This is a genomic window from Pseudomonas sp. NPDC087817, from assembly GCF_044742875.1.
Classification (GTDB): domain Bacteria; phylum Pseudomonadota; class Gammaproteobacteria; order Pseudomonadales; family Pseudomonadaceae; genus Aquipseudomonas.
Genome location: NZ_JBIUVJ010000001.1, coordinates 56,060 through 113,730 on the forward strand (window position 1 = coordinate 56,060; position 57,671 = coordinate 113,730).

General features: G+C 55.4%; 54 protein-coding genes and 1 pseudogene (2 of these 55 running past the window's edge). 13 read left to right on the top strand and 42 right to left on the bottom strand.

All coding sequences use genetic code 11. The annotated features are described in order from the left end of the window. A protein-coding gene (locus ACIONG_RS00285) for a hypothetical protein (RefSeq protein ID WP_401295821.1) crosses the window boundary here: on the top strand, positions 1-669 show its 3' end. The gene continues 1,266 nt to the left of window position 1, outside the view; only the last 669 of its 1,935 coding nucleotides appear in the window; its start codon lies beyond the left edge, outside the window; its stop codon occupies positions 667-669. Between the two features lie 45 nt (positions 670-714). Here the strand turns inward: ACIONG_RS00285 and ACIONG_RS00290 are convergent, their stop codons facing one another. Genes ACIONG_RS00290 through ACIONG_RS00300 form a run of 3 tightly spaced genes read right to left on the bottom strand, consistent with a single transcriptional unit; the run spans position 715 to position 2,553 of the window. Then, positions 715-1,473, bottom strand: a complete 759-nt coding sequence (locus ACIONG_RS00290; protein WP_213028538.1) for a transcriptional regulator — start codon at positions 1,471-1,473, stop codon at positions 715-717. Further along, entirely contained in the window at positions 1,473-1,967 is a 495-nt protein-coding gene (locus tag ACIONG_RS00295; protein WP_103305030.1) for a sigma-70 family RNA polymerase sigma factor, read from the bottom strand. The genes ACIONG_RS00290 and ACIONG_RS00295 overlap by 1 nt, the downstream gene beginning before the upstream one ends. A 52-nt stretch (positions 1,968-2,019) precedes the next feature. Next, entirely contained in the window at positions 2,020-2,553 is a 534-nt protein-coding gene (locus ACIONG_RS00300; protein ID WP_401295824.1) for a tetratricopeptide repeat protein, read from the bottom strand. Positions 2,554-2,712: 159 nt separating this feature from the next. Here ACIONG_RS00300 and ACIONG_RS00305 point away from each other — a divergent pair, with 159 nt between their 5' ends. After that, positions 2,713-3,483 (top strand): class I SAM-dependent methyltransferase, encoded by a 771-nt coding sequence (locus ACIONG_RS00305; RefSeq protein ID WP_401295826.1) that lies wholly within the window; start codon positions 2,713-2,715, stop codon positions 3,481-3,483. Between the two features lie 44 nt (positions 3,484-3,527). Here the strand turns inward: ACIONG_RS00305 and ACIONG_RS00310 are convergent, their stop codons facing one another. Further along, positions 3,528-4,007, bottom strand: a complete 480-nt coding sequence (locus tag ACIONG_RS00310) for a hypothetical protein (RefSeq protein ID WP_213028540.1) — start codon at positions 4,005-4,007, stop codon at positions 3,528-3,530. 227 nt (positions 4,008-4,234) lie between these two features. Further along, positions 4,235-4,570, bottom strand: a complete 336-nt coding sequence (locus tag ACIONG_RS00315; protein ID WP_401295829.1) for a DUF2834 domain-containing protein — start codon at positions 4,568-4,570, stop codon at positions 4,235-4,237. 285 nt (positions 4,571-4,855) lie between these two features. Here ACIONG_RS00315 and ilvA point away from each other — a divergent pair. After that, positions 4,856-5,839, top strand: a pseudogene (gene ilvA, locus ACIONG_RS00320) (threonine ammonia-lyase, biosynthetic); the annotation flags it as partial. A gap of 30 nt (positions 5,840-5,869) precedes the next feature. On the opposite strand, the gene ACIONG_RS00325 reads toward ilvA, so the two are convergent. After that, on the bottom strand, positions 5,870-6,175 hold the full coding sequence (locus tag ACIONG_RS00325; RefSeq protein WP_103305024.1) for an NIPSNAP family protein: 306 nt from the start codon (positions 6,173-6,175) through the stop codon (positions 5,870-5,872). Positions 6,176-6,196: 21 nt separating this feature from the next. Then, a complete protein-coding gene (gene eco, locus ACIONG_RS00330; RefSeq protein WP_315448349.1) occupies positions 6,197-6,682 on the bottom strand; it encodes a serine protease inhibitor ecotin in 486 nt (161 codons plus the stop codon). 370 nt (positions 6,683-7,052) lie between these two features. Here eco and ACIONG_RS00335 point away from each other — a divergent pair, with 370 nt between their 5' ends. Then, positions 7,053-7,322 (top strand): DUF1652 domain-containing protein, encoded by a 270-nt coding sequence (locus ACIONG_RS00335; protein ID WP_103305022.1) that lies wholly within the window; start codon positions 7,053-7,055, stop codon positions 7,320-7,322. On the opposite strand, the gene ACIONG_RS00340 is transcribed toward ACIONG_RS00335, so the two are convergent. Continuing rightward, positions 7,319-7,717, bottom strand: a complete 399-nt coding sequence (locus ACIONG_RS00340) for a hypothetical protein (protein ID WP_401295834.1) — start codon at positions 7,715-7,717, stop codon at positions 7,319-7,321. The genes ACIONG_RS00335 and ACIONG_RS00340 overlap by 4 nt on opposite strands. A 91-nt stretch (positions 7,718-7,808) precedes the next feature. After that, complete coding sequence (locus tag ACIONG_RS00345; RefSeq protein ID WP_315448353.1) at positions 7,809-8,078, bottom strand: DUF2790 domain-containing protein; 270 nt, start codon at positions 8,076-8,078, stop codon at positions 7,809-7,811. 494 nt (positions 8,079-8,572) lie between these two features. On the opposite strand from ACIONG_RS00345, the gene ACIONG_RS00350 reads away from it, so the two are divergent. Continuing rightward, complete coding sequence (locus tag ACIONG_RS00350) at positions 8,573-8,869, top strand: hypothetical protein (RefSeq protein WP_401295838.1); 297 nt, start codon at positions 8,573-8,575, stop codon at positions 8,867-8,869. A gap of 62 nt (positions 8,870-8,931) precedes the next feature. On the opposite strand, the gene ACIONG_RS00355 is transcribed toward ACIONG_RS00350, so the two are convergent. The 17 genes from ACIONG_RS00355 to ACIONG_RS00435 form a co-directional block, all read right to left on the bottom strand. Next, positions 8,932-9,726 carry a PoNe immunity protein domain-containing protein gene (locus ACIONG_RS00355; protein ID WP_401295841.1) on the bottom strand — a complete coding sequence of 265 codons (795 nt, stop codon included), beginning with the start codon at positions 9,724-9,726 and terminating at the stop codon, positions 8,932-8,934. Positions 9,727-9,752: 26 nt separating this feature from the next. After that, positions 9,753-10,286 carry a hypothetical protein gene (locus tag ACIONG_RS00360; protein WP_401295844.1) on the bottom strand — a complete coding sequence of 178 codons (534 nt, stop codon included), beginning with the start codon at positions 10,284-10,286 and terminating at the stop codon, positions 9,753-9,755. Next, positions 10,283-11,089 (bottom strand): PoNe immunity protein domain-containing protein, encoded by an 807-nt coding sequence (locus ACIONG_RS00365; RefSeq protein WP_401295847.1) that lies wholly within the window; start codon positions 11,087-11,089, stop codon positions 10,283-10,285. Before ACIONG_RS00365 ends, ACIONG_RS00360 begins: the two co-directional genes overlap by 4 nt. 33 nt (positions 11,090-11,122) lie before the next feature. Then, positions 11,123-11,896, bottom strand: a complete 774-nt coding sequence (locus tag ACIONG_RS00370) for a PoNe immunity protein domain-containing protein (RefSeq protein ID WP_315448362.1) — start codon at positions 11,894-11,896, stop codon at positions 11,123-11,125. Continuing rightward, complete coding sequence (locus ACIONG_RS00375) at positions 11,893-12,618, bottom strand: YcxB family protein (protein ID WP_103305014.1); 726 nt, start codon at positions 12,616-12,618, stop codon at positions 11,893-11,895. The genes ACIONG_RS00370 and ACIONG_RS00375 overlap by 4 nt, the downstream gene beginning before the upstream one ends. Before the next feature lie 41 nt (positions 12,619-12,659). Further along, positions 12,660-13,430, bottom strand: coding sequence for a PoNe immunity protein domain-containing protein (locus ACIONG_RS00380; protein ID WP_315448366.1), 771 nt, complete (start codon positions 13,428-13,430; stop codon positions 12,660-12,662). Between the two features lie 69 nt (positions 13,431-13,499). After that, entirely contained in the window at positions 13,500-14,273 is a 774-nt protein-coding gene (locus tag ACIONG_RS00385; RefSeq protein ID WP_401295852.1) for a PoNe immunity protein domain-containing protein, read from the bottom strand. A 47-nt stretch (positions 14,274-14,320) separates the two neighbouring features. Then, positions 14,321-15,112: a PoNe immunity protein domain-containing protein gene (locus ACIONG_RS00390; RefSeq protein WP_401295855.1), complete on the bottom strand. Its 792-nt coding sequence runs from the start codon at positions 15,110-15,112 to the stop codon at positions 14,321-14,323. 55 nt (positions 15,113-15,167) lie between these two features. Further along, the gene (locus ACIONG_RS00395) at positions 15,168-16,106 is read right to left on the bottom strand and encodes a type VI immunity family protein (RefSeq protein WP_401295858.1); all 939 of its coding nucleotides are present in this window, start codon (positions 16,104-16,106) and stop codon (positions 15,168-15,170) included. A 28-nt stretch (positions 16,107-16,134) separates the two neighbouring features. Next, positions 16,135-17,097, bottom strand: a complete 963-nt coding sequence (locus ACIONG_RS00400; protein ID WP_401295861.1) for a type VI immunity family protein — start codon at positions 17,095-17,097, stop codon at positions 16,135-16,137. Positions 17,098-17,180: 83 nt separating this feature from the next. Then, on the bottom strand, positions 17,181-18,122 hold the full coding sequence (locus tag ACIONG_RS00405; protein WP_401295864.1) for a PoNe immunity protein domain-containing protein: 942 nt from the start codon (positions 18,120-18,122) through the stop codon (positions 17,181-17,183). Positions 18,123-18,125: 3 nt separating this feature from the next. Then, entirely contained in the window at positions 18,126-18,917 is a 792-nt protein-coding gene (locus tag ACIONG_RS00410; protein ID WP_401295867.1) for a PoNe immunity protein domain-containing protein, read from the bottom strand. Positions 18,918-19,056: 139 nt separating this feature from the next. After that, a complete protein-coding gene (locus ACIONG_RS00415) occupies positions 19,057-19,713 on the bottom strand; it encodes a DUF2931 family protein (protein WP_401295870.1) in 657 nt (218 codons plus the stop codon). Positions 19,714-19,945: 232 nt separating this feature from the next. After that, positions 19,946-22,075: a lipase family protein gene (locus tag ACIONG_RS00420; RefSeq protein WP_401295873.1), complete on the bottom strand. Its 2,130-nt coding sequence runs from the start codon at positions 22,073-22,075 to the stop codon at positions 19,946-19,948. A gap of 12 nt (positions 22,076-22,087) precedes the next feature. After that, positions 22,088-22,882: a hypothetical protein gene (locus tag ACIONG_RS00425; protein ID WP_213028559.1), complete on the bottom strand. Its 795-nt coding sequence runs from the start codon at positions 22,880-22,882 to the stop codon at positions 22,088-22,090. A gap of 61 nt (positions 22,883-22,943) precedes the next feature. Further along, a complete protein-coding gene (locus ACIONG_RS00430; RefSeq protein WP_401295876.1) occupies positions 22,944-23,795 on the bottom strand; it encodes a DUF4123 domain-containing protein in 852 nt (283 codons plus the stop codon). Then, entirely contained in the window at positions 23,792-25,864 is a 2,073-nt protein-coding gene (locus ACIONG_RS00435; protein WP_401295879.1) for a type VI secretion system tip protein VgrG, read from the bottom strand. Before ACIONG_RS00435 ends, ACIONG_RS00430 begins: the two co-directional genes overlap by 4 nt. A 374-nt stretch (positions 25,865-26,238) precedes the next feature. On the opposite strand from ACIONG_RS00435, the gene ACIONG_RS00440 reads away from it, so the two are divergent. Beyond that, positions 26,239-27,540 (top strand): OprD family porin, encoded by a 1,302-nt coding sequence (locus tag ACIONG_RS00440; RefSeq protein WP_401295882.1) that lies wholly within the window; start codon positions 26,239-26,241, stop codon positions 27,538-27,540. Positions 27,541-27,693: 153 nt separating this feature from the next. On the opposite strand, the gene ACIONG_RS00445 is transcribed toward ACIONG_RS00440, so the two are convergent. The 12 genes from ACIONG_RS00445 to ACIONG_RS00500 form a co-directional block, all read right to left on the bottom strand. Then, entirely contained in the window at positions 27,694-28,314 is a 621-nt protein-coding gene (locus ACIONG_RS00445) for a hypothetical protein (RefSeq protein ID WP_401295885.1), read from the bottom strand. A 47-nt stretch (positions 28,315-28,361) separates the two neighbouring features. Continuing rightward, entirely contained in the window at positions 28,362-29,300 is a 939-nt protein-coding gene (locus ACIONG_RS00450) for a carbohydrate kinase (RefSeq protein WP_401295887.1), read from the bottom strand. A 13-nt stretch (positions 29,301-29,313) separates the two neighbouring features. Further along, positions 29,314-30,810: a xylulokinase gene (gene xylB / locus ACIONG_RS00455; RefSeq protein WP_401295890.1), complete on the bottom strand. Its 1,497-nt coding sequence runs from the start codon at positions 30,808-30,810 to the stop codon at positions 29,314-29,316. Between the two features lie 205 nt (positions 30,811-31,015). Beyond that, complete coding sequence (locus ACIONG_RS00460) at positions 31,016-32,488, bottom strand: mannitol dehydrogenase family protein (protein ID WP_401295893.1); 1,473 nt, start codon at positions 32,486-32,488, stop codon at positions 31,016-31,018. Between the two features lie 18 nt (positions 32,489-32,506). Beyond that, positions 32,507-33,610, bottom strand: a complete 1,104-nt coding sequence (locus ACIONG_RS00465) for an ABC transporter ATP-binding protein (RefSeq protein ID WP_401295896.1) — start codon at positions 33,608-33,610, stop codon at positions 32,507-32,509. Between the two features lie 166 nt (positions 33,611-33,776). After that, complete coding sequence (locus tag ACIONG_RS00470) at positions 33,777-34,607, bottom strand: carbohydrate ABC transporter permease (RefSeq protein WP_003225143.1); 831 nt, start codon at positions 34,605-34,607, stop codon at positions 33,777-33,779. 8 nt (positions 34,608-34,615) lie between these two features. Then, complete coding sequence (locus ACIONG_RS00475; protein WP_103304995.1) at positions 34,616-35,542, bottom strand: carbohydrate ABC transporter permease; 927 nt, start codon at positions 35,540-35,542, stop codon at positions 34,616-34,618. Positions 35,543-35,715: 173 nt separating this feature from the next. Beyond that, positions 35,716-37,026, bottom strand: a complete 1,311-nt coding sequence (locus tag ACIONG_RS00480) for an ABC transporter substrate-binding protein (RefSeq protein WP_401295900.1) — start codon at positions 37,024-37,026, stop codon at positions 35,716-35,718. 347 nt (positions 37,027-37,373) lie between these two features. After that, complete coding sequence (locus ACIONG_RS00485) at positions 37,374-38,276, bottom strand: AraC family transcriptional regulator (RefSeq protein ID WP_401295903.1); 903 nt, start codon at positions 38,274-38,276, stop codon at positions 37,374-37,376. A gap of 119 nt (positions 38,277-38,395) precedes the next feature. Next, positions 38,396-39,262 carry a phospholipase gene (locus tag ACIONG_RS00490; RefSeq protein WP_103304992.1) on the bottom strand — a complete coding sequence of 289 codons (867 nt, stop codon included), beginning with the start codon at positions 39,260-39,262 and terminating at the stop codon, positions 38,396-38,398. Positions 39,263-39,394: 132 nt separating this feature from the next. Continuing rightward, the gene (locus ACIONG_RS00495) at positions 39,395-40,687 is read right to left on the bottom strand and encodes a glycosyltransferase (RefSeq protein ID WP_401295907.1); all 1,293 of its coding nucleotides are present in this window, start codon (positions 40,685-40,687) and stop codon (positions 39,395-39,397) included. 102 nt (positions 40,688-40,789) lie between these two features. Then, positions 40,790-44,680: a hypothetical protein gene (locus tag ACIONG_RS00500; RefSeq protein WP_401295909.1), complete on the bottom strand. Its 3,891-nt coding sequence runs from the start codon at positions 44,678-44,680 to the stop codon at positions 40,790-40,792. A gap of 608 nt (positions 44,681-45,288) precedes the next feature. Between ACIONG_RS00500 and ACIONG_RS00505 the strand changes: the two genes are divergently transcribed. Then, complete coding sequence (locus ACIONG_RS00505) at positions 45,289-45,558, top strand: hypothetical protein (protein WP_213028570.1); 270 nt, start codon at positions 45,289-45,291, stop codon at positions 45,556-45,558. A gap of 54 nt (positions 45,559-45,612) precedes the next feature. Here ACIONG_RS00505 and ACIONG_RS00510 read toward each other — a convergent pair whose 3' ends face one another. Beyond that, entirely contained in the window at positions 45,613-45,972 is a 360-nt protein-coding gene (locus ACIONG_RS00510) for a response regulator (protein ID WP_213028784.1), read from the bottom strand. Between the two features lie 264 nt (positions 45,973-46,236). Between ACIONG_RS00510 and ACIONG_RS00515 the strand changes: the two genes are divergently transcribed. From ACIONG_RS00515 to ACIONG_RS00535, 5 genes are read left to right on the top strand one after another with little or no spacing between them, the layout of a single operon-like run. Then, positions 46,237-49,734 carry a response regulator gene (locus ACIONG_RS00515; RefSeq protein WP_103304986.1) on the top strand — a complete coding sequence of 1,166 codons (3,498 nt, stop codon included), beginning with the start codon at positions 46,237-46,239 and terminating at the stop codon, positions 49,732-49,734. Continuing rightward, positions 49,734-50,567, top strand: coding sequence for a protein-glutamate O-methyltransferase CheR (locus ACIONG_RS00520; protein ID WP_103304985.1), 834 nt, complete (start codon positions 49,734-49,736; stop codon positions 50,565-50,567). The genes ACIONG_RS00515 and ACIONG_RS00520 overlap by 1 nt, the downstream gene beginning before the upstream one ends. Further along, entirely contained in the window at positions 50,564-51,157 is a 594-nt protein-coding gene (locus ACIONG_RS00525) for a chemotaxis protein CheB (protein ID WP_401295915.1), read from the top strand. The genes ACIONG_RS00520 and ACIONG_RS00525 overlap by 4 nt, the downstream gene beginning before the upstream one ends. Next, positions 51,151-52,365, top strand: a complete 1,215-nt coding sequence (locus ACIONG_RS00530) for a hybrid sensor histidine kinase/response regulator (protein WP_103304983.1) — start codon at positions 51,151-51,153, stop codon at positions 52,363-52,365. Before ACIONG_RS00525 ends, ACIONG_RS00530 begins: the two co-directional genes overlap by 7 nt. A gap of 44 nt (positions 52,366-52,409) precedes the next feature. Next, on the top strand, positions 52,410-52,787 hold the full coding sequence (locus ACIONG_RS00535; protein ID WP_103304982.1) for a response regulator: 378 nt from the start codon (positions 52,410-52,412) through the stop codon (positions 52,785-52,787). A 130-nt stretch (positions 52,788-52,917) separates the two neighbouring features. Here ACIONG_RS00535 and ACIONG_RS00540 read toward each other — a convergent pair whose 3' ends face one another. The 3 genes from ACIONG_RS00540 to ACIONG_RS00550 form a co-directional block, all read right to left on the bottom strand. Further along, complete coding sequence (locus tag ACIONG_RS00540; RefSeq protein ID WP_213028573.1) at positions 52,918-54,588, bottom strand: ATP-binding protein; 1,671 nt, start codon at positions 54,586-54,588, stop codon at positions 52,918-52,920. Further along, complete coding sequence (locus tag ACIONG_RS00545; RefSeq protein ID WP_103304980.1) at positions 54,585-56,087, bottom strand: ATPase domain-containing protein; 1,503 nt, start codon at positions 56,085-56,087, stop codon at positions 54,585-54,587. The genes ACIONG_RS00540 and ACIONG_RS00545 overlap by 4 nt, the downstream gene beginning before the upstream one ends. A 214-nt stretch (positions 56,088-56,301) precedes the next feature. Beyond that, positions 56,302-57,357 carry a tetratricopeptide repeat protein gene (locus ACIONG_RS00550; protein ID WP_213028574.1) on the bottom strand — a complete coding sequence of 352 codons (1,056 nt, stop codon included), beginning with the start codon at positions 57,355-57,357 and terminating at the stop codon, positions 56,302-56,304. Between the two features lie 172 nt (positions 57,358-57,529). Here ACIONG_RS00550 and ACIONG_RS00555 point away from each other — a divergent pair, with 172 nt between their 5' ends. Continuing rightward, positions 57,530-57,671: the start of an FUSC family protein gene (locus tag ACIONG_RS00555; RefSeq protein ID WP_401295922.1), read on the top strand. Its footprint extends 1,994 nt past the window's final position; only the first 142 of its 2,136 coding nucleotides appear in the window; it begins with the start codon at positions 57,530-57,532; its stop codon lies off the right edge, out of view.

Below are 57,671 nucleotides of genomic sequence, written 5' to 3' on the forward strand. Positions count from 1 at the left end.
AATGATTACCCGATTATTATTGCCCAGGCTGCTCAAGTGACAGAGCCTGAAATAGCCAGCGGGCTGGACAACGCGCTGCCCCGCAGCGAACTCGCGAAGCTTAAACCGGGATCAAGCTTGCGCATGGAGTTGAAAGTAGCCTTTGACGGGCTCAACGACGAATCGGCTGCAGTGGCGTTCCAGTCGCCGGCTTTCACCGTGCTGAATTCGCCTGCGAGGTTACTGGAAGATTTCACCGGTGTACCCGACCAGACGGCAAGACGGGGCGAGATCATGGAAACGCCGACTATGCAGATCACCTTCAAATCCGGTGATGGCGAGTGCGCGATCATGCCTCGCTCCGAGATCGGCCAATCTTTCCCGGGCCAGATCGAGGGGCAGGTTCTGAGCATCGGCCGCGATGCGTTCGGCCAGGCTGCGCAAGTGGTGGAAATCAAATTGAAGAACGCCTGTTCGCGAATCAGTTTCTTCCATCTCAGCGTGAATTATGAGGACAGCACGGTGGCTTACTACGCCAGCAACGGGTCACTGCTGGGCCGTCAGGCGTTAGGCTCGTCGTTTGGAACACCGGTCAATGTTGCTTTTGATGCGCCGGGGATCTCACGACTTGAATTCCATAGCCCAACACCCGACTGGTTCACCCTCGACACCTTTAAAGTGGATGTCTGATCCCCTGAGGCGAGTTCCGTTGGCTGGAACTTGCCTGTCGAGGCACTAGCCGATGGCGCGCGATTTCAACAGCGTTGCCATCTGCACCAGTGCCGCCGACGGGTGATGCCCGATCAGCATCCAGGCATGTTCACGCTCGGTCCAATACACCACGTTCATCTCATGCCGACGCTCGTGCGCCAAGGGCTGACTGCCGCTGTTCGAGCGTGTCACGCATAACGCCAATGGCCCGTGCCTGGCATCCAGATAGACGATCTGCGCGATCGGCACGCCGTCGTACTCAAGCACTTGTGCACGTTTGAATTCGGCGCCTGGCAGTTTCAATCCGTCCGCTGAAAGATTCAGGCCAAGGCGTGCATCGACAGCACGCAACTGCGAACGCAGTGTTGCCTCATCCGTTGGCAGATGGTCGAGGGTCTGCGGCACGTACAACGCCATATAGTCGCCGACCAAACCGCGCCAGTTATGCGCTTGTTGCGCCTGCCAACCCAACACCAAGCGGTCAGCCAGCACACCTGCGGCGACCAATGTTGCCGCCGCCGCACCGATAAACCAGCGCCGGCTCAATCCCGGCGTTTCAGGTGAGGGAATTGCATCGAGCCGAGCTTGCAGGCGATCCAGCGGCGCTTGCTGCGCCAGTTCGTCGTAAGCATTTTTGTACGGCAGGCTGCTGCGGCTCAGCCACTGCACGCGCAAGTTGAGCAGCGGATCCTCGGCGATGGCGGCGTCGAGCCGATGGCGATAGTCCGGGTCGAGTTCGTCATCCAGATACGCCACCAATTGCTCATCCGAAGGTGGGTTCATCAGTGGTCTCCTCCGGTGGTCTTCGGCACCGCTTGCAACGGCGGGTATTCAGCGAGTTTCAGCCGAGCGGTGGCCAGACGACTCATTACCGTGCCGATCGGCACCTGCAGAATCTCGGCGACTTCGCGATACGACAGGCCCTCGACGTAGGCCAGATACACCGTTTCGCGTTGGGTTTCCGGCAATGCATCGACCCGGCGAATCACTTGCGCCGCCATGACGTGGGTCTGCGCCGCGTATTCACCGTCGAACGCCAGTTGCCCGTCGGCATCGACCTGTCCGGCACCTTGGCGCACGCGGCGGGCGCGCACTTCGTTGAGCCAGATCGAATGCAGAATGCTCAGCAGCCAGCGATCCATGCGCGTGCCGGCGACGTATTGCGCCGAACGCTCCAGCGCCCGCACGCACGTCGCCTGCACCAGATCCTCGGCCACATGCCGATTGCGCGACAGCAACAAACCGTAGCGCCACAGTCGCGCTAGATGCTGTCCCAGTTCTGCTCTGAATGCCTGATCGCTGACGATGATGGCTGTCCTTTATAAATGCTCAGGTTTTCGATGAATCGTTGATGGCTTCAGCCAAATCCTGGTACTCCTCGCAAGATGTGCCGCAAATAGATTTGATCTGTTGCAACTGCTCCTGCGCGAGGTCGACGCGACCCTTGATTACATAAGCCTCGCCCAGGTATTCGCGGACTTGCGCGTACTGCGGATCAAGTTTGACCGATTGCAGGTAATAGCCGATGCCTTCGTCGGTGCGCCCCAGTTTGCGCGTGGCGTAGCCGCGATAGTTGAGAGCCTTGGCGGTGTTCGGTTGTTGCAGGGTGTCGAGCAGCGCCAGTGCCTCCTCGTAGCGACCGTCCTTGGCGAGGCGGTAGGCATAATCGGTGCGGTCGGCGTCGGGCAGCAGGCGGCTGGTTTGCAACACGCACTTCTGGGTTTTGCTGTCCCAGACCTGACCTTTGGGGCATTCGGGCTTCTTGACCGGCTCGTCCTCATCGCCATTGGCAAACACCAAATGGCTGGACAGGGCAGCGACCAGCAGCAACGGGGCGGCGAACATAACGGAACGGATAGTCATGGGCAAGGCTCCACAGAGGGTTATGTCTGACTTTGAACACCACAGGGTGAAATTTTATTCATTGCATTGTCAGTGACTGTTCAGGGCAGGCGTAAATTCAAACGCTATGCTCGTCAGCGTCCGCCGTTGATCCGAAGCTTTGCCGCAAGGGGAATTGCCATGAAAGATCAGCTTCATCACTCCGCCGCCGGCTACAAAACCGCTGCCGACACCTACGTCAAAGGGCGGCCGGATTATCCGCCGCAGGTCAGCGATTGGTTGGCAACCACGCTGAACCTTGATGGACATAAAACAGTGATAGATCTGGGCGCCGGCACCGGCAAGTTCACCGGGCGTTTAGCGGCGACCGGGGCGCAAGTGATCGCCGTGGAACCGGTGGCGCAGATGCTGGAAAAACTCTCTGAAGCCTGGCCTCAGGTATTGGCGGTCAGTGGCACGGCGACGGACTTGCCACTGCCGGACGCCTCGGTTGACGCGGTGGTTTGCGCTCAGGCGTTTCACTGGTTCGCCAGTGCCGAGGCGCTGACGGAAATCGCCCGCGTGCTCAAGCCCGGCGGCAAGTTGGGACTGATCTGGAACTTGCGCGACCCACAAGCCAGTTGGGTGCCGAAACTCGACGCCATCGTCAATGCCCTGGAAGGCGATACGCCGCGCTATTACACCGGTGCCTGGCGTACGGCATTTCCGCATCCAGCGTTCGGACCACTGCAATTGCAGCAGTTTCACCACGGGCACACCGGCTCGCCGGAAGACGTGATTTTCAATCGTGTGCGCTCTACCAGTTTCATTGCCGCGCTGCCGGAGGCACAGCGGGCGAAGGTCGACGAACAGATTCGCGACTTGATCGCATCGGAACCGGCACTGCGCGGTAGAGACGTGGTAACGGTGCCGTACGAAACCGCGGCATTTGTTGCGGTGAAACATGGCTGAGGCAAACGGGCCGCGATGGGCACACGGTTGCCTCAATGACGGTGTTACTCAGATTTTGAGGTTGAAGGCGTGGAAGCGGTCTGAGCAGTCAATTTGAATTCGCCACTCGTGACATCGACTTTCTGCCGTCCATCTTCATGTACGCCCTTGAACCAGAAAGTACCCTCTAGCCGATCATCGCCAGCAGTCGGCACAACGCTCAGGATCAGTTCACCTGATACTGCTGGGTACTCGTCAATATCACCCGGGTTGCCGAGGGCATAGCTTGCTCGATAATCCTTGCCATCCTTGGTTATCTCGTGGGTGCCAATCGTGACATCCTCTGGGACGTACACATTCAGGTATGCATTTTGATTATCAATTGGCTGCGAGATGAGCTGTCCGCCGTGGCCGTGCCAATAGGAACCCAGATCTGGTCGCCACTTGAGGGACAGCTCCGTCTTGTCCGCACTGAACAGCGGGCGTCCACCCCCATTCACCTCAGCAGTAAACCTATTGTCAGTTTTTGAGTTTGATCCGGTCATCGTCAACGCTCCTGATGCATGAACAAGCGGGAGTGAACTCCCGGTGAATGTTCAAACTACTGCATCAGGACTGGCGGCATAACTGTCAGAGTTGACAGGTACTCACAGCTTGACAGCAGAGTTTTTCTGGATTCATTAACCAAAGGTCATTTTGCCGGCGCAACTCCATTCCGTGTGGGAGCGAGCCTGCTGGCGAAGACTGGTTCAGCGTCAACCCACAATCCGGATCAGCTCAGTTGAGGTGTATCGACAACGTTCCTGCGCTCCCGAATCCCCCGCACCACCAGATACAGCAACGGCCCGATCGACACAAAAAACGCCGTCAGCAACAGATAAGGCACCACTGACCAAACCGACCGGCCAAGCGACCGGGCGTCCTTGACCATCCACACCCCGGCCAGCGTCGCCAGCAGGTACAGATCGATCACCACCTGCGCGGTATCCGGTCGCGACATCAGGCTGATGCCGAAGTCGATCAGCGACTGCTCAGCCTGGAGCATCACCGAAATGGTGTAACCGGTAAAAGCGAGCAGCGCCGTGAGGGGTAGGGCGATCGACATCATGCGTTCATTCCTTGAAGTGATGAGTAGAACCGCCAGCCTACAGTCGCCACGCACAATTGACCATTGACTTGCCGGCTGGGCTCGGGCTAATTTCCAGTCCATGACTTCCACCGTATTGCGCTGCCAGCCAAGCATTATTACCGCCATTCCTCATTTGGCGGGCTAGCTCACGACTGCAGCACCCAACCCGCCCTAGAGGCGGGTTTTTACTTTCTGTCTCCCGGGTTTTAACGAAAAACACCTTCCCCTGTCGGAGTCGCGGCAGTGGAGGTGAGTCAGGAGACGATGATGAACGACCCGCAAACCCTGCTTGAGCACTACGTGAAGAAGATCCTCGCCGCGCCGGTTTACGACATCGCGGTGCGTACGCCGCTGCAGGCTGCGCCAGCCTTGTCCGAAGCATTGGGCAATCGCATCCTGCTCAAACGCGAAGACCTGCAACCGACGTTCTCCTTCAAGATCCGTGGCGCCTACAACAAACTGGTGCAGTTGAGCGACGAGCAGAAGGTGCGCGGCGTGATCACCGCATCCGCCGGCAATCATGCTCAAGGTGTGGCGCTGGCGGCACGCGAATTGGGCATCTCGGCAACCATCGTCATGCCCTCGACAACGCCTGAACTCAAAGTCCTCGGTGTGCGCAGTCGCGGCGCCGAAGCGCTGCTGCACGGCGAGAGCTTTCCATTCGCACTCGCCCATGCGCTGCAACTGGCCGAAGAGACCGGCCGCACCTTCGTTTCCCCCTTCGATGACCCGGACGTGATTGCCGGCCAAGGCACCGTCGCGATGGAGATCCTGCGCCAGCATCAAGGCGCGCTGGACGCGATCTTCGTCCCGGTGGGTGGTGGCGGTTTGATCGCCGGGATCGCGGCGTACGTCAAATATCTGCGCCCGGACGTGCGCATCATCGGCGTCGAATCCGAGCACTCAGCTTGCCTGAAAGCGGCCCTGCAAGCGGGCGAACGGGTGGTGCTGCCCACGGTTGGCACATTCGCCGACGGCGTGGCCGTGGCGCAGATCGGCGATTACGGATTTGAAGTGTGTCGCTTTTGCGTGGATGAGGTGATAACCGTCAGCAACGACGACCTCTGCGCCGCAATCAAGAACATCTACGACGATACCCGCTCGATCACCGAACCTTCCGGCGCCCTGGCCGTGGCCGGTATCAAGCAATACGTGGCGCGAACCGCTGTGCGCGGTCAGACCTTCGTGGCAATCGACTCCGGTGCCAACATCAACTTCGACAGTTTGCGACACGTTGCCGAGCGCGCCGCTGTGTGCGGCGCCCCCGCGTGATGGCGATCAGGGCAGCATCGGGCGCAGGAAGCTGCGCTCGTAGCTGACGATGAACTTCTTCTCGACCAGTGATTGCACCAGCGCAGTACTTTCCGGGTCGGTCAGTGCGATGTGCCGGTAGCTTTCGTAATCCGCCAGCGACGGAAAACTGAACAGGCAATAGGCGATATTGCTCGCACCCTCGGACGGCAGAAAGTAGCCGTGATGAGTGCCGCCCAAGCGCTCGACAATGCCGAGCCAGGCCTTGGCGTAGGCCTCGAATTCGGCCAGTTGATAAGGGTCGATCACGTATCTGACGTGGCAGGTAATCACCGATGACGCTCCTTGTTCAGATTATTCCTGAATGGCGGTGCCGACTTTGTCCGAGGCGGACCAGATGCGATAACGCACTTCGACGTCCGACGGGGCATACACCACCACCGGCAACTTGCTGTTGTACCGCAGCATGAAACCGTCGCCGACGACCGGCACGAACGCGCGTTTCTTCTGCGAGCCGGGCGGGCAGGCCATCATTGTGCTCATCGGGCCGATAACCTTTTCCAGTCGGTAGAACGAGTAACCCCAGCCTTCGAGGTTTTTCTCGTCCAGAACCCCGCCCAGACGCTGGCGATTGCAATCCACTTCGAGAGTTTTGCCCGCGAGAATCTCGACCTGGAAGTTCTCTTCCTGATCCTGCTTGGGCAGATGAATGACCTGGCGCGTGAAGCCCGCTTCAGCCTTGGGATACGGCGCGACATCTTCCAGTTTCGCTGCGTGGGCGACAGTGGAAAGGCTGGCGATGATCAGGCCGGTGGTCGCGTAAGCACGGAAAGAACCCATGGAAGCCTCCTTGCGGGTGTAGTGTGATTGACGGGCATTCTTACCGTCACTGGCGGTGAATGCAAACCGACGACGAATTGCAAATTGCAGGGCCTGGAGGGGCGTTTCTTGCAATTTGCAACTGGCCCAATACTGGCCAGTTCGCCAAGTGCTTGATTTCACGAGGGTCAAAACGATCCGATGAAAGGCATGGTTTATGCGTCTCTATGGTGCAGCGCACCGGATTCGGGCGCCTACACTCCAATGGGCATTTCGCAGTACAACCGTTTGTTGCACCAGGGAAACAGCGGGGACACACCCGTGCAGGGGCAGCAAAAGCGGTCAACGTGAAAAGTTGATTGGCAGTTTCATCAATAAGGAGAGGTTCATCATGTTTCTGTCTGCCTTGGAACTACGCAATATCATTGAAAGCAGTTTTCTGCCTAAACGTTGCCAATGCACGCTGTCGCCGGACTTGTCGATGACCGTCAAGGTCTTCGGCGATCACCAGACCGATCAAGTCGATCTGCACGTCAGCGGCATTGACGCCAGCCACCTCAACGGCTGTCGCGAAATCAACGAATTGATCGCCGGGTTGCGCTCGGATCTGGCGCAACAAGCCACGCCACACCACTACAGTCCGCGCTCCCGAGCCGTTTAACCAACCGTTTCACCCAGTTCGACCGTCACGCGCCGGGCCTGCACAAAACCAAGGCCCAGCGCGAACTCGACCAGCACCGCGAGCAAAATCCCGGGGCCGGCGTGGCCGTTCAGCCATTCCGCAAAGCCCAGCACCGCCAATCCAAAACAACCGACGATAAAGCCGTTGCTCAGCGCATTGCGCGCGATCGACACCGGCGCTCTGCGCAACAGATAAAACATCACACCCAGCGCCGCAAACAGCACCGCGCTGCGCCGTGCAACAAATCCGGCCCCCTCGGAATACTCGATACTCCAGATCGCCAACAACATGTCCGGCACCAAGCCCCAGACCAGCGCCAGCAGAAAACACAACGAAGAAGTGAAAGTCGACAACGTGCGAAACGACAACTGCATGGCGAATCCTTGCGGCAGTGAGGAGGGGCCCCGAGCATAACTCCGCAAAACCCCTCACGCCTACCGCAAAGCCGCAAATCAGACGTTTCTGTCAGTTCTGGAAGTTGCACGCGTCAGACATTTTCCTGTAGCTGATCTCCTCGGGTTTACCGGTGTTGTCGATGTACTTCATGTCGGCGGTAATGACCTTGCACTGCATCGTGGAAGGCTCGGTCATCGAAACCACCTTCGCCACATGCAGCGGCATGCCGTACTGGTACGGCACGGCATTGGACGTAGTGGACGTGTCGCTGGCCTGGGCCAACCCGGCGAACGCGGTGCAGGCGAGGGCGGTGGTGAGCAGGAAAGGACGAATGTTCATGAAAGGACTCCCGTGCGACGCAAAGAGAGTTCGGCGTGGATCAGGCCGAACTTGCCGCACTGGGCGTCAGCCAACGGCTGCGAGCGTGCGGTCAGGTAGAGTCTTTGACCGCGGCGTTAAGCGATGGTTAACCCACCTGAACGCCGGCTGTCAGCGAGCAGGGCGATTTCTACGGGACGGGTGGCGTATTCCTACAATGGCCGATGCCTTGTCTGCTTCCGGTGGCTGGAGTGGGGCGGTTATGGTTTGGCGTCGCTGCAAAATCAGCGATTCGGGTTTGGTCACCTGAACGATTACCCCATTGCAAATGTGCCATCATTTGCGCTGCGGACATCTATGTCTGCGCAGTGCACTGTTGTGGCGGCTGTGTGCAGGGTCGCTTTCGGGCGAGCTGAGTGGGGTTGTCTCGGTTGACCAAACCTGCATACAGTCCGCCTCCCACTGTTTGGTCACAGTGCCGGCGGTTACTTTTGCCCCAGTTTGAGTAATCACCGATGCCAATCATTTATCCAGTCCCCAGTCGCGACATCCCCCTCAACAGCGGCGTCACCGAAAGCGCGCCCCTGGTCATCGACACCGAAGCCAATCCCAAAGACATCCTCGAAGCCGCCGTCCAGCGCGTCCGCGCCTCGGCCGACCTGCTCGAAACCTTGCATTGCCTCTGTTTCAAACACGCAGACGTGCAAGACATTCCGCACATCACCCACGCGCTGTACCTGCTGACCCAGGATGGCAACGACTTGCTGCAAGTCGCGCAACAGCTGATGTTGAACTGGAAGGCGCCAGTCTGAGTTTTTCGCTCAAAAAAGCCTGCCATCGAAAGAGGGCAGGCTGAGTTGTTTATGAGGCCACTTCAGCGGGGAGTCACTTCAGTCGATTGCAGGTGCCGCGCATATTCGACCAAGTCCTTCGGGTAAGCCCAATGATCGTTCTGGCGATCATCAATCTCATACAGAAAAGCAACGGCGGCGGCCTCGAACGCCCAGTAACCGACGTAATTACCGTCATCGTCTTCAATGTCGAGATGACTGTCATGCCAGTTGGTTTGCTCCTCTTCAAACCCGGCGTACCAACCTTCGCAATATTGCCGAAGCAGCTCACTGGACTCTGAGGCGTCCGATGCGTAAATCGCCCTGATCAGTGGGGTGTACAAATCGTGGTACCACTCATCAAGGTCTGCCCGGCCGGGTAAATCCTTGCGCAACAGATCTTCATACAACGTGTCCTCGCCTGCGTAGCCAGCCCGATCAATCAACGCGCAGAACCTCGCCAGCAAATCGGTGCGCCGCAGCAGAATGCACAAACTGATGACCTGAACGCATTCTTCATACTGATCCGGCCAGTCATCAATGGCCAAAGGCGAAACATTGGCATCATCGTCCAGAGCCAGCGCCCGCTGATGGATTTCATAGCAATCCACCAGCTTCTCCAGTCGCGGCAGTAAAGCGGCAATCGGTTCACCTGCGGTATAGCTGATCAGCAAAGCGTTAAATGCGGCTTCCTTGAAATAAGCCGTACGCAGTGCCTGCTCCTCCTCGGGGCTGTCAGCCTGCATGGTTTGGCCCATCCAGCGGGACTCGGTTTCGTCATAAAGCCGGATGGATTTTTGATAGTAAGAGTCAGTCAGGAACGCTTGGCGCTTACGCATGCGGGGATCTTCCTTGTCCATGCAAACTACTTCAGATCGATCACTGTGAATTCACCCGGATCGGGCAAGACATCAAACCCTTGCGGCTCATCTGTTTGGCCATTCTTTGCGAAAGAGTCATAGACGATGTACTTCTCGGGCACCTCGTATCCTTCGTTGGGAATGACCAGACGCATCTGTTCAGCGCTCAAGTATAAAAAACGCGGCAAGGCCTTCTCGGCAAAATCAATACGCTCCAGCACGCTGCTTACTGGATTTTTGCGCAAGACGACCCCTTTGGTATAAGGCGATCCGTAGTTCAACGCAAAAATCAAAGTGGCGCCTGTGCACTTTGCCAACATCACGTCACCGACAAAGTCCTCATCGGGCATGTCCGTAAAGGCTGTTTCGATTTTGCCGTCGAATTTCACAAACAGACGCTGGCCGTCTGCACTGGAGGTAGCGAGCAACGCTATTTTGGTTCCATCCAAAAGAGGGCAGGTCAACAGCGTTTGCTGCGAGTCTGCCCACGCCGGGCGACACATCAGCGTGATCAGTAAAAGGAAAAACACTTTGTTCATTTGATGGGGCCGATTTCATAGACGTTATTGCGAGTGGTCGGCTTATGGCTTCTTGCGTACTCGACCAGGTCTTTCGGATAGACCATATGGTCGATCTGGCTGTCGTCTATGCCATACAGGTAAGCAATTGCCCCCGCTTCCAGAGCCCAATAGCCCACATAACTACCTTCTTCACCGTCAAGGTGCGTGTCGTGCCATGGCGCCTGTTCAAAGGTGCAGTACCAGTTGTTGCAGTATTCACTGAGAAAACGCGACGCTTCGCTCTTGTCTTCAGCGTAAATCGCCTGAATAAGCGGCGTGGAGACGTCGTGATACCACTGATCGATATCCACTCGCCCAGGCAGAACTTTGCTCAGCAAATCTTCATACAGCGTGTCTATGCCGGCGTATCCCGCATTGTCGATCAAAGAGACAAAGCGTTTTAACAAGTCAGTGCGGTGCAGCAGGATACACAGGCTGATGACTTGTAGGCATTCCTCGTATTCGTCAGGCCAGTCATCGATGATGAGCGGTGTGATATTGGGGATTTGCTCGTAAATGGCCATATATTTTTGCAGCTCTTCGTAACTGGCAATCAGGGTTTCCAAAGGAAGAATCAGGCTTTGTATGTCCTCTCCGGCGGTGTAAAGCATCAAAATGTGCTTGAGGTGCAAGCTCTGAAAGTTTCTGGCTCGCAGAGACTTCTCCTGCTCCGGAGAGTCAGCCGTGAACAGCTTGTCTTTCCAGAACTCAAACTCTTCCTCGAAGTAGGATTTGAAACTTTCATATCGAGCCGTAGTGAAATATTTTTGTCTGCTATTCAAGTGTCAAGTCCGTGACGAAAGTGCGTTTGAAGTTTATGCGCTTGGAGCATGTGATCTAGCGTATTCCACCAGATCCTTTGGGTAAACCATATGGTCTATTTGGCTGTCATCAATGCCATACAAATAGGCAATCGCCCCTGCTTCAATAGCCCAATACCCTACGTGATTTCCATTTTCGCCCTGTAAATGCGAGTCGTGCCAAGGGGCTTGCTGAAATGCGGCGTACCATTGGGCGCAATAGTTTTTTAGATACTCTGATGCTTCCCCTTTACTTTCTGCATAAATAGCCAGAATCAATGGTGAATATGTCTCGTGGAACCATTGATCTACATCGTGTCTATCAGGAAGTAATTTGACGAGCAGATCTTCGTATAACGTATCGTCCCCAGCATAGCCCGCCCTGTCGATTAGTTCTACAAAGCGCTTAAGCAGGTCGGTACGATGCAATAGGATACAAAAGCCAATGATCTGAACACACTCTTCGTATTCGTCAAGCCAATCGTTTATTGCAAGTGGAGATATATCAGGTGTCCGCTGGTATTCAGCGAGTTTGGCTTGCCTGAGTTCATGCTTTGTTATCAGATCTTCAAGCAGCGGGATAAGGGAGTAGATTTCTTCCCCAGCAGTATATGCTGCCAAAAGCCTGTCAAATGCTAGTTGCTTGAAGTATGTGGCGCGCAGCGACGCCTCTTCCTCTGCTGAATCGGACTGAAAGGTGTTTGTTTCAAAAAAAACAATTACCTCGTCATGCTCTCTTTTGAAGTTTTCGTAATGGGTTTTAGTAAAAGGATGTTGGCGTATATTCACTGCTGAACTTTCCCTGTTGAGTCAAGGGAAGTACCCATATTTCGCACCATTGAAGTTTGGTCGTCAAATGCGGAAACAGGTATCCGGCTCAAAAACAGTTCCAAACCCTGCTGATACGAGTCAACGTCCATCACCTCGCTATGTCTGGGGATGTGATAGGCCTTGCCCTTGCTGTCCAGTTTTGCGCACGCAACGGAGTAGAAGTCGGGTGTTACCTTGAGCCGCACAATCTGATCCCACGCAAGTCTGCCTTTGGCGCCTTTGCCCTTGGTAAAGAACAAGGTAAAACCATCTTCATCGAATTCCAGGCGATAAGCGCCTTCAGCAGCCTTGAGTCGGGCACGTACCGTTGATTCGATCAGGCGCAGGTTTACCTTATGAAAAGGCTTGCGAGGTTTCGCACGGTTGGCGGCAATCCGCTTGCGCAAGCGATTTAGAAGGCGTTCGGAGAAGAACCGCCAGCACAACACGTATGCCACGGTGAAGAACACCAGGGCGATGAGCTTCTCCGGGCTCAACTCGCGCGCCGGGAAATAAGCGCCCAGAATGCCGCCAACCAGCCCGAGCAAAAACAAGACCGGCGCGAGCAGACGATCCTCAATGCGAGCCAGTTTGCCAAGTAGGCTGGCCCTCAGTTGATCATCCTTGAGTATTTCCTGCTCAACCAGTTTGCCGATTCTGGACTGTGTGTGTTCGGGGGTGATGGTGTATTGCAATTCCATGGTGCTGAATCCGAAATCCGTTTTCTGGGGGAGGGCAGAGTTTACGTGTTTGCCTTGCGTCTGGCGTATTCCACCAGATCTTTTGGATAGACCATATGATCGATCTGGCTGTCGTCTATGCCGTACAGGAAAGCAATTGCTCCTGCTTCGATAGCCCAATAGCCCACATAGCTACCATCCTCGCCTTGCAAATGTGTGTCGTGCCAAGGGGCTTGAATGAAAGCTTCATACCATTGGTTGCAATACTCTCTCAGTCGCTGTGAGGACTGTTCTTTAGACTCCATGTAGATGGCTTGTATCAGGGGGGTGTAGACGTCGTGAAACCACTGGTCAACATCATGTCTGTTTGGCAGCACTTTTCTTAATAGGTCCTCGTATAGGGTGTCACTCCCGACGTACCCCGCCTGATCAATCAAAACTACGAATCGCTTCAATAAATCGGTGCGGTCCAGGAGAATACACAAGCCTATTACTTGGACGCACTCTTCGTATTGATACGGCCAGTCATCTATAGCAAGCGGGGATATTTGGGGTTCCTGTTCATAAATAGATAACGTGTTCTGCCGTATTTCGTATTTCTCTATCAGTTCCTCAAGCAACGGAATGAGGATTTCTATTTCCTCTCCCGCCGTATAGCAGGCGAAGATTTTGTCAAGCAGAAGGTCTTGAAGATGGCGTGCTCGAAGCGACGCTTCTTGTTCGGGAGAATCTGATTCAAATTTATTGGTTTTGCAAAAGTCTATAACTTCTTCGTACTCCTTCAAGAAAATTCTGTAGTGACTTTCGCTATAGTATTTTTGCCTTTTGTTCACGTTTCTTCCTTGGTTATAAAAATCCAAGCCTGTCTGGAATCTTATGCACTCAGTGAGTAGCTTGATATGTCAGACGGTCGATTTATTGTTTCGTGCATACTCGACCAAGTCCTTTGGGTAAACCATATGGTCGATTTTGCTGTCATCTATGCCGTACAGGAAAGCAATTGCTCCTGCTTCGATAGCCCAATAGCCCACATAGTTACCTCTCTCACCTTGCAAATGATTGTCATGCCAGGGAGCTTGTATGAAAGCGTCATACCATTGATTACAATACTCCCCAAGCAGTTCTGAGGATTTTTCTTTAGAGTCCACGTACATAGCTTGTACCAAGGGTGTGTAGACGTCGTGATACCACTGATCAACATCATGTCTATTTGGTAGTGCTTTTTTCAATAAGTCTTCGTATAGCGTGTCATCCCCGACATACCCTGCCTGATCTATCAAAACTACGAACCGCTTCAATAAATCGATTCGATTCAGCAGAATACACAAGCCTATTACCTGAACACATTCTTCGTACTGATCCGGCCAGTCATCTATTGCAAGCGGTGATATCTTCGGTGACTGTTCAAGGATTGATAACTTATATTGTAATGTTTCGTATTTCTCAATCAATTCCTCAAGCAATGGAATGAGTATGTCTATTTTCTCGCCCGCAGTGTAGCAGGCGAAGATTTTGTCAAGCAGAAGGCTTTGAAAATGGCTTGCTCGAAGCGACGCCTCTTCTTCAGGAGAGTCCGATTCAAATGTGTTGGTTTTAGAGAATTCAATAGCTTCGTCGTACTCTTTCAAGAACGATCTATAGTGGCTTTCGCTGTAGTATTCTTGCCTTATGTTCATGTTTCTTCCTTGGTCTTAAATTTTGAATATATTATTTCTTTTCGCGCTCAGTTAACAACCTGAGACTCGTCACTCGCTCGATTGTCTCGTGCGTACTGAACCAAGTCTTTCGGATAAACCATATGATCTATTTTGCTGTCGTCTATGCCGTACAAAAAGGCGATAGCTCCTGCTTCGATAGCCCAATAACCTACATAGTTACCGTCTTCCCCTTGATGATGAGTGTCGTGCCAAGGAGCTTGTTTGAAGGCTGGGTACCACTGACTGCAATATTTTTTAAGATGTTGGGTAGCCTCTTTTGCCGTTTCTGAATAAATCGCCTGTACCAGTGGGGAGTAAACGTCGTGATACCACTGGTCGATGTCGTGCCTGCCGGGTAAAACCTTGCAAAGCAAATCCTCATAGAGCGTATCGGTGCCTTTATAGCCCGCGTTGTCTATTAGCACTACAAATCGTTTTAGGAGGTCTGTGCGATGTAATAAAATACAAAACCCTATAACTTGAACGCATTCTTCATATTGGTAGGGGTAGTCGCCAATCGCCAACGGTGATATTTCAGTAATCTGTTCGTTCTTTGCCAGTTTGTCCTGATATATTTCGTATTTTTCGATCGCATCCTCAAGCAGTGGAGGTAGTTCGGATATGTCTCTTCCCGCCGTGTACGTCGCTATCAGCTTATTCAAGGCCTGGCGTTGGAAAAACCTGGAACGAAGCATTTCCTCTTCTTCGAACGAGTCTGATTTAAATTTTCTTGTGCGATAAAAATCGTTAGCTTGGTCATGCGCACTTATAAAAATGCTGAAGTGATTTTCACTATAAAATTTTTGTCTCTGTTTCATGTTATTAGTCAATATCTTATTAAGTTGACTCTGTGTGAAATGGGTAGTTGATGGTTTATTCCTGATCAAAGCGGGCGTACCATTGCTTGGTACTTTCCTCCTCGAAGCAAATTCCATGAGGAGAGTAATGATGAATTTGATCCGGTTCTGGAATGCGCAGTGGCTTTAATATTTTGTTTACTGCAATGTAGGCGTCGAGATCATCTCTTCCTTCGGCGCCGAGTTGCGGGTACTCACCTGCTTGAATAATCAGTCCATTGTCATAGTTGACAAAATCAATGTCGCTACGGCTACTTAGCTTCTGGCGCAAAGCGGGCTCCCCGCCAAGATTCGCAATAAATGAATTCCCGACTATGGTTTGCCAGTTAACGCCTTTTATATGATCGATAAGCTCGGAGGCCAAACTGTGAGGCATTGAATCAACATCCAGGCCGGTGTATTTTTGTGCAAGTTCATACTCGATAGGCATATAAACATCATAGTCGAACGGAAGTGCCGTGGATAATCCACCGTAACCATGCTCTGCTTCGACTTGGTTGCACAGGTATTTTACCCAGGTCCTGTACGTGGTCAGCCCCTCATCTGATGCAATGAAGTCCCTGGGGAGAACTAGTTTTATATACGAGCGGTCGCTGTCTTCATGAACTTCGCGAGAATTAAGCACGGATATCCCATAATCCGCAGCTTCTTTAGTGCTCGACGCACTCGTTAGGTGCAATTCGCACCGTTCATTACCAGATGATGAGCGAATTTTGGTAAATGCTTCTTCTAGTGACTCCGAAGTCAGTAGTTTGTAGCTGTCCTGAAGTAATCCGTTAAGGTGTGCTCCAAATTCATCATTGAATTTTCCAAAGCAGTCAATAATCTTCAGTTTTTTTCCTGCTGTGTAGCCTTCTTTAAAGTATAAAGTGATGATGATACTCAGTTTTGCAACGGGTGTTCCATCGGGAAGTTCGAAGCCCAGATCTGCGGCGCGTTGTTCAAGGTTTTTCATTATTTAACTCACGATGGTTCTTGATGCTTCATTTCGAATCGTTATCATCTTGATCAAAACGAGTATACCAGCGGGCGGTGCTGTCTTCTTCGAAGCAATTTCCGTAAGGCGAGTATGTATGCAATTGATTCGGCGCAGGGATCCGCAGCGGTTTAAAAACGCGATTCACTGCTACATAGGCCGCCGGCAATGGTTCATTTATGGGGCCCAAGTCCGGAAGCTTACCGGCGCGAACTATCAAACCGTATTGGTATTTCATTACCTCTATATCGCCGCGCCCGCTAAACACATGACTGATTGCATCTACGCCACCCAATTGTTCAGCAAATCGATCGCCTACGACGGTATACCAGTTAACACCTTTAATATGATCGAGGAGTTCTCGTTTGAAATTAGTTACCAAAGAGTCAACTTCAAGACCGGTGAACTGCTGGGCCAATTGGAACTCCATGGGCATGTAGCTATCGAAGTCAAACGGTAGGATGCTGGAAAGTCCGCCATACCCATGCTCAGCCTTAACTTGATCAGCTAAGTAAACAAGCCAGTTGTTATAACGTGCCGCACCATCGGGTTCTTTTAATATACTCCATGGTAGCGTCATTTTTAGAAATGAGCGTCTTTGATCACCATGTACTTCAAAAGAATTCAGTGCGGTTAGGCTATACTCGGCGGCTTCGTTGGCGTTAGTGGCACTACTGATGTGCCATTCGTATTGTTCATTTGGGCCCGTGTCGAGAATTTTTGAGGTTTTGTTATTGAAATTTGTACCATTTAGTCTTTTGTAACGGTTATCGAACTGACCTTTTAAGTGTTGGCCAAACTCTTCCTTGAAACGTGCGAAACACTGCATGACAGCTTCTTTGCTCTGCCGTAAATAGCCCTCTTTAAAGTAAAAAGTCGCAATCAGTCCCAATCTGATAACCGGTGTACTATCCGGTAATTCAAATGTCAGGTCGGATGCACGCTCGGTCAATTTTTCCAGTGAGTTCATAGGATTTCTCTTTTGTCCGCAAGATAATGCCTGTGTGCTTTGCTCAAAGCATGAAAACAGACCTAAGCGAATCGGAGATCCGCTTATTCATCTCCTGACCAATACCAGATAGTGTCTTCCCAAGCTAAGTCTTTATACTTCTGCATGATTTCGCCTTGGTTAAAGTAACGGCGAGAATCTGCCTCAGCCGGAGTAAACCAGAATCCTGCTTTACTGCATGGTTGACCAGCGTCTATGCGAGCAACCTGAAATTTATTGGATACTTGATGATTTCTTGCGTATTCAACCAGTTCTTTCGGATAAACCATGTGGTCTATATCGCGATCATCAATGCCGTAAAGAAACGCTACTGCTCCTGCTTCCAATGCCCAATATCCACAGTAGCTACTTTCATCGCCTTGTTTGTGAGAGTCATGCCAAGGTGCTTGTTTGAACGCTGGATACCAACTTTCGCAGTATTTTTTTAACAGATTTGAGGCTTCGCTTTTATCCTCTTCGTAAATAGCGAGGACTAGAGGTGTATAGACGTCGTGATACCAACGGTCAACATCGTATCGGTCAGGTAATAGTTTGCAAAGTAGGTCTTCATACAGTGTGTCATCACCGCCATAGCCTGCGGGGTCGATTAGCGCAACAAAACGCCTTAGCAAGTCGGTTCGGTGAAGGAGTATGCATAGACTAAAAACCTGGACGCACTCCTCGTATTGGTCTAGCCAATCATCAATTGTCAATGGTGTTATGTTGGGGATCCCTTCATAGATTGCTAATTTCTTCTGTAGTAGTTCGTAGCTGTTTATGAGGCTTTCCATCAGTGGGATGAGATTGTTTATTTCGTCTCCCGCGGTATAGCAAATGAGTATTTCTTTAAATATTAGTTTTTGGAAGTGTCGGGCTCGAAGAGATTTTTCTTGATCTTCCGAGTCTGCTTGAAATGTGTTTTTCTCAAAAAATGCTGTTGTTTTTTCTTTGTTCTTGAAGAAATTTTGATAGCGGTTTTCGCTCAAATACTGTTGTCTTCTATGCATCTTTCAAGCACCAACCCGCGATTTTTTCGTGTTTTGCTGGTTTCGGGCGTATGTGACGAGGTCTTTTGGATAAACCATATGATCGATTTTGCTGTCATCTATGTCATACAAAAAGGCGATCGCTCCAGCCTCGAATGCCCAGTATCCAACGTAGTTTCCTTCTTCACCCTGCAGGTGAGTATCATGCCAAGGTGCTTGTTCAAAGGCCGAATACCATTGATTGCAGTATCTTTGCAGAAAATTTGTAGCCTCTTCTCTTGTTTTTGCATATATGGCTTGTACTAGCGGTGAATAAACATCGTGATACCATTGGTCTACGTCAGTTCTGCAAGGCAGTATTTTGCAGAGTAAATCTTCGTATAGCGTGTCGTCGCCAGCATATCCTGCATTGTCTATCAACTTAACAAAGCGAGTTAGCAGGTCTGTGCGATGCAATAGGATGCAGAGACCTATGATTTGTACGCACTCTTCATATTCGTGTGGCCAGTCGTCTATTGCTAACGGTGAAATTTCTGGGGATTGTTCCGATACCGCTAGTGCCGCCTGCCGGATTTCATATTTTTCAATCAGGTATTCCAATTGTGGAATCAGCGAAGAAATTTCTTCGCCTGCTGTATACATGGCTGTTAGCTTTCGAAGTGCTAAACGTTGAGCGAATCTTGAGCGAAGTGTCGCTTCACCTTCGGGGTTGTCGGACTTGAATTTAGTCGTATTTAAAAGCTCGACAGCATCGGCATGCTCTTTTAAGAAGTTGTTGTAGTGGGCCTCATTAAAGAATTTTTGTCTATTTTTCATTTTTACGATTCAACTTATGCAGATCTAATGTGCCAAGTTTTTTATCAAAACGCCCGAAAGCTCAAATGACAAATTTTCGGCGCGATGTTCAAGGTTTTTCCTACTTTACTCACGATGGTTCTCGACCCTCCGGTGCCTTTCAGCGCTCCCATGAGTTGTATGGCACGCCGAATTTTTCAACATAGGATTTGGATTCCTTGGAGAGAGAGTCATATTCTCCTCCAGACTTACCCTCGTAGGGGCCTCGAGGGTCTATCTCAGCTTTAATCTTTGCCACTTCGACGGAGGTCATGCAGGGGCCTGCGACCCAAACTTTAGCAATTCCTCCGGGAACGAGGTGGACTGTAATTGATTGACGATATCCGGTGATCCATTTTCCGTCCGCCGCACAAAATACCTTTTCACCCTGACGCATGAGTTCCCTGGTCGAGTCAGAGATATCAATTTCCATCTTGTAGGTTTGCGGTTCAACTAGAGACTGCCAACGTACATATATTTTTTTTGGAAGGTCGGCTCCTGTAACGTATTTACCGCCTCCAATGCCAGCTTTTTTAGGCCAGCCTCGTGGATCTCCGGAATTGTTTGGAGGCGTCTGCAATGACGCGACGCCGCTCATCGCGCGCCTGAACACTTCGCCTCGAATATCTATTACATCTGCCGTTTCGATCCAGACTTCCATATAGTCGGGAGCAGAAAATCCAAGATGCCACCTATCGTATGGTAAAGCCCCACTGTAAAATTGAATGCATCCCGCAAGCAGTAATGCAGCAAATATAGGTGTTAAGTATTTACTCATTCGGGGGGTACCATGTGCAGCAGATTATCGATTGGCTTACTGATAAGTTACGTGTTGTACTCAATCAAATAGAGAATGTTATGGTTTGTGCATTAGTTACTAGCTTCTCAAAGAGTAGCGCTTTATTTTTCCGATGCGCTCTCAACTGTTCATCAGTCCAGTTGAGAGCCTCTTCGAATTTATTACCTCATTACCACAATTTTTCTCGATTAACGCCAAGGTTAAAATCGCATCAAGCAGTCCTGAGCTGAACACTGCCCGCTTGAGGAATCATCGCGAGCCTGACTTCAACGTTGTTCTCTTTTTTCGCCAGCCAGCGCTTCAGGTTCTGATCATGCTCGGGGGCCTGAGTAGTAGAACCGTAGATATCCTCAGGCGTGACTTTCTGGTTGCTCAAGGTGCCAAGACGTTGCCAGGATGTATCCAGCCGACCTATTTCTGCTCTGAGCACACTCGCTTGTTGCAAGGCAGTCCGGCGATCGGATTGATAAGGGCTGTTCAACTCCGCCTCTTTGGCCGCCAAACGATCTCGCATGTCTTTTAACTGAATCCGTACCTGCTGGCTTTCGGTCTCTGTCACTACTGTGCCACCGAGGTTCTCGGTTTGCTGCCAGCGGCGCAACGTTGCCCAAGCGTTAGGAATGTAGGAGTCCAACATAAAGTGATGAGGCATCTGGAACAATTGCTGGATGAACATCGCTCGGTCTGGTAGGTCACCGAACTTTTTGATCGCTCGGGTGCATGCGGCTTCTTCGATGGATTCGCAACCCGGGTTCCACAGTACGGAAGATTGTTCTAATCCCTTGAAATGCACTGGCATGAAATGGTGTAGATCACCGTGGTGTTCATACGGTGAACCACCGAATCGGGTCAAACCCAACGCAAAAATCAATGCGCCTATTGGGCCGCTGATGAAACTGAGGACAGCGCCTGGCATCCAAATGCGTTGTCGAGTGTTCATCCAGGGTGCAGGCACACTTGGAATTGGATCGTTATCATTGACCATGCGATGGTGCGCCAAAGCCGCTGCGCCTTTTACAAAGTCTGCGTCTCCGGCTCTTGGAGACCCGTATGTATAGAGCAGAATGTCGTATGTTTTCTCGTCATTTCTGAGCGCTTCGGCGAGCAAGGTTGCAATGGCGCCTCCAAGACTATGCCCGCAGATAATGATTTTCTGATTAACGTAGAATTTGGTGAGATAGGTTTGAATAAACGTATTAATTGCTTCATAAGCTTTGTAAAAGCCTTGGTGCGCTTTACCTACGCCGACCTTTACAGGGGTCTGCTCCGCATCACCATCTCGCAGAAAGTCAACAAATTCTAATGTTCCACGTATGGAAACAAGGATGATTTCGTCGTGATGGGTGATAAAACCCTGGGTATTGGTCCCATTAGGCGATTTACTGTCGTCAAAAAAATGTAACTTGGCGGGGTGTTCTTGTTTCACGCCTAGCTCTGGTTTGTTTTGATCGTACAACGTTGGATCGAACGGCAGTATTTCAAAACGTTTTGAATAAGCGATGTCTTCGTAAAGCGGATAAAAAGCCGCTGACTGTTTTGCACCTAATTTCCAGCTTTCCTTATAGCAAGCCATGCCTTCACCAAACATGTTCCCCACGCTAGGGTCCAGTGGGAAGTTCACGGTATCGGTTGGCTGCTCCGCGGGAGACTGACCGAAGTCGCAGTAGCTCAAAGTTGCAAATAACGACAATTGATACAGGTTCAATGCACTGAACTTGTTATCTTTCGAAAGCATTGGACGGAAAGCGCGCAGAGGCCTGACTTCAAGAACGGTGAGCTTGTTCGGAAGCAGTGCAACTCCCCAGAGGTTTGACTGCTCAGGGCCGAAGCCGAGATCGCCCATGACTTTCAAGAGATTCTGGTTGGGAGGATATTTGGATTTCGACTCCCGAGGAAGATGCGAGACCTTTTCAACCAGATGGCGTACTTCTACATGAAAAAACTGGTCTGCCTTTGCTTTTGCAGGGTTGTTTTCAACCCGCATTCCATCGTCGCGGACGAAGCGAGTTTTTTCAGCCCGCACCTGTAGTTCACTGATTTTTACAGGGTAATTTGGCCGTGACATCAACCAGGTATAAGCGTCTTCCGCTCCCGCGTAAGGCTGATCCACAGTAAGTACTACAGGTCCCTCATAATGGTTCAGTACTTCACCAAATCCGGTGGCATCGAGCGTGCCTTCGTAGCGTTGTTCCGCACTGTCGGTCACCACATATTTCAAACCGGCGTATGGATTGCCATCTCCCGTCTCGTCAACCAGGCGAAAACTAACTTTAGTGCCTCTGGCCGGACAAGGAACTTTGTTGTCTTTGCACAATGGTTGCTCTACGTTTTTGACCGTCATTAATGAATGTCCTTATTCGTTACAAGTCGGATAGATATTGCAATCGCGCCCGTCTGGCATTTTGAACGGTTTGAAATCGGTTGTGTTACCGCGACAGAATGCATAGGGATCTTCGAGACTCTTGCCCTTACACCGTTTCCATCCGTTGGGGAATTTGACCCAATTATCTGCTACGGCCGGTTTTTCCTCTTTGGAAAGTGAGAAAGAAACTTTCAATGTCTTTCCCGCGAGCTGCGAGCGTTGCAGAGGCCCCTTTGCTACAGCGTTACTTGCCTGCTCCGGTGTTGCTATCGCGGAGCACTTCAGGATTTTGGCGATAATCCGGTCAGGTCCCATCGTACGAAACGACCATTCGCATTCTCGTTGCAAAGTAGTCGGAGCAGGAAGTTGCGTGTTGTCAGTCAACCCTTCCTGAAACTCAATTCCGGTGTGGTCCCTTCCAACATCATTAAATCCGGATGCATATTTGGCATCTACCTCATAATCGAAGCTGTCCAAGACCAATGGGCAGCCACCTTCAACGCTTGAAAGCGGAATTTCAAAACGCGCTGTTTGTGGTTTCTGGCTGAGGTCTTGCTCAAAAAACTTGAATCCGGGGTGCTCCCTTCCTTTTTTCACTGGAACACTGCACGTTTCTCCAAAGCGAGGAACGTACTGCGCCTCACCTCTTATTTTGAATCCAGGTGGAAGTTCAGTGACCAAAGTAAAACTGTCTTGTTGGGCAACTGAACAGGCCGTCACGCCAATCCCCCCCAAACCGATCACCAAGCTGCGAACAAATCTGTAAAAAACTTTGCGATGAAGCATGTGATCGTCCTTTCTTCGAGAGTCATTGCTCCGAGCGCTTTGCGCTCGAGAAGCTTTGCTCTCAGCTACGTTCTAGGTCGCCCGGTTGTGTCGCAAAAAAACGTTCACACCTGGCGAAGTGTTGATCCGGTGTCTCCCCCGACAAGGGAGCCCAGGCGACGTCTTTCGCGTGTTGGGGATCCAGCCGCAAAGTCAGCATGAACTCGCGTTGCTGCGGCGTATTCCACTGCCAGGCTTCAAGCAGGTCCATTTGCTCTTCGAGCCATTCAAGGATGCTGCGTGTTTCCGAGAGCTGCGCGGCAGCTTCTGCGTGGTGCACAAGCAACCAGCGTTTCAGATTCTCACGCAAAATTTCGCGTGTCCGTTCCGGTGGGGTAGGGACTTGCAACCAAGGTGCGGGATTTGGCACTGGATACATTCCCGGTCTGGTGTTGTCCGCGCTTTTCCACTGATCTTCAGCCCAATACAGCACGCTGCTGATCGGGCCGAGCAACAGCGGCCATTCGGCGTCTTTCAGGTTACCGAGGCAGCGGGCAAGAACGCGATTGTCCTGAAAACGGAACAACGAGCGGTCGCCGTCTTCCTCGATAACCATGCGCGCGATCCAGTGTTGGGTCAGGCTGTCCAGATCGGCTTTGTCCATGCTGCCGATCCATCCCCAGTTGCTTTGTGGGTCGTCCAGTAACTTGCGGAAAGCTTCGTCGTTCGGGTTTTGCAACTCGGTCAGCCATGGGCTGATCGCGGCGAATTTGGCGAATTCGGTGCGGCGATAGAGTTGTACGGAGCGCTGCATGACGCCTGCGCTGTACAGTGGCGTCACGGGGTTTGGCTCGGCGAGGCTGTCCAACGCGAGGATCAGTACACGGTTGAGACGGGATTGTTCGTCTAGCCAGTTATTGAGTGCATCACTCATGCGGTGGCTCCCAGATCGCATTTGCCTTCTCGGCAGGCTTCACAGATCGGGCAGCGGATGTCTCCGGATTTGCGAGCAGCTTTGGCCAGGGCCATTTGTATTGCTGCCGGAACGAGCAGGGCGCCTGCCTTGTCTTTCGCGGCCGCCCACGGGATGACCGGTTCGAGGATTCCGATCCCGGTCCCAACCCCCGGCGCCCCCCCGGTATTAGCCTTCACCTCCGCGCCACTAATCGTCACACCGCCCGCATCAACCTTCACAAAACTCCCACCAGCCTTGGCCGTGAGTTCCATCCCCCCCTCAACCACAACCTTCTCGCCAGCGTGGTAGTGAATCTCCGTCCCTGCCTCGACAAACTGCGCCGTACCCACTTTCACATGCTGGGTCACGCCCACGGTCAGGTGATCATTCGCGCGCATTTCACTGACGCGATCCAGATGTGTAATCCGGTGTTCTTCCACCTTGAACTCGCTCAAGGTGTTGGCTTCAACGGTGTCGTGCCGTTCGTTGCCGACGCGGATCTTCTGGTCGTGCTCGATGTTTTCGTCCCAGTCGCGCTGGGCGTGGATGTAGATCTGCTCGATGCCTTTTTTGTCTTCGATGCGGAATTCGTTGTAGCCCTTGCCGCCCGGTGAGCTGAGGGTTTTGAAGGTGCTGCGGGTCTTGTTTGCCGGCAGGTCGTAGGGGACGACGTTTTCCTTGTGGTACAGGCAGCCGGTGACGAGTGGCTGGTCGGGATCGCCTTCGAGGAAGGTGACGAGGACTTCCATGCCGATACGCGGGATGGCGAGGCCGCCGTAGGCGCTGCCGGCCCAGCCGCTGGCGACGCGCATCCAGCAGGTGGTTTTGTCGTCGGCCTGGCCGTCGCGGTCCCAGTGAAATTGCACCTTGATGCGGCCGTATTGGTCGCAGTGGATTTCTTCGCCGGACGGGCCGGTGACGATGGCGGTCTGGCTGCCGAGGATTTTCGGTTTCGGGTGTTCGAGTGCAGGGCGGTAGTGCGCGTCCCACGGGGTGGCGAGGAAGCTGTTGCGGTAGCCCTGGTGGAAATCGCTTTTGTTGTCGGTGACGTCGCTGGTGACGTTTTCGCCGAGCACTTGCGGTTGTTTGCCTTCGTGGAAGACTTCCAGCAGCAGCCACAGGTCGTTCCACTCGGCACGCGGGTGTTCGGCGAGGGTGAGGAAATGGCCGCTGGTGAGCGTCGGTTCGTCACCTTTACCTTCGGCGAGTTTGTAGTCGCTGCGGTGGCGTTCCAGTGCGCGGGTCGAGAGGAACTTACCGCGCTCGCGGGTGGTGAAGCGGCCGGGGTAGTCGTAGTCTTCGAGGTCCGGGGCGAAGGGGCTGGTCGCCGTGCCTTCGGGCAGGATCTGCGGTTTTTCGAAGTCGTAATCGCGGCGGCTGACGCGGGTGGTGCGGGTTTCCAGGCGCAGGTTGAAGCGCTTGATCACCGGTTTGTCGGCGGCCATGCCGGAGTCTTGCTGGTAGCTCACGGCTTTGAGTTTGCGGAACACGGTCTGGTCGTCGCCGAACACCAGTTTGTGGCCGCTGCTGCTGTGCTGGAAGTGGAAGTGGATGCCTTCCTCTTCGCACAGGCGCTGGATGAAGTGCAGGTCGGACTCGTCGTACTGCACGCAGTATTCGCGTTCCGGGTATTCGGCGCTGAGCTGGAAGCTGTAGGCGTCGGCGAGGATGCCGCGATCTTCGAGAACCTGGGCGATGATCTTCGGCACCGTGAGCTGCTGGAAGATCTGCTGGTCGTGGTTGTGGCGCAGGTAGGCCAGTTGCGGCACCAGACTGATGCTGTAACGGGTCAGGGTCTTGCCGGAATCGCCTTGCTCGATGCGGTACACCAGGCCATGAATCTTGCCTTCGCCCGTGGCGCCGAACGTCAGTACGCCGGGCTTGTGCAGCAACTCTTCGAGTTTCAGGTCGGGGCGGGCGCTGACCAGTTCGAGGTCGAAACGGAACGGTTCGTTGAGGGCTTCGCGACCGGTGAAGCTGAGGACTTGCAGGTCGGCGTTGGCGCCTTCGAGCGTGAGGGTGATGTGGGTAGCGTTGGCGTCCAGCATGCCTTGAATTCCGTCCGTTGAATAAGCAGGGGACGGATGATGGAGGATTAGACCGCCTCGTTCAAGGCGCAAATGCCGTATGCACGGCACTGGCAGCGCATAGGGCAAACCCTTAGACAGAGGGTTTTCGTCAATGAAACCGGGCGATTTGCGGGTTGCAGCGCGGGTCGGTTGCCGCTATCAATCCAGCCGGGCGTTGCAGAATAGCCGGTCAGTTTCAGACTAAAGTCGCCTGTGGCACGTTAAAGCCATCTGCCATCATTGCGCTTCACCCCTGCGTGTTCACTTTCTCCCGGCTCAGCCTTGATCCGGGACGGGAGCTATTTTTCTGGCTTATTGCGCCTCGCGCAAACGCTGCATTGTTGGAGTTTTTCATGCGTCCCCCATTTCCCCTCATCACCCCGCGCCAGTCGTTTGGCTTCGGAGCCGTTGTGCTGTGCGCCGGTTTTGCCGCACAGGTTCAGGCCAGCGGATTTCTCGAAGACACCACGGCGAAAATCGAATCGCGCACGGTGTACTTCAATCGCGATTTCCGTGATGGGCACACGTCCAACGATCAAGGCGCATCGAAACGTGAAGAGTCGGCGCAGGGGTTCATTCTCAACCTGCAATCGGGTTACACCGAAGGCACGGTGGGTTTTGGTATCGATGCGCTGGGCATGCTTGGTTTGCAGCTCGATTCCAGCCCTGACCGCAGCAACAGCGGCTTGTTGCCGTCCAGCGGCCAGGATCCGCGCGGTTCGAAGGGTCAATACGCAAAGATGGGCCTGACTGCCAAAGTGAAGGTGTCCGACACGGTGCTGAAATACGGCGCACTGCTGCCGGATCTGCCGCTGCTCAAGTACAACGACGGACGTCTACTGCCGACGATGTTCAACGGTGCGATGCTGACCTCAAAGGAAGTGAAGGACCTGACCTTCATGGCGGCGCGTCTGGACAAGTACACCGCGCGTGACTCCACCGACTCGCAAGACATCCGCGTGCACTGCAAGAACAAGCGCTATGCGTGCAACACCACCGCCGACCATTTCGACATGTACGGCTTCGACTACAAGATCAACGATCGCCTGACCGCGCAGTATCACTACGCTGAACTTGAAGACATCTATCGCCAGCACTTCGTCGGCCTGTTGGCCAATCACCCGCTGGGCAACGGTGTGTTGAAAGCAGATTTACGCTTGCTGAAAAGTGCCGACAGCGGCGATGCCAAGGCAGGTTCCATTGATAACCGTGCGTTGAGCGGCATGCTGTCCTACGCCATCAACGGCCACACCTTCAGTGGAGGCTGGCAGCGCATGAACGGCGACAACTCGATGCCGTACCTCGATGGCAGCAACCCGTATCTGGTCAACTACGTGCAGGTCAACGACTTCGCCGCTGCGCAGGAACGTTCCTGGCAGTTGCGTTATGACTATGACTTCAAGGCAATCGGTATCAACGGCCTGAGTTTCCTGACGCGTTATGTGAACGGTGATCACATCAAGGTGTTGGGCAGCGATCAGGAAGGTAAAGAGTGGGAACGTGACAGCGAGTTGAAGTACGTGATTCAGACCGGCACGTTCAAGGATGTGAGTCTGCGTTTGCGTAATGCGACTTACCGCACCAACTACGAGAAGTTTGCCCGGGATGTGGATGAGACCCGGTTGATTGTGAGTTACAACTTTTCGGTGTTGTAACCGCCGGGTTTTCGGCGTCTGATCCGTCGTCATCGCGGGCAAGCCCGCTCCCACAGGTTTCTTCGGTGGTCACAAAATCTGTGTTCACCAGAGATCCTTGTGGGAGCGGGCTTGCCCGCGATGGCGTCCTGAAGGTCAACGAAATTGTGCCTGTTACAACCAATGCCAGAACCGGCTCCAGAACCCCCGATTCAAATCCTCTTTGCAGCCGGCATATTGCTGGGCATACATGTCTGAGCGACTCTGCACCTTGCGCGCCGTCGGCATCAGCCACGCCTTGCTCGCGTAAGTCTTGTTGCGATAGCCACCCCAGCCTTCGTGGTAGTTGAGGTACTGGCCGTAGGCGTCGTATTTGTACACGCCGTTGATGCTGGTGGTCTTGTCCATGTACCAGCCGACGAAGTCGATGGCGTCATCGAAGTCTTCGCGGTCGGCCCAGTTGCGGCCGGTGCTCTTCTGGTAGTCGGACCAGACTTCGTCCTTGGCCTGCGCATAGCCGGATGCGGTCGACACCCGGCCCCACGGAATCACCCAGAGCAGGTATTTACGCGGCGTCTTGGCGTCGTAGCGGTAGCCGGATTCCTGATACATGATCGCGAACGGCACCTGGATCGGCACGCCCCAGCGCTTTTGCGTGACTTGCGCGGCGTCGTACCAATCACTCTTTTCACGGAAGATCTCGCAGATGTTTTCCGGCGAACGGGGCGGCGAGGTGCCGCAACCCGTCAACAGTGCCGCGAGTACCAGTAGTCCAACCGTCTGCCCTGAATTCAAAAGCCGTTATCCCGTCATGCGCGTAAAAAGGGCGACAGTCTACGCGCTCAGGTCAATTGGTGACGATAGGGCAGATCCGGACCCGTCTTGCTGCAAGTCAGCGCTGCGGCTTGCACGGCGAACCTGAGCATGGCGTCGATCTGTTCGCGAGCAAGTTGCTGAACACCTTCGACCGAGTCCAGACCTTGTTCGGTCAGCCAGGTAATCAGCGCGGCCTGGAAGGTGTCGCCGGCGCCGACGGTATCGGCGATCTTCACCGAGCAGGCGGGTGCCGACCATGAACCATGGGCGCGGCTGAACACGCTGGCGCCTTCGCCGCCACGGGTGAGGAAGACGACCTGGCAGCGATGCTCCAGCCAGCCTTCGATGACGCGCTGCGGATCCTGCTCGGGGTAGAGCAGGCTCAAGTCTTCGTCGCTGACTTTGATCAGATCCGCCAGTTGCACAAGCGTGGCAATCCGTTCGCGCCACAGCTCGATATTCGGCTCGGGATTGAGGCGCACGTTGGGGTCGAGGCTGATCAGGCGTTTGCCACTTTCACGCTGAACCAGCGCGAGCAGGGTGTCGGCAATCGGCTGCACCACCAGCGAAAACGAGCCGATGTGCAAGCCGCGCACCTCAGGGCCCAGCGTTGGTAAATGGCTCAGACTCAATTGCCGATCCGCGCAGCCTTCACCGCGAAAACTGTAATGCGGCGAGCCGTTGGCACCGACCGCCACCATCGCCAAAGTAGTCGGCGCGGCAAAATCCAGCAGATAGTCCGGCCGTACACCTTCCTCCTGCAAAACCTGCTGCAAGCGCCGGCCGAGGTAGTCGGTGGACAGCCCACCGAACAAGGCCGAGTCCACGCCCAAACGACGCAAACCAACCGCGACGTTGAACGGCGAGCCGCCGGCAATCGCCTTGAAATTCACTTTCGAGGCCAGTCCGCTGGCATCGTCTTCGCTGAAGAAATCAAACAGGGCTTCGCCACACACCAAATACATAATTGTTTGCTCTTTATAGGGTTGCGACATGCTGTTGATAGCGTTCGTAAGCCTGCTGAAACGCCGCGACATTGGCGGCGATCGGCAGGGTTTCACTGCTCAGGTCGAGTTTCACACAGCGCTGGCACAGCTCGGCCAACGTGTCTTCGTGGCCGTTCGACCAGGATTTGCACCACGCCGCCTGAATCGCGGCACCGAGGGCCGCAGCTTCACTTTGCTCGGTGCAGATTACCGGGGTGTTCATGATGTCGGCGACGATCTGCCGCCACACCGCGCTGTTCGAACCGCCGCCGATCAGGCAAATGCTGCGGCTTTGTAAACCATTCTGGCGGAGCAAATCCAGTCCATAACGCAAGCCGAACGTCGTGCCTTCGACGGCGGCGCGGCACAGATTGGCCTGGGTCAGATTATCCAGCGTCAAACCGTGCAGGCTACCAGTGGCGTGGGGCAGGGCGGGGACGCGCTCGCCGTTGAAAAACGGCAGCAGGCTGACGCCTTCGGCGCCAATGGGCGCTTGGGCGACGAGTTGGTTGAACCGGTCGAGATCCAGCTCGAACAATTCGCGAATCGCGCCGGTGGCATTAGTCAGGTTCATGGTGCAGATCAGCGGCAACCAGCCGCCGCTGGATGAACAGAACGTGGCGACGCTGGCATCCGGGCTGACTTTCGGGGTTTCGGCGTAGGCGTACACCGTGCCGGAGGAGCCGAGGCTCATGGTGATCGCGCCGGGCTGAATATTGCCGGTGCCGAGCGCGCCCATCATGTTGTCGCCGCCGCCGCTTGAGACCAGCGCGTTGGGGTTGATGCCAAGGTGTTCGGCGATGGCCGGCAGGATTGTGCCGACGGCTTGGTGCGCATCGATCAGCTCAGGCAGCGCCGCTTGCAGGCGTCCGCTGGCGTCGATGTCGCGCAGCAGTTGCAAATCCCACTGGCGGGTGCGCACGTTGAAATAGCCGGTGCCGGAGGCGTCGCCGTATTCGCTGCAGGCGCGACCGGTGAGCCAGAAATTGAGGTAGTCGTGGGGCAGCAGAATGCGGGCGATGCGTGCGAACACGAGCGGATGCTGCTCTTTGGTCCACAGCAGTTTCGACACCGTGTAGCCTGGCGCAATGACCACGCCGAGGCGTTCGAGCGAGCCTTTTTCACCGCCCAGATGGCTGAGCAGCCGGTCGTTCTCAGAGCTGGTTTCGGTGTCGCACCAGAGCTTGGCCGGGCGCAGGACTTCGCCTTGATCGTCGAGCAGCACCAGCCCGTGTTGCTGGCCGGAAACGCCGATGCCGAGGATCGCCTGGCCATCGACTTCCGCCGCCAACAACGCACGGCGGGTGGCGAGGGCGAAGGCTTCCAGCCATTGGCGAGTGTCTTGCTCGCGACGGCCGTTGGCGCCACTGATCATGGTGTGAGCGGCAGCGCCGTGGCCGAGGACTTCGCCGCTGGCGGCATTGAGGATGATCGCTTTGCTGCCTTGGGTACCGCAGTCGATGCCGAGGAAGAGTTGTCGGGTTGTCATGTGTGAACCAGTCAGTTGGGCTAAAGATCAAGAGCTACCCCCTCACCCCAGCCCTCTCCCCCAAGGGGGCGAGGGGGAAAGGGAGCCGACCTGGGTACTATTCAAAACCTCAGTTCGACATCGGACTTTCAGGTCGAAGCAGGGTGCACAAACCACTCGGTCAGTTCCCTCTCCCTTTGGGAGAGGGCTAGGGTGAGGGGCTTTTTCAGGCCAGCACCCGCTCCAAAGTCCGCGAAACGCCCACCTCACGCAAACTGTCGCAGCACCATTCAAACGCCGCCACAAATTCCGCAGACTGCGGAATCGCCGTGCCAAAAATCTCTTCAATCCCCAGCAATCGCTGGGTCATCAACCCATCATCCGCCACCAACGCCTGACAAAAAGTCGCCCGTGGATCAGGAATCGAATAGGTATCGCCATTCTCATCCACCCCCTTCAGATACAACGCCCAGGCCGCCACCACCAACGCCGCACGCTTGGTCTCGCGCCCATCGGCAATCAGCCGGTTGATCGTCGGGATGGTGAACTTGGGAAACTTCGACGAACCGTCCGAGCACACCCGCTCCAACTGATCGGCAATCGCCTGATTGGAGAACCGCGCCACCAGCGTGTTCTTGTAATCGGTCAGGTCGATACCCGGCACCGGCGCCAGTTGCGGCGTGACATCCAGGTCCATATACGCACGCATGTAGCGCACGAACAGCGGGTCATTCATGGTCTCGTGGACAAAGCGATAGCCCTTCAAAAAACCCAGATACGTCAGCGCCAGATGACTGCCGTTGAGCAGTTTGATTTTCATCTCTTCGTACGGCGAAACATCGTCGGTGAACTGCACGCCGACCTTTTCCCAGGCCGGTCGGCCGTTGACGAATTTGTCTTCCAGTACCCACTGCACAAACGGTTCGCAAACCACCGGCCAGGCGTCGTCCACCGCGTGTTTGTCGGCCAGTTGCAGACGATGCGCGGTGCTGGTCATCGGCGTGATGCGGTCGACCATCGCATTAGGGAAACTGACGTTGGCGTCGATCCAGCTGCACAGATTGCTGTTGCGCAGGGTGGCAAACGCCAGCAACGCCTTGCGGGTGACCGCGCCGTTGTGCGGCAGGTTATCGCAGGACATCACGGTGAAGGCGGGAATACCCGCCGCCCGGCGTTTTTCCAGCGCCGCGCACAAGAAACCGAACACAGTTTTCGGCGAATCAGGATTGGTCAGATCGTGCTGGATCTGCGGCAGGTGCGCCATGAATTCGCCGTTGCTGTCGTCGATGCAGTAGCCGCCCTCGGTGATGGTCAGCGAGACGATGCGGATCTGCGGATCGGCTAGTTTGTCGATCAAGGCCTGGGCGCTGTCTTCGGCCAGCAACATGTCGCGAATCGCGCCGATCACCCGCACTTCAGTGTCATCGCTGTCGCCGAGTTCGAAAAGCGTGAACAGGTAATCCTGCTCCTTGAGATCGTCACGGGCGCGGCGGTCTTCGGCGCGCAGGCCGACCCCGCAAATCGCCCAGTCGAGTGCTTCGCCGGTATTCATCAGCGCGTCGGTGTAATACGCCTGATGCGCCCGGTGGAAACCGCCGACGCCAATGTGCGCAATGCCCTGACGGGTATCACTGAGGCTGTAGGCCGGCAGTTGCACTTCGCCGGCGAGGCGGTTGAGGTTTTGTCTGTTGAGTTTCATTGGGCAAGTCTCGAAAAATCAGGCGGCAGCGCGTAGCGGACGGGTCAGCGCCACGCCTTCGGCATCGAATAAATGGCAGTGGGCGGCGTCCAGATACAGGTTCAGTTGTTCGCCATAACGGCTCGCCAGATCACCGCGCACGCGCATGGTCAGCGCTTCCCCGGCGTTGGTCTTGACGTGGCAGAAGGTGTCGCTGCCCAGCCGCTCGCTGACATCGGCGGTGACTTGCAGGGTGCAGTCGCCCGGTTGGGCCAGCTCCAGATGTTCCGGGCGAATACCCAGGGTTACGGCGCTGCCGACGCTCAGGTGGGCGGCGTTGAACGGCAGGGTGATGCGCGTGCCGGCATCCAGTGACACTTCACAGACCTGAGCGTCGATCCGGGCGATCTGGCCTTTGAGGAAGCCCATTTTCGGCGTGCCCAGAAACCCGGCAACGAACAGGTTGGCGGGGTTGTGATAGAGGTCCAGTGGTGAACCGACCTGCTCGATCTTGCCGCCATTGAGCACCACGACTTTGTCGGCCATGGTCATCGCTTCGACCTGGTCGTGGGTCACGTAAATCATCGTCGCTTGCAGGTCCTTGTGCAGGCGCAGCAGTTCCAGACGCATCTGCACGCGCAACGCGGCGTCGAGGTTGGACAGCGGCTCGTCGAACAGAAATATCTTCGGGTTGCGCACAATGGCGCGGCCGATCGCCACGCGCTGACGCTGGCCACCGGAAAGCTGTTTCGGCTTGCGTTCGAGCATCGGGCCGAGTTCGAGAATCCGCGCCGCTTCGCGGACTTTTTTCTCGACCTCGGCTTTCGGTACGCCCGCCAGATCGAGGGCGAACGACATATTCTTCTTCACGGTCATGTGCGGGTACAGCGCGTAGGTCTGGAACACCATCGCCAGATCGCGCTTGGCCGGGCTGACTTCGGTGATGTCGCGACCATCGAGTTCGATGGTGCCGCCGCTGACTTCTTCGAGGCCGGCGATCAGCCGCAGCAAGGTGGATTTGCCGCAGCCGGAGGGGCCGACGAAGACCACGAATTCCTTGTCGTTCACTTCCAGGTCGATGCCCTTGATGATGGAAAAACCTTCGAAGCCTTTTTGCAGATTCTTGATTTTCAGGTTGGCCATGATGATGGGCCTCCGCATTGTTGTTATTTGTATGAGCCAGGCGAGCTTTTTTGTAGGAGTGAGCCTGCTCGCGATAGCGGAGTGTCATTCAACGATGATGTCGACTGACACGGCCTCATCGCGAGCAGGCTCACTCCTACAGGGGACGGGGTTGGGTTCGGGATATTCATTTCACAGCCCCAAACGACAGGCCGCGCACCAGTTGTTTCTGGCTGATCCAGCCGAAGATCAGGATTGGCGCACACGCCAGGGTCGAGACCGCCGACAACTTGGCCCAGAACAACCCTTCGGGACTTGAATACGAGGCGATCAGCGCGGTCAGTGGTGCGGCTTTCGACGAGGTCAGGTTCAGCGACCAGAAGGCCTCATTCCAGCACAGGATCAGCGACAGCAATACCGTCGAGGCGAGGCCGCCCTTGGCGATGGGCAGCAGCACTCGAACCATTTCCTGCCACAACGTGGCGCCGTCGAGGCGTGCGGCTTCGAGGATGTCTTTGGGGATGTCCTTGAAGTAGGTGTAAATCATCCAGACCACGATCGGCAGGTTGATCAGCGTGTAGATCACGATCAGTGCGATGCGCGTGTCGAGCAGGCCGAAACTCTTCGCCAGCAGGTAGATCGGCATCAGCACGCCCACCGGCGGCAGCATCTTGGTCGAGAGCATCCACAACAGCGTGCCCTTGGTGCGCTGGGTTTCGTAGAACGCCATCGAGTAGGCCGCCGGCACCGCGATCAGCAGGCACAGCGCGGTGGCGCTGAAGGAAATCACCACCGAGTTCCAGGCGAAACTGAAGTAGTCGCTGCGCTCGTTGATGTGCAGATAGTTCTCCAGTGTCGGCGTGAAGATGAACTGCGGTGGCGTGGCGAAGGCGTCGATTTCAGTTTTGAAACTGGTCATCACCATCCAGAAGATCGGGAAGAAAATCACGATCGCGATGGCCCAGGCCAGGGTGCCGAGCAGCAGGCTTTGCAGCCGGCGGGATTGTTGAAGAGTCATGGCAGGCCTCAGGCTTTGTCAGTCAGGTTTTTGCCGATCATCCGCACCAGAATGATCGCGGCGATGTTGGCGATGACCACGGCAATCAAGCCGCCCGCCGAGGCCATGCCGACGTCGAACTGCACCAGCGCCTGGTTGTAGATCAGGTAGGCGAGGTTGGTCGAGGCGTAGCCCGGCCCACCGTTGGTGGTGGTGAAAATTTCGGCGAATACCGACAGTAGGAAGATCGTCTCAATCATCACCACCACCGCGATTGGCCGGGCCAGATGCGGCAGGGTCAGGTGCCAGAAAATCGCTATCGGGCCGGCGCCGTCGAGGCGGGCGGCTTCCTTTTGTTCCTGGTCGAGGGACTGCATGGCGGTCATCAGGATCAGGATCGCGAAGGGCAGCCATTGCCACGAAACAATGATGATGATCGACAGCAGCGGGTAGTGCGCCAGCCAGTCCACCGGTTGCGCGCCGAACAGCTTCCAGAGGTAGGCGAGGATCCCGGACACCGGGTGGAAGATCAGGTTCTTCCAGATCAGCGCGCCAACCGTGGGCATGATGAAAAACGGCGAGATCAACATGACCCGCACGATGCCGCGACCGAGGAACTCGCTGGCCTCAAGCAACGCACTGATCAGCACGCCGAACACCACGCTGATGAGCAACACGCTGCCAACCAGCAGCAGGGTGTTGGTGGCACCGGGCAGAAAGCCCGAGTCGGTCAGAAAGTAAGTAAAGTTCTCCAGCCCGACGAATTCGTTCACGCCCGGGTCGAGCAGGTTGTAACGAATCATCGAGAAGTAAATGGTCATGCCCAGCGGCACGATCATCCACAGCAGCAACAGGGCCACCGAGGGGCTGACCAGAAACCAGCCGGGATTGCGTACGCGGATTTTGCGCGCAGGTTGCGACAGGTCGATGTGGGCTTTGGCAGTTGAAGTATTCATGGTGATCACAACCAGTTGGGTGCAGATACATGCTCAGGAGAGAAACCCTTCCTGACATCGACGCGAACCCTGTGGGAGCTGGCTTGCCAGCGATGGCGATTGAACAGTCGACATCAATTTTGAATGTGCCGGCCTCATCGCTGGCAAGCCAGCTCCCACAGGTTTAGTGGCGTTTACTTGGGATAACCGGCGCGCTTCATCTCGCGTTCAGTGGTTTGCTGTGCGGCCGTCAGGGCTTGATCCACCGTGGTCTGGCCAATCAGCGCTGCCGAGAACAGCTTGCCGACCTGGGTGCCGACGCCCTGGAACTCAGGAATAGTCACCAATTGAATGCCGATGTACGGCACGGGTTTGAGCGTCGGTTTGCTCGGATCGGCGGCTTTCAACGACTCCAGCGTCACCTTGGCAAACGGCGCGGCGCTCATGTAGGCGTCGCTGTAGGTCGAGGCGCGAGTGCCCGGCGGTACGTTGGCGATGCCGTCGGTCTTGGCCACCAGCTCGCCGTATTCCCTGGACGTGGCCCAGGCGCTGAACGTTTTCGCCGCGTCTTTGGCCTTGGAACTGGTCGGAATCGCCAGCGCCCACGAATAAAGCCACGCCGAACCTTTGTCAGTAACCTGATGCGGCGCGAAGGTGAAACCAACGTGATCGGCAACCTTGCTCTGGGTCTTGTCGGTGACGAACGAACCGGCAACGCTGGCGTCGACCCAGATCGCGCACTTGCCGCTGTTGAATAGCGCAAGGTTTTCGTTGAAACCGTTGCTGGACGCACCGGGCGGGCCGGATTTTTTCATGGTGTCGACGTAGAAATTCAGTGCATTTTTCCACTCGGGGCCGCTGAATTCCGGCTGCCATTTCTCATCGAACCAACGCGCGCCATAGGCGTTGGCGACGGTGGTGATCAGCGCCATGTTCTCGCCCCAACCAGCCTTGCCGCGCAGGCAGATGCCGTACTGCTCTTTGTCTTTGTTGGTGAGTTTTTCGGCGAAACCGGCGATCTCTTCCCAGGTCGGACGTTCCGGCATGGTCAGGCCGGCGTCCTTGAACAGGTCGGTGCGGTAATAAGTGATCGAGCTTTCGGCGTAGAACGGCAGGGCATACAGCGAGCCCTTGACCGAAAGGCCTTCGCGCACCGACGGGAACACGTCATCGAGGGCGTAACTGGCCGGCAGATCCTTCATCGGTTCGAGCCAACCTTTGGCACCCCACAGCGCTGCTTCGTACATGCCGATGGTCAACACGTCGAACTGGCCGCCCTGCGTGGCGATGTCGGTGGTCAGACGCTGGCGCAGGACGTTTTCTTCCAGTACCACCCAATTGAGCTTGATGTCCGGGTGCTCGGTCTCGAAGGTTTTCGAGAGTTTTTGCATGCGGATCATGTCGCTGTTGTTGACGGTGGCGATGGTCAGGGTCTGGGCGCCAAGGCTGACGCTGCTGAGGGTCATGCAGGTGAGGGCAAGCAGAGCTTTTGCAGTGGGTTGCATCGTGCACTCCTTTTCTGCACCCGGCGGGTGGCAGAAGGACGGTTATTGTTTTTGTGTCTTCCGAATGCAGGAAGAATGTGCACTGATTACAGCCTTCAATTGCCGGGCTGACAAATCATCCGTAGCACTTCAGTTGATACTTTTTTGCACTGGTGTTGTTGCGGGCGAACGCAGGGTAGGGGGTTGCAGCGAACGGAGGGTATCGGATACGTACAGGTTTTCGACGCAAAGCAAGGTCAGAACCTGTGGGAGCTGGCTTGCCAGCGATGGCGTTGGATCAGTCGACGCAGAGGTTGGTTGTGCTGGCCTCATCGCTGGCATGCCAGCTCCCACAGGGGTTCGGAATCTCAGACGTTCTGTTCAGTCAGGCGCTGCACCGCGAGCCGCCGATAGTGCGAAGGCGTCATGCCCTTGAGCTGCTGAAACCGCCGATTGAAGTTGGAAATATTGTTGAAGCCTGACTCAAAGCACACATCGGTCACCGGTTTATCGCCGTCCGCCAGCAACTCGCAGGATTTGCTGATGCGCAAGCGATTGACGAACTCGATGAAGTTGCGCCCGGTGGCCTGTTTGAATACGCGGCTGAAATAGGTCGGTGTCATGCCCAGGTGTTCGGCAACTTCCTCCAGCGAAATATCCCGGGCGTAGTGGCTGAAGATGTAATCGACGGCGCGGTTGGTGCGGTCGATATTGTGCTCATCGGCCAGTTGCGGGGTGGTGGCACCGGACAGCAACTGATAGTCGTCACTGGCCGCAAGCAACTCCATCAGGATGAAAAAGTGTCCGAGCCGGGTGATGCCACGGGTGTCGGCGATTCGCTGCATCAGCGTCATGGCCTGGCGGATTGTCTGTTTGCAGCGGAATTCGATGCCGTACTGCGCCCGTTCCAGCAACGGCGCCAGCGTTTTCAGTTCGGCGAATATCTGGTGACCGCTCTCGAACAGTTCATCGGTGAAATTGACGAGCATGTCGCGTTTTTCCACCACTTCGTCTTCGGCCACCTGACTGATCCAGTTGTGCGGCAGGTTCGGACCGGTCAGAAACAGGGTTTCAGGGTAGAAGTTGCCGATGTAGTCACCGATGAACACTTTGCCGGAACTGGCGACGATCAGGTGCAGCTCGTATTCCTTGTGGAAATGCCAGCGCACCAGCGGGCAGGGGAAACCGTGCTGGCGGTAGATGATGGACAACCCGTTGTGGTCATCCATCAATTCGTAAGAAGGGTCGGTCACGCGTGCGGTTCGAGTCATGGCTGAGCGCTTTATTTTGTTATCGCTTGCCGATCATGCCTCTTTCTGCGCTTGCTGTGCCAGCCTGTATCAACTCAGCACTATGCCTTGGCTGATGCGTTCGCACAGGGGTTGGCTGATTAAGTTTTTTTGGCTGCCTTGATCAGGTTGGCCGCGTGGCAGTATGCAACGATGTCGCTCTCCTCGATGAAGTCGACATTGATAATGTTGCATTTCATGGCCCAGTCACCGTTTTTCGGATTGAACCAGGCATTTAATTCGTCGTGAATATCCACCGGGCCTCCGAGAGCAGCGTAGCAGGCGGCCGAAAGAGACCAGGGCGACCACTTGCCAGGCGGATTCTTCATTACTTCAGAAATGTATTTATTAAGTTCATTGGCACTAACGGTGCCAGTACCGATCCATTTGTGAGCTATCTGTCCAAAAAAAACGTTGTGTGACAGCTCGCCGTGACTCTGGGTGGCAAACAAAACTCTCTGTGTGGAGCTGATTTTTTTTAGTTGTCCCAATGTGAGGCGTGCGTTATTCGGTGGAATGATTCGGTCCCCGAGCAAGTGCTGAACCACTTCGTTGAAATAGCGGAAGTCAAACGTTGCGCCGAGCATTTTATGAACATCTACAACAATAAACTCGTCAGGATTTTCATCGAGAAACTGATTGATGTCGGAAATCAGATGCCCCAGCGTTCGAGAGTTGGGGAATTTATTGTGGTGCATGCGAAATTTGCCTAGTCCCTTTGCAGCAGGCTCACTCATCAAACGAATATCCAGAGCTCGGGATCCATGACTCAATTGCCTATAAAACGAATCATGCTGACAGGCGAGCCAGTGGCGAGGTGGGCCGAAAACAGGATAGCTGGCCTTCCAGTCACTGCCGGCGTTATGAGTTCCCGGCAGAGTCATTTCGTTGAGAGACAGTGCGTCAAATTTGGGGGTGGCCGTCATCCAGTTATGATTGGAGTAGTTGCCTTGATTAAGAGTTGTCATGTATGCATCCTGCATTAGTTAAAGTGCGCACCGTGGAAGTGTTAGTGCGCTGCCTGCAGAATGTTTTAAATGCTAATCAGGTTGTTTGCCAAGTCCTGTTTTAATGCCAAATGTGATGAGAGTTGCGAAGTCCTATGTTTTTTGGTTTTTAACTTCAATCCATTGAGACATGTACTGAGTGCTTTTATGCATGTGGTGGCGCAGCATGCTGCCAGTAAAGTTACTGTTTCTAAGTGCTGTTAAATGCTCTTGGCAATAGCGCAGTTTTTCAATAAGAGCCGGGCCATGGACGATGTGTTGGTAACGTTCCCCGAGCAAATGGTCTCCTGCCTTTTGCGCCGCTTGCCAACGTGCCTTGTCCTTATAAAGCTGAACGGCTTGGTTTGCGAACTCCGTCGCCGTGTGCGTGACAGCTCCGGGCCAGGGCAGATCGCCGTGCATGCCCTCAGCGCCAATTGGTGTCGTGACACTCGGCGTACCGCACAGCATCGCGTCAACCAGCTTGCCTTTGATGCCCGCGCCGAATCGCAACGGTGCCAGGCAAATGCGCGCATCAGACATGACCTGCAACGCATCTTCTGCCCAGTTCATCACATGAAAACCTTGCGCCGCGTTGTGCAGCGCCGTGGCTTTCGGCGGGGTGTAGGCGCCATAAATGTGCAGTTGTGCCTGAGGAAGTTGCTGGCGAATCAACGGCCAGATCGCGGATTTCATCCACAGCACTGCGTCCCAGTTTGGCGCATGGCGGAAGTTACCGATGCTGAGGAAATGCGCCCGCTCCTCAAATGCTTTTGTGGCAGTGGTGGGAGGGGCAATCATCAGCGGGCACCAATGCAGCAACTGGCGCGGCAAGCCGAATTGCTCGACGAGCAGCTCGATTTCCACCTCGGAGATCATCAGATTCAAGTCACAGCGGTACAGCGCGGCGATTTCCCGTTTGGCCAGGTCGGTGTCGGCCATCAGTTCAAACTCTTCGCGCAGTGCCGGGGCGAACAAAGCGCTGAAGTCGTCCTGATCGGGACTGGCTTTCAGGTGATCCTTGAGCCGTTGATGGCGGGCGTGACGCAGGCTTTGCAGATCGGAGGTTTCCAGTACCCGCAAGGCATCGGGGCAGTACTTCTCGACACGCCAGCCGAACTGCTCCTCCATCATGAACTGATCGAACAGCACGATATCCGGGGCCAGGTCGCTGATGAATACGTCGAAACTGCTGTTGTTGAGTTCAATGGGCACTTCGCGAATGCCCAGCGCGCTCAGGTCAGCCTTGTGCTCACCCGGGCCGGCGGGGCTGCTGAAGGTAATGTCCCAACCCTGCTGCAAGAAGGTGTCGAGGATCTGCATGACATGCCCGCTGGCCGCCGAGGATTGGGGCTCGGGCCAAACGTATCCGATGACCAGAACTTTGGTGGTGACTGGCTGAGACATGAACAGAAATCCTTTGCAGCAGGCGAGGGGGAACAAAAAACGGCCGCAATTAAACCACAGCGGCCGTTGAAGGTGGGCGGACTCAGCCTGCAGAAGCATCCATTATACGGAGAGATCGATCTCGAGCTTGGAGATGAAGGCACTCGGGTTATATTCGTCCACTGTTTTTTGTACGAGTGTGATGTTCGATGCAAACTTCGCAGGATCTGTTGTTCTCTGATTCAGCAGCGAAACGGCGACTTCTATGCTGTTGGCGTTGTAGAGGGCGGGATTGTCCTGAATAATTTTCGCCAAACTATGACGGACTGCATCAAAATTATTTAACTGAGCCAGTTCAGTAGCCTCATAGGTCCTGTGAAGGTGGGAGAGGGCTGGATGGACCATGTCCGGCTTTCTCGCGAGATCTACCAGGACGGCTACATCCGTTAGTTTATCCCCTTCTTTTGCGTAGAACAGATCCAGTGTGCCGCTACTGCCGTGGGACATTTCATGAATCAAAACGTCAGCGATTTTCGAGACTGCATATTTTTCTTTTTTATAGTAGGCATCGAGGTGTTTCGGGTAGATTTTTATAAACCTTTTCATGGAATCGCTGACTAGGAGGCCGCTCTTTTTGGCGGCCTTCAATTTTTTGTAGTCATGTGTGGAAATCGCTGCCAATGCATTCGGGCCGACGTGCCGGAAAGACATATTGGCAACGGAAATGGCATCCAGTTCGCTACGCATTGTGCGTAGCGATTTTAACAAGTACCTGATGGCATCGTCTGAGCCTTCGCCCAGCATGTATTTGACGACCAGACGCGTGTTGTCGTCTGCGCTTTCCAAGAGTTTGATCGCTGTATCCAGTCTGCTCTTGGCAGGGGCAAGCGCCTTCCCCACATAGTGCCGGGTGTAGGCGGTGGGCTTGAGCTTTCCAAAAAGTCTATGCACCCGGTATGGCAGCAGTTGCACGTTCTTCAGCGCCGGTCCCCAGGCTCCGCCCACGCTCTTGTGGAAGACATGAATCGATTGGTGGCGTTTGATTACTGCGAGGTCTACGACATCCCCGGCATTCTCGGCCGCGCGCCAGCTGCCATGCTGGAGGTCGGAGCGTTGCAGGGCTTTGACCAGATCTCGAGCGTCCGTATGACCGGTAAGTTTTCTGAGCTGCCGAGCGACCGATTCGACCGTGCTTGCACTGTTTTCCCCCAGTAATACCAAGTTGCGATGGGCCAGCCGATAACCCTTGCGCGCCAGTTTCGGCAGGCCATCAATCGGGTTTATGAAGGCCAATGCAGCACGCACGGTTGCCTTGGCAACCCCCAAAACCCTCAATGTGTTCGAAGCCGTTGCGGCGATGACTTTTGCCGAGGCCACGCTGAGGCCGACTACCAGCCCAAGGACTGACAGACCATCGACAATGCAACCGCCAATGCCCTCGCGTACCCGGTGCTCCTCGCCCGATCGAATATCGTTGACACACTTGAAAAACGGCACGGCGACATTGGCGAAATTGATTTGTGTCAGGTCCCGACGGATACGCATGTTTTCCAGATCTGTCTGGGGCTTGAAGGCAGCATAAAGTTCGTCACGAGTTGCCACCGGATGGCTGGACATGATCGACTTGGTGAGCTTTTCCAGCGAAGGGGAGAAAAACAGCGAAACGGGATGCAGGTTCTCGGTGCTCGTGTGGAAATGCCAGAGTTTTTCCACCACAACGCTGGACGACTGGCCATTTCGTGGTTCGCTGCCGTCTCTGTATGCCGCGAAGTCCAGCGGCCAGTCCTGTGCTTCGATTCTGAGCTGAAGGTCATGTCTGGAGCCAACATAGGCTTTAGTGGGAAAACCATTGATGACTTCACTGCTTTGCAGTTTGTTCGCCAGATCCGGACGTTCACGACACAAACCACGCATGGTGAACATTTCATAACAGCGGGTCGCGCCGTTGTATTGGCGACAGAGAAGGAGCCCGTAACGGCCTTTCTCGGCATCACGCTGCAATTGTGTCTCCTTCTCCGCTTCCAGATTGAGGAGGTTGCCGGTGATTTTTCGCAGCGTTGAAGTGCGAACGGTGTAGAGCGAGATGTAGCCATTCATCAGCGCGTCCCGATCGTCTTTCGGCAGGCAGCAGATGGCCATTTTGATCACGGCTGCAAGACCTTCCTGAACACCCGTGTAATACGTGTCGAAGGCTTGATCGTACAACGTGTCGGCATTCTCCAGCTCAGCCAGGCGGGCAAACGCATTGGCTGGAGGTTGGAAGCCACTCTTGAGCTTGAATCTGCTGGTGAGGCGTCCTTCTTCAACCAGGTCGCCGGAAAGGTACAAATCGAGCACAGAGAGACGCAGGCGCAAAAGCTCGGACAACGAATATTCATTGAGATCGGCCGCATTGGCGGCGAGATTGTATAAATCAGCGAGGACACCGGTCGGGGATGAATACCTCAAGGCATCCAGAAAATTGGTTTCCGTGCGCGAGCCGTTGAAGGTGAACTGCAGCGACTTGTGCTCCAGGTAATCGCCCTCTGGCATCACCTTTTTCAGTGACTGGAGTCCGAGTTTGCGTCGGTCAGGCGGCGCGGCCAGCAGGCCTGTTTCGGATTGGCGTAATGCATCCATATAACGGTTGAAATAAGACGACGCTTTGGTCAGCGAAGCGCTGCCATAGTCCCTGCCAACCTGATAGGCAATGACGCCGTTGAGCACAGCCCAGTTGATGACGGGGATGACGCCAGTGATTTCCTGCAATTCATTCTGTTCGCACGTCACCGGCGCCAGGTCGGAGAATGCCTTGATCTGCGCATAATTCATCACGCGTGATGTGCCTGGCGCGACGTGTTCGAGCATCGCTACCGTTTGTGCGATCAGGACCCAACCCGGTTTATCCAGCGTCAAGTCCAGGGGCGCGCCCTGCACCAGGAACTCCGGCGCCACTTTCGCCAGCAACAGATGGGCAGCCAGCGGCGCGACGTTTTCTTCGATCAGTGCGTGGGTAACCAGATGCGCTTCCAGTTCCTCCCGAACCTGCGCCGCGTTCAGCGGCGCATTGGCTGGCCGGTATACGTCATAACCGGCGATCACCGGTTGATCGCTGGCGCCCAGATCGAGCGCCAGCGCGACGGCTGCCATGTGCATGAGCTGCTCGTCGCCCAGCTGTGCATCATCGAGATCAAGATGCCATTCAAGCCGTTCATGAATGGCTCGGCCCAGCGCTTTGGCGGTTTTACTTCTCAGGCAACTTGTTAAAAATTTTTCCGAGTGTTCGCGTTTTTCAGACGCTGGAATCAGATTGAAATTAAGAAAGGCAAGTTTTTGCAGAAGACTGGTTTGACCCTGGGTTATGTCCAGAGTTACATCCTTGATGATCTGTCGCGCACTGTCTGACAGATGAAACGGAGAGTCTTCGTGGGCGTCCAGCAATTCCTGAAAGTCACCCAGTGCGGGACTTTCCGGAAGCTTGAAGGACAGATAAGCGATCAGATTGTGGATGTCGGCGACGGTGGTCGGAAGTATGAAATCTTCAAAGCGCAACCATTGTTCCACGCTGAAGTGATCGCCCGAATAAATATGGCCACCGGTAATGCCGGCGAACTCGCCCAGCATGGCCAGTTCCTCGGCCAACGTGGGTTCAAACTCTATGAACAACTGAATCTGAGTAGTCGCGACGAGCGCGAACAGGCACGCTTTTTCATCGACGCAAATCTGCACGTCGGCGGGAAGGGCCTGTTGTTTGAGGAGCCTGGCGAACGCTGGGCTTGCGACCATTTTTTGCAGGGCAGTGCGTGCAGGATCACATACTTCATCGAAAGCACTGCCTGTCACTCGCGGGATAAACCGGTCTTTCAGTTCTAACAGGGGCGTATCGGATATTCCACTGACAACTACATCGGCAACAGCAACGGTGCTGGTGCGATCTTTAATTAATTTGTTGAGTGACTGAATGACCAGATTTTTTTCGTACTGGTCAGCTATGTCGGTGTTGGAAGCAGTGTCAGTAGCAAAGGTGGGTTTCATTAATTGTGCGTCCTGCATTGAGTGGGTGGAATTGCTTACTTCTGGCCGTTAGTACGAGATGCTGATCAGCATTAACGTGTAATAGCGAGCAACCTCAGAGTAGAGACTGAGTAAGTGCGTTGGAAGACCGAATTCTTTACGGTTTGTTTGTTGTTGCAGGAGGTGGCTTAGATGTTTGGTGCTATGTGCGCAGGCAGCAGATGCTAACAACTAAGTCATTGTTGTTGGTTGCGAGTTTGATAGTTTGCCTCCGGCCTGGAATGCAATCATGCGACTTTCATTTTTACTCATGTGCAGGGGGTTTTAGGAATATTGAATTACAAAAAACCGAATTTCGCCCCGTTTGTTGAACTTGCACAGTTACCCTGACTTAAATGTCGATAACGCTGTCTTTATCGGGCGAAGCAGTTTAGACCGAGGCATTCTTTTTTCTTTCTCGGTGAAAACAGTGCTGAATTTGAGTTTCCCGCCGGTCACGATGCAAGCGGCAAGTGTGTGGCAAGCGACGCCGATCTCCCGCCACGAATAGCCACGCAGTGTGATTGTCAGGCCCGGAAAAAGGCTTCGTTTATCAGGGATTTGTCTTTCGGGGAGACAGGCGTGATCCGTTGATCATCTTCGAGAAGGGGTTTACCCGCCAGCCACTGGACAGTGGTGAATTATTCTCCAGCCTCGATTTCGGTAACGAATCGGTAAGTGCCCCGGAGCATAGCGCGGCTGCTCAGGATTCTGGCCAAACGCCGGCCCAATCAGAGCCAGCGAAAGGGTCAGTCGATGACATTATCGACTTCAGAGAGCGGCAAAAAGCCAAGCTCGATTGCATGAATGGTAAAGACTTGAGCAACCAGAAGGGGCGTTCATTCTGGTACCTCGGATAAACGCAACAGAGAGGCTTCAAAGGCGTTCAGGAACCAAACCGGCAGCGTCGTTTTTCAGTCCAGAATGCTTTGGACCTTGTCCCTCAATTGGTCAATCGAAAAGGGTTTGCCGATAATGTGCATGCCTTCTGGCACATCAAGACTTTCCGCATAACCGCTGGCAAACAGAATCGGCAGAGCAGGGCGCAGCTTGCGTGCTTCGTTAGCCAGTTCACGGCCATCCATCCCCGGCAAGCCGACATCGGTCATCATCAGATCAATGTGCTTCTCCGGATCTTCGAGAATTTCCAGCGCCTGCTCACTGCCATCCGCCTCCAGCACTGTAAATTCCAATTCCTCCAGCACATCGACGATCAGCATGCGCACGATGTCATCGTCTTCTACGACAAGGATGGTGGAAGCGGTGGCGGACATAATAAAAGCTCTCAAGGATGGAATTTTGGGGCGCCGGTCGATCAAAAATGCCGGGCTCCTGCATGAGTAAGTGGCGCATAGCCACAAGTTCCCGGCAGGACACAAAAAAGATTAGCTGCAAATGGGCGCGCAAGGATAACTGTTGGCGGGTCCAAAGGCGCAGGCAAATGTAGGAATTTGCGTCCAAAGTTGTGAGAAAAATGGATCCGCGCGGCTGTTTTGGGGCAAACTCTCGGGTTTTCAACAGTTCGACAAGGCTGCCCCATGTCCTCTCCGTCTTCGGTTGATGAGCAACGGTTTCGTAAAATCCTGAGTCGCAACATCAGCCTGCCGCTGGGCGTTGGTGTGCTCAGTGCCGTCTTCTTCGTCTCGCTGATCACTTATCTGCTGTCGGTCATCCAGTGGGTTGAACACACCGACCGGGTGATCAATAACGCCAACGAAGCGGTGAAACTCACCGTGGACCTGGAAACCGGCATGCGCGGTTTTCTGCTCAGCGGCGACGAGCACTTCCTCGATCCGTACGAAACGGCCAAGCCGCGCATTAATGTGGCGCTCAATACCTTGCTCGAACTGACCGCCGACAACCCGGTGCAGACCGATCGTCTGCGTCGTTTGCAAGCCCTGCAAACCGAATGGGCGAACTATGCGCAGTCGATGATCGATCTGCAGCGTTCTAGTGGCGACTATAAAGCGGCGGTCAAGGCCGGGCGTGGCAAGCGCCTGACCGACGAGATCCGCAAACAGTTCGAAGACGTGATCGACATGGAGCAGCAGTTGCGCACCACGCGCAACGAAGAAGTGCGCCGCACCACGATCTGGAGCATCACCCTTTATCTGTTGTTCGTGGCCGGTATCAGTGGGCTGCTGGCGTATATCGGCCGGCGCGATCTGGTCAATCTGTCTGACAGCTACGGCGCAACACTGGCGGCGCAGCAGGCCAGTGCCGAGCGTCTGGAGCGTCAGGCGTGGTTGCGTAATGGTCAGACCGAACTGGCCGAGCAGGTGCTGGGGCAACTGACGCTCAATCTGTTGGGGCGCAACATTCTGCAGTTCTGCGCGCAGTACCTCGGCACGGCCGTGGCGGCGCTGTATGTCCGTGAAGAGCACGGCGGCCTCAAGCGCGTGGCCACCTATGGCTTCTCGCGTGAGCAGGAAGAACAGGATCAATTGATTTACAGCGGCGAGGGCATCGTCGGTCAGGTGGCGCAACAGGCGCGGCTGACTCGACTGGATTCGGTGCCAGGCGATTACTTCAAAGTCAGCTCCGGTCTGGGCGAAGGCCTGCCGCGCAGCGTGATGGTGGTGCCGACTACCGATGACGACCGGGTCAACGGCGTGATCGAACTGGGCTTCTTGCGTCCGCTCAACGACCGCGACGTCGAGTTGCTGGAACTGATTGCCAGCAACGTCGGCACGTCCATCGAAGCCGCACGTTACCGTCAGCGTTTGCAGGAAGTCCTCGCTGAAACCCAGCAGCTCAACGAAGAGTTGCAGGTGCAGCAGGAAGAGCTGAAAACCGCCAACGAAGAGCTCGAAGAGCAGTCGCGGATCCTCAAGGAATCCCAGGCGCATCTGGAAACCCAGCAAGTCGAACTGGAACAGACCAACGAGCAACTCGCCGAACAGGCGCAGACTCTGGCCGAGCAGCGCGATGCAATGGACCAGAAGAACACCGAGCTGAATCAGGCCCAGGTGCAACTTGAAGAACGCGCCGAAGAGCTGCAGCGTTCGAGCAAGTACAAGTCCGAATTCCTCGCCAACATGTCCCACGAACTGCGCACGCCGTTGAACAGTTCGTTGATTCTGGCCAAGTTGCTCGCGGAAAACCCGCAAGACAACCTCAGCGCCGAGCAGGTCAAGTTCGCCGAGTCGATCTACTCCGCCGGCAACGATCTGCTGAACCTGATCAATGACATCCTCGACATTTCCAAGGTTGAGGCCGGCAAGCTTGAGGTGATCCCGGAAAACACCAGCGTCGCGCGTCTGGCCGATGGTCTGCGCAGCGTGTTCGAACCGCTGGCGGCCGACAAGCGCCTGACCTTCAGCGTCGATCTGCTCCCGGACGCACCGGTCACCCTGTTTACCGACCGCCAGCGTCTTGAACAGGTGATCAAGAATCTGTTGTCCAACGCCGTGAAGTTCACCGAGCAGGGTACAGTCAGCCTGACCATCAGCGGCCAGCCGAACCAGCGCATTGCCTTTATCGTGCGCGATTCGGGTATTGGCATTGCCGCGGATCAGCAGGAAAGCATTTTCGAAGCCTTCCGTCAGGCCGACGGCACCACCAACCGCAAATACGGCGGCACTGGCCTGGGCCTGTCGATCTCGCGGGATTTGGCGACGTTGCTGGGCGGTTCGATCAGTGTCAGCAGCGCACCGGGGCAGGGCAGTGTGTTCACGCTGGTATTGCCGCAGCAGTACAGCGAAACATCTGAAGTGTCGACGGCACCGCTGACCTTCACCCCGCCGGCGCAGATCGTGACGGCGGCCGCTGCGCCGGCGATTTCGGTTTCACCTCTGGCGCCGGTGCACATCCCGCGCTTTGCCGATGACCGTGACAAGGCGCCGTTTGCCACCCGCTGCATTCTGGTGGTGGAAGACGAGCCGAACTTTGCGCACATCCTCTACGATCTGGCGCATGAACTCGGCTATCAGTGCCTGGTTGCGCACGGTGCGGACGAGGGGTATGACCTGGCGCGCGAGTTCGTGCCGGACGCAATCCTGCTCGACATGCGCCTGCCGGACCACTCCGGCCTGACTGTGCTGCAACGCCTGAAAGAACACGCCGAAACCCGGCACATCCCGGTGCACGTGATTTCGGTCGAGGATCGGGTCGAAGCGGCGATGCACATGGGCGCCATCGGCTATGCGGTCAAACCGACCACCCGCGAAGAGCTCAAGGACGTGTTTGCCCGTCTCGAAGCGAAGCTGACCCAGAAGGTCAAACGCGTGCTGCTGGTGGAAGACGACGATTTGCAGCGCGAAAGCATCGCACGGCTGATCGGCGATGAAGACATCGAAATCACCGCCGTGGGCCTGGCGCAAGACGCGCTCGATCTGCTGCGCACGACGATTTTCGATTGCATGGTCATCGACCTGAAGTTGCCGGACATGCTCGGCAACGAATTGCTCAAGCGCATGTCCACTGAAGACATCTGCTCATTCCCGCCGGTGATCGTTTACACCGGTCGTAACCTGACCCGCGATGAAGAGGCCGATCTGCGCAAGTATTCGCGCTCGATCATCATCAAGGGTGCGCGCTCGCCGGAACGCCTGCTTGATGAAGTGACACTCTTTTTGCACAAAGTCGAATCGCAGTTGTCCCATGAGCGGCAGAAGATGCTCAAGACCGCGCGCAGTCGCGACAAGGTCTTTGAGGGGCGCAAAGTTCTGCTGGTGGACGACGATGTGCGCAACATCTTCGCCCTGACCAGCGCGCTGGAAACCAAAGGCGCAGTCGTGGTGATCGGTCGTAACGGCCGTGAGGCGATTGATAAATTGAATGAAGTCGAGGACATCGACCTGGTGCTGATGGACGTGATGATGCCGGAAATGGATGGTTTCGAAGCCACCATTGAAATCCGCAAGGATCCGCGCTGGCGCAAACTGCCGATCATTGCGGTTACGGCCAAAGCCATGAAGGACGATCAGGAGCGCTGCCTGCAAGCGGGCGCCAACGATTACCTGGCCAAGCCCATCGATCTGGATCGCCTGTTCTCGCTGATTCGCGTGTGGTTACCGAAGATGGAACGTATTTAGTGGAGTGCAGTGATTCAGTGGAACGGAACAGCGAGATCGAATTGCGGCTGTTGATCGAGGCCATTTACCTCAAGTACAGCTACGACTTCCGCGATTACTCTGGCGCTTCGATCAAGCGTCGGGTGCTACACGCGTTGAACCAGTTCGAGTGCGCGACCATTTCGGCCTTGCAGGAAAAAGTCCTGCATGACCCGACCGCGTTCATGCAGCTGCTGCAATTGCTGACGATCCCGGTCAGTGAGATGTTTCGCGATCCGTCGCACTTTCTTGCCATTCGCAGGGAAGTGGTGCCGCTGCTCAGAACCTATCCGTCGATCAAGATCTGGATCGCCGGGTGCAGCACGGGCGAGGAGGTCTATTCGATGGCGATTCTGCTGCGCGAAGAGGGCCTGCTCGATCGCACGATTATTTACGCCACTGACATCAACCCGCGCTCGCTGGACAAGGCCAAGCAGGGGATTTTCTCGATGGAAAACGTCCGTGCCTACACCGCCAACTACCAGCAGGCCGGTGGTCAGCGTTCATTTGCCGACTACTACACGGCCGCTTATGGTTACGCGATTTTCGACAAGAGCCTGTGCGAGAACGTGACGTTCGCCGATCACAGTCTGGCCACCGACAGTGTGTTCTCTGAAACCCAGTTGATTTCCTGTCGCAACGTGCTGATCTATTTCAACAAGAAACTGCAGGATCGAGCGTTCGGGCTGTTTCACGAGTCGCTGTGTCATCGTGGTTTTCTAGTGCTTGGCAGCAAAGAGACGCTGGATTTTTCCAGTTATGCCAACCAGTTCGAAGCGCTGGTGAAACAGGAACGGATCTACCGCAAATCATGAACGATACAGCGGATCTGCCTCGAATCGAGGCTATTGTGGTCGGTGCTTCCGCCGGTGGCGTCGAGGCATTGATGAACATGCTTGGGCCATTACGACGTGGATTCGCGCTGCCGATCATCATCGTCCTGCACCTGCCGGAAGAGCGCCGCAGTCATCTGGCCGAGGTGTTCTCCCGGCGTCTGCTGCTGCCGGTGGCAGAGGCAACGGACAAGCAGGATATCGAAGCGGGCACGGTGTATTTCGCCACACCCGGTTATCACTTGTCGGTGGAACAGGATCGCAGCCTGTCCTTGAGCCTTGAGGAGCGCGTCCATCATTCCCGGCCATCGATTGACTATCTTTTTGAGTCCGCCGCCGACGTCTACGGCCCCGGGTTGGCCGCTGTGTTACTGACCGGCGCCAATCACGATGGCGCGCGCGGGCTGGCCAAGGTCAAACGCCACGGCGGGCTGACCATCGTGCAGGATCCCGACGACGCCCAGGTCGCCACCATGCCTCTGGCTGCGCTGAAAATCCAGCAGCCGGATCATGTCTTACCCATTCACGGCATCGGCCGTCTGCTTGTCGAGCTGGAACGAATCGCATGCTGAGTAATATCCAGGCAAAACTGCTGATCGTCGACGATCTGCCCGAGAACCTGCTGGCTCTCGAAGCGCTGATCAAACGCGAAGACCGCACCGTCTACAAGGCGCTGTCGGCGGACGAAGCACTGTCGCTGCTGCTGCAACACGAATTCGCCATGGCCATTCTTGACGTGCAGATGCCCGGCATGAACGGCTTCGAACTGGCGGAGTTGATGCGCGGTACCGAAAAAACCAAGAACATCCCGATCATTTTTGTCAGCGCTGCCGGCCGTGAACTGAACTACGCGTTCAAGGGCTACGAGAGCGGGGCGGTGGACTTTCTGCACAAACCGCTGGATATCCATGCGGTCAAGAGCAAGGTCAACGTCTTCGTTGATCTGTATCGCCAGAGCAAGGCCATGAAGCAACAGGTCGAAGCGCTTGAGCAGGCCCGCCGCGAGCAGGAAGCGCTGCTGCAGCAGTTGCAGAGGACGCAGTCGGAACTCGAGCAAGCAGTGCGGATGCGCGATGACTTCATGTCAATCGTCGCCCACGAAGTGCGCACGCCGCTCAATGGCCTGATACTCGAAACGCAATTGCGCAAGATGCACTTGGCGCGAGATAACGCCGCTGCGTTTACCCTGGACAAGATGCACGCCATGGTTGATCGCGACGAGCGCCAGATCAAAAGCCTGATCCGCCTGATCGAAGACATGCTCGACGTCTCGCGGATTCGCACCGGCAAGCTGTCGATCCGGCCGAACCGTTTTGATCTGGTGCAGTTGGTCAGTAACCTGCTGCAAAACTTCGCGCAGCAGATCGAAGTGGCGGAAACCACCGTCACGTTCGAAGCCGAGAGTCCGGTGGAGGGTTGCTGGGATGAATTCCGCATCGAACAGGTGATCTCCAACCTGCTGACCAACGCCCTGCGTTACGGCGGCAGAAGCCCGATTCAAGTCCGCGTCTACCGTCAGGGCAATCAGGCGCGGGTCGAGGTTCAGGATCATGGCATCGGCATCAGCGAAGAGAACCAGAAACGTATTTTTCAACAATTCGAACGGGTTTCCGCCAAGACGGTAGTCGCCGGGCTCGGGTTGGGTCTGTTCATTTCCGAGCAGATCGTCGCCGCCCATGGCGGTTCCATCGTCGTCGAGAGTCAAATCAACGAGGGCGCCCTGTTTCGCGTTTGTCTGCCGATCGAGGAAAACGGCAAATCCGACGCAACCTCTGAGTGACCGCACGGTCGTATCAGCAGCTATTGACCGAACAAAGGCTTCCCATGAGCGTAGATGCACAAGATGTAGTACTCGTCGTCGAGGACGAACCGGTTATCTTGATGATCCTGACGGACTATCTGTCAGGCCAGGGCTATCGTGTGCTGCAGGCCGAAAACGGCGAGCAGGCATTCGAAATTCTCGCGAGCAAGCCACATCTGGACATGTTGATCACCGACTTCCGTTTGCCCGGCGGCATCTCTGGCGTACAGATCGCCGAACCTGCCGTGAAGCTGCGACCGGATCTCAAGGTGATATTCATCAGCGGTTACCCGCAGGAAATCCGCGAAACCGGCAGCCCGATCACGCGCAAGGCGCCGATTCTGGAAAAGCCGTTTGACCTGGACGTGTTGCAGGAAAAGATTCAAGAACTGTTGGCCTGATTTACAGCGCCTGACCTCAATATCTCCCTGTAGGAGCTGTGGGGGGGGGGGGGGGGTTTTTTTTTTTTTTTTTTTAAAAAAAAAAAAAACCCCCCCCCCCCCCCACAGCTCCTACAGGTTTTTTGCGGGGTCAGCCGCGGATCATCTCCCGCACCTTGGCGGTGAGCAGATCAAAGGTGAACGGTTTGGTGATCATCTGCATCCCCGAGTCGAGGAAGCCGCCACGCACCGCCGCATGTTCGGCATACCCTGTGATGAACAACACCTTCAAGCCCGGCCGGTATTGCCGACCGATCTCCGCGAGTTGCCGACCGTTCATGCCCGGCAAGCCGACGTCGCTGATCAGCAGATCAATGCGCTGCGCCGAGTTGAGAATCGGCACGGCGCCATCGGCATCTCCGGCCTCGACAAACGCATAACCCAATTCACTCAGCACCGAACTGACCAGCAAGCGCACGGCCGGATCGTCTTCGACGATCAGTACGGTTTCGCCATGGATGGCTTGCGGGGCTTGCTCGCAATTGCTGGTCGGTTGCTCCAGTTCTTCGCCACGGAAACGCGGCAGATAGAGTTTGACCGTCGTGCCTTGATCGATCTCGCTGTCAATCGACACGTGGCCGCGCGACTGTTTACTGAAGCCGTAGATCATCGACAGGCCCAGCCCGGTGCCCTGGCCGATTGGTTTGGTGGTGAAAAACGGATCGAACGCTCGGCTGATCACACTTTGCGGCATGCCGCTGCCGTTGTCGGTGACACTCAACATCACATAATCACCGGGCTCGAGGTTGGGGTAGGCCTCGGTGAAGTCACGGTCTAACACCTGATTACTGGTCTCCACCACCAATCGGCCGCCCTCGGGCATGGCGTCTCGGGCGTTGATCACCAGGTTGAGCAGGGCGCTTTCCAGTTGGTTGGGATCCGCCTCGGCGACCCAGAGTTTTTCGTCCAGACGCATGTCCAGTTGAATGCTTTCGTTGAGGCTGCGCTGCAACAGCTCGCCCATCGACAGCACCAGGGTATTCATCTGCACGGCTTTGGAATCGAGCGACTGCCGCCGGGAAAACGCCAGCAGACGATGAGTCAGGCCGGCGGCGCGGTTAGCCGAGGTCACGCCCAGATCGATCAGGCTGTCGAGGTCTTCAGTGCGTCCTCGGGCCAGACGCCGGCGCAGCAGTTCAAGGCTGCCGATGATGCCGGTGAGCATGTTGTTGAAGTCGTGGGCGATGCCGCCGGTGAGCTGGCCGACCGCTTCCATTTTCTGCGACTGACGCAACGCTTCTTCGTTGTGCCGTAGCTGCGCGGTGCGCTCTTCGACCTGCTGCTCGAGGGTTTCCAGCGTTGATTGCAGGCGTCGTTCGCTTTCGCTCAGGTCGATCAGGCGATCGCGGGCTTCGTACTGTCGTCGTCGACCGCGCAGGGCAGCGGACACCAGACTGATCAGGGTCGCCGGATGAAACGGGCGCTCAAGAAACGTGACATTGCCCAACAGATCGCTGAGGCGCGAGGACGGCCCTTGTTCCTGTCCGCCATGATGAGTGAGCACAACAATCGGCAGGTCCGACCACGCCGGCTGTTGTTCCAGGTGCAGGAACAACGCCTCCAGCTCTGGGCCGCGCAACGCTTCGGCGGCGATCAGCAACAGCCCGGCGCCGGGCTCCAGCTGCGCACACAGCGTGGCAAGGTCCGGGGTAATCAGGCCGCCGTAACCCGCCTCGTTGAGAATCATCAGCGCAATCTGGCTGTCGCGACCCATCGGCGCCAGAATCAGCGCGCGCTCGGCCAGCGGTACAGAAACGGTCACGAGCTCCCTTCCTGCAACAGCGGTTTGCTCGCGCCGAGATAGGTCGGTACGCCACGAAGCACACCCTGAAAGGCTTCCAGCGGCTCGCCGATGGTCATGCCTTGCTTCGAGATACGGTATTCGCGAATGGTCGATTCGTGGCTGCCGGTGCGTTTCTTGATGATGGAAATGGCGCGGCGGACCTTGCCGATGGCTTCGAAGTAACGCAACAGAATCACCGTATCAGCCAAGTAAGTGATATCGACCGGCGCTTGCATGTCGCCGACCAGACCGTGTTGGGCCACCGTCATGAAGGTGGCCGCGCCTTTGCGGTTCAGGTACAGCAACAGTTCGTGCATGTGCAGCACGAGGGCGTTTTCTTCCGGCATCGCGGCCTGATAGCCATTGATGCTGTCGATGACCACAGTTTTGATCTCGCCGTCATCGACGCAGCGGCGCACTCGGTGGGAAAACTCGCCCGGTGAAAGCTCGGCGGCGTCCACTTGCTCGATCAGCAGATTGCCGGTGGCGCGCAGGGCCTTGAGGTCGATGCCGATGTTTCTCATCCGTTCGAAGAGCAGTTCCAGTTCTTCGTCGAAGATGAACAGGGCGGCTTTTTCGCCGCGTGCCACTGCGGCGGCGGCGAAGATCATCGAGATCAGCGATTTACCGGTACCGGCAGGGCCGAGAATCAGCGTGCTGGAGCCGGTTTCGATCCCACCGCCCAGCAGCGAGTCCAACTCCTTGATGCCGCTAGTCAATTGCAAACGCGGGTAATCGCCGCGATGTTCCGCGGCCACCAGCCGTGGAAAGACATGGACACCATCGCCCATGATGGTGAAGTCGTGATAACCGCCGCGGTACTTTTGCCCACGGTACTTGACCACCCGCACGCGTCGACGCTCGGCGCCGTAGTTGGGTGTGAGTTCTTCAAGCCGAATCACCCCGTGGGCAACACTGTGCACGGTTTTATCGAGGGATTCGGTGGTCAGGTCATCGAGCAGCAGAACCGTGGCGTTATAGCGCACGAAGTAATGCTTGATGGCGAGGATCTGCCGACGATAACGCAAGGAGCTTTGCGCGAGCAGGCGGATCTCCGACAGGCTGTCGAGCACCACCCGGGTTGGCTTGAAGCGTTCGACCGCTTCGAATATCTGCTTGGTGGCTTCGCCCAGTTCGAGGTCGGAGGAGTACAGCAGGCTCTGCTGATGCTCGGCATTGAGCAGGCTCTCCGGCGGCGTCAGTTCGAAGATCTTGATGTTGTCGTCAAGCTCCCAGCCATGGGACAGCGCGCCTTGGCGCAGTTCACGCTCGGTTTCCGATAGCGTGATGTACAACGAGCGCTCGCCGGCCTTCGCGCCGGCCAGAAGAAAATGCAAAGCGGCCGTGGTTTTGCCGGTTCCGGGTTCGCCCTCCAGCAAGAAAACATGACCGCGAGACAAGCCACCGGCCAGGATGTCATCCAGACCCACAATGCCGGTAGCGGCTTTCGCACTGATCAACTCGTTAGATGTAGACAAAAAATGCCCTCTCATGACTAGGGGAAGCGAGGCCGCCGACTGAATTGGGGGCGACCTGATTTACTTGACCCGTTGCAGTGATGGCAGTTCCACTTTTTCTTGCTGGCGAGGGGATTTATGCCTGATGGCCTGCGTAACAGGCTCTGGGCTGAGGAGGGCCGCTTCGCGCCCCATCGGGGATAAATCCCCTCGCCACAGGTCACATCTATCCGATTCAGAGACCCTGCTGCAACGCCGGATCATCCGGATTCAACTGCTCCAGCTGAGCCAGCAGAATCTGCACGTTCTGCAACTGACCGCTTTCTTTCCAATAGTTGATCAGCAACACCCGCGCCTTGCGATCGGCCGGGTGGCGCTGGACGATTTCCTGCAGTTGCTTCTGCGCCGCCTCGAGTTCCTCTGCACTGTGCAGAGTGGTGGCGAGGTCGTAGCGGTAATCCTTGTTGTCAGGTTCCAGTTCGACCGCTTTGGACAAGCCGAGCAGGGCGTACTCACGCTGGCCGTGGTGCAACAGCCACAGGCCGAGGGCATGTTGCAGATACGCCGAGTCAGGTTGGGCTTTAAGCTGTTGGGCGAGCAACTGCCGGGCCGCATCATTCTGGCCCTGGCGGTCGAGCACATCGATCTGCATCACCAGCGCCTGCAAGTTGCCCGGTTCCAGGCGCAGGGTGTTGTCCAGTGCCTGCTGCGCCTGTTTCAACTCGGCGTTGTGGATATAAAGACGCGCCAGTTGGGCGTAAGTCGCGGCGCTTTCCGGTTGGTCCTTAAGTGCTTGCTCCCAGCCATCGATCGCTTGTTGCAGCGGTCCGAAATACAGCCCCAGCTCGTCCGGGCTCAAGCCGAGCAGGGCGTTGATTGCCGCAAAACGAACGGTCTGATCCTCATCTTCGAGCATCGGCCCCAACAGCAGGCTGCGTTGTCCGCCCGGCACCAGCCCCACCACACTTTTGATCGCTGCCAGCCGCACTTCGGGCGCTTCGTTCTGCAGGTCGGCGTCGGCGAGTTTCAACGCCAGCGGACTTGGGTAATTCGGCAGCTCGCCGTGAAGCCAGACGCGGCGCTTGACCGACAGGTCCGGACGCCCCAGCTGTTGATACAACTGCCGCGCGGCACCGGGCTGCCCGGTCCGCGCGGCGCCCAGCGCTTCGCTGTAGCCATGCTTTATCGCGTCGGGAATGACCGGTGTGGTACTGCGCAGAGACAGCCATGCCACGACGACAATAAGCACAAGACCAAGGCTGATAAGCAGATAGCGGCGAGACTGAGGCATGCAGGTTTCCGAAAACAGGTGTACTTGAGCAGAGCGGCAAGCTTCGGTCAGCTCGGACCGTGAGTCAAACCCTGAGCATGCGAATCGCCCTACAAGTCCTGTCGACTGCGTAACCCGTCAGGCTTTCGCAGCAGTGTCTACGCTTGCAGGAGTCGCTTAAACGAGTGTGCCCATGCAAGCCCTGTTGAATTATTTCAAGGTGGTGATACATCCCGGTCAGGCCGTCCTGCTGTTTGCCCTGCGCACCATCGCGGCCGGGTTGCTGACCCTGTATCTGGCGTTCCTGTTCGATCTCGATCAGCCGAAGTGGTCGA

Coding starts and splice junctions, on each gene's coding strand:
- ACIONG_RS00290 (WP_213028538.1), bottom strand. CDS start 1,473: ATGAACCCACCTTCGGATGAGCAATTGGTGGCGTATCTGGATGACGAA.
- ACIONG_RS00300 (WP_401295824.1), bottom strand. CDS start 2,553: ATGACTATCCGTTCCGTTATGTTCGCCGCCCCGTTGCTGCTGGTCGCT.
- ACIONG_RS00305 (WP_401295826.1), top strand. CDS start 2,713: ATGAAAGATCAGCTTCATCACTCCGCCGCCGGCTACAAAACCGCTGCC.
- ACIONG_RS00310 (WP_213028540.1), bottom strand. CDS start 4,007: ATGACCGGATCAAACTCAAAAACTGACAATAGGTTTACTGCTGAGGTG.
- ACIONG_RS00315 (WP_401295829.1), bottom strand. CDS start 4,570: ATGATGTCGATCGCCCTACCCCTCACGGCGCTGCTCGCTTTTACCGGT.
- eco (WP_315448349.1), bottom strand. CDS start 6,682: ATGGGTTCTTTCCGTGCTTACGCGACCACCGGCCTGATCATCGCCAGC.
- ACIONG_RS00335 (WP_103305022.1), top strand. CDS start 7,053: ATGTTTCTGTCTGCCTTGGAACTACGCAATATCATTGAAAGCAGTTTT.
- ACIONG_RS00340 (WP_401295834.1), bottom strand. CDS start 7,717: ATGCAGTTGTCGTTTCGCACGTTGTCGACTTTCACTTCTTCGTTGTGT.
- ACIONG_RS00345 (WP_315448353.1), bottom strand. CDS start 8,078: ATGAACATTCGTCCTTTCCTGCTCACCACCGCCCTCGCCTGCACCGCG.
- ACIONG_RS00350 (WP_401295838.1), top strand. CDS start 8,573: ATGCCAATCATTTATCCAGTCCCCAGTCGCGACATCCCCCTCAACAGC.
- ACIONG_RS00355 (WP_401295841.1), bottom strand. CDS start 9,726: ATGCGTAAGCGCCAAGCGTTCCTGACTGACTCTTACTATCAAAAATCC.
- ACIONG_RS00360 (WP_401295844.1), bottom strand. CDS start 10,286: ATGAACAAAGTGTTTTTCCTTTTACTGATCACGCTGATGTGTCGCCCG.
- ACIONG_RS00375 (WP_103305014.1), bottom strand. CDS start 12,618: ATGGAATTGCAATACACCATCACCCCCGAACACACACAGTCCAGAATC.
- ACIONG_RS00385 (WP_401295852.1), bottom strand. CDS start 14,273: ATGAACATAAGGCAAGAATACTACAGCGAAAGCCACTATAGATCGTTC.
- ACIONG_RS00390 (WP_401295855.1), bottom strand. CDS start 15,112: ATGAAACAGAGACAAAAATTTTATAGTGAAAATCACTTCAGCATTTTT.
- ACIONG_RS00395 (WP_401295858.1), bottom strand. CDS start 16,106: ATGAAAAACCTTGAACAACGCGCCGCAGATCTGGGCTTCGAACTTCCC.
- ACIONG_RS00400 (WP_401295861.1), bottom strand. CDS start 17,097: ATGAACTCACTGGAAAAATTGACCGAGCGTGCATCCGACCTGACATTT.
- ACIONG_RS00405 (WP_401295864.1), bottom strand. CDS start 18,122: ATGCATAGAAGACAACAGTATTTGAGCGAAAACCGCTATCAAAATTTC.
- ACIONG_RS00410 (WP_401295867.1), bottom strand. CDS start 18,917: ATGAAAAATAGACAAAAATTCTTTAATGAGGCCCACTACAACAACTTC.
- ACIONG_RS00415 (WP_401295870.1), bottom strand. CDS start 19,713: ATGAGTAAATACTTAACACCTATATTTGCTGCATTACTGCTTGCGGGA.
- ACIONG_RS00420 (WP_401295873.1), bottom strand. CDS start 22,075: ATGACGGTCAAAAACGTAGAGCAACCATTGTGCAAAGACAACAAAGTT.
- ACIONG_RS00425 (WP_213028559.1), bottom strand. CDS start 22,882: ATGCTTCATCGCAAAGTTTTTTACAGATTTGTTCGCAGCTTGGTGATC.
- ACIONG_RS00430 (WP_401295876.1), bottom strand. CDS start 23,795: ATGAGTGATGCACTCAATAACTGGCTAGACGAACAATCCCGTCTCAAC.
- ACIONG_RS00435 (WP_401295879.1), bottom strand. CDS start 25,864: ATGCTGGACGCCAACGCTACCCACATCACCCTCACGCTCGAAGGCGCC.
- ACIONG_RS00440 (WP_401295882.1), top strand. CDS start 26,239: ATGCGTCCCCCATTTCCCCTCATCACCCCGCGCCAGTCGTTTGGCTTC.
- ACIONG_RS00450 (WP_401295887.1), bottom strand. CDS start 29,300: ATGTATTTGGTGTGTGGCGAAGCCCTGTTTGATTTCTTCAGCGAAGAC.
- xylB (WP_401295890.1), bottom strand. CDS start 30,810: ATGACAACCCGACAACTCTTCCTCGGCATCGACTGCGGTACCCAAGGC.
- ACIONG_RS00460 (WP_401295893.1), bottom strand. CDS start 32,488: ATGAAACTCAACAGACAAAACCTCAACCGCCTCGCCGGCGAAGTGCAA.
- ACIONG_RS00465 (WP_401295896.1), bottom strand. CDS start 33,610: ATGGCCAACCTGAAAATCAAGAATCTGCAAAAAGGCTTCGAAGGTTTT.
- ACIONG_RS00470 (WP_003225143.1), bottom strand. CDS start 34,607: ATGACTCTTCAACAATCCCGCCGGCTGCAAAGCCTGCTGCTCGGCACC.
- ACIONG_RS00475 (WP_103304995.1), bottom strand. CDS start 35,542: ATGAATACTTCAACTGCCAAAGCCCACATCGACCTGTCGCAACCTGCG.
- ACIONG_RS00480 (WP_401295900.1), bottom strand. CDS start 37,026: ATGCAACCCACTGCAAAAGCTCTGCTTGCCCTCACCTGCATGACCCTC.
- ACIONG_RS00485 (WP_401295903.1), bottom strand. CDS start 38,276: ATGACTCGAACCGCACGCGTGACCGACCCTTCTTACGAATTGATGGAT.
- ACIONG_RS00490 (WP_103304992.1), bottom strand. CDS start 39,262: ATGACAACTCTTAATCAAGGCAACTACTCCAATCATAACTGGATGACG.
- ACIONG_RS00495 (WP_401295907.1), bottom strand. CDS start 40,687: ATGTCTCAGCCAGTCACCACCAAAGTTCTGGTCATCGGATACGTTTGG.
- ACIONG_RS00500 (WP_401295909.1), bottom strand. CDS start 44,680: ATGAAACCCACCTTTGCTACTGACACTGCTTCCAACACCGACATAGCT.
- ACIONG_RS00510 (WP_213028784.1), bottom strand. CDS start 45,972: ATGTCCGCCACCGCTTCCACCATCCTTGTCGTAGAAGACGATGACATC.
- ACIONG_RS00515 (WP_103304986.1), top strand. CDS start 46,237: ATGTCCTCTCCGTCTTCGGTTGATGAGCAACGGTTTCGTAAAATCCTG.
- ACIONG_RS00525 (WP_401295915.1), top strand. CDS start 50,564: ATGAACGATACAGCGGATCTGCCTCGAATCGAGGCTATTGTGGTCGGT.
- ACIONG_RS00530 (WP_103304983.1), top strand. CDS start 51,151: ATGCTGAGTAATATCCAGGCAAAACTGCTGATCGTCGACGATCTGCCC.
- ACIONG_RS00535 (WP_103304982.1), top strand. CDS start 52,410: ATGAGCGTAGATGCACAAGATGTAGTACTCGTCGTCGAGGACGAACCG.
- ACIONG_RS00550 (WP_213028574.1), bottom strand. CDS start 57,357: ATGCCTCAGTCTCGCCGCTATCTGCTTATCAGCCTTGGTCTTGTGCTT.